Consider the following 57,671-nt stretch of genomic DNA (forward strand, 5'->3'; position numbering starts at 1 on the left):
CGGCCGGGCCGCCGAGGCCCTGCCCGAACTCACCGCCCTCTGCGCCGCCCGCCCCCTGGACGAGCCCCTCCAGGCCCTGCGCATCCGCGCCCTGCGCGACACGGGCCGCGCCGCCGAAGCCCTCGCTGCGTACGAGACGTTCCGCCGCGCCCTGTCGACCCGCCTGGGCACCGACCCGTCCCCGGCCCTGCGCACCCTCCACGCGGAACTCCTGACGGGCTCCGGAGCGACACCCGAGGACACCCGCCACGGGAACCGGAAGCCCCCGAATCCGCCCAGGGAACGCCTCCAGCCCCGTGGACCCCACCCCGAGGCCACCACCCCCCACGGGACCCGCCCCTCAGACCCGGCCCCCCTCCCGAAGACCGCCCCTTACGGGACCCGCTCTTCGGGCTCGGGCTCCGTCTCCGAGGCCGCGCCTTACGGGGCCAGGCCGACAGACTCCGGCTCCCTCCCTGAGGCCGCCCCTTACGGGACCCGCCCTTCGGGCTCGGGGCCCCTCCCCGAGGCCGCGCCTTACGGGGCCAGGCCGTCAGGCTCCGGCCCCTTCCCTGAGGCCGCGCCTTACGGGGCCAGGCCGACAGACTCCGGCCCCTTCCCTGAGGCCACCCCTTACGGGACCCGCCCCCCGGGCTCGGGCCCCCTCCCCGAAGCCGCCCCCTACGAGACCCGCCCCGAGGCCACCCCCTACGGGACCCGGCCCCCGGTTACGCCCGCAGTCACGCCCTCGCCCACAGCGGCCGACCCCCACGCCCCCTGCCCGGACCCGGGCCCCCGCCCGGACCCGCTCCCGGGCATCCCCGGGGTCCTGCCGGGGCCCGCCCCCTACGGGACCCGGCCCCCGGGCTCGCCCGAGCCCGAGCCCACGGCGGCGCATCCGCCCACCCCCCACCAGGACTCGATCCCGGGCCCCGCCCCCCATGAGGGCCCGATCCCGGGCCCCGCCCCCCACCAGGACCCGATCCCGGGCTCCGCCCCCAGTCCCGGCCAGGGCCCGTTTCCGGAGCGGCCGGGGAATCTGCGTGCCCGGCTCACCAGTTTCGTCGGGCGGGACGAGGAGATCGCCGCGCTCCAGGAGGATCTGCGGGTCTCCCGGCTCGTCACCCTGCTCGGGCCCGGGGGCGCGGGCAAGACGCGCCTTTCGCAGGAGGCGGCCGAGCGCGGGGCACAGGCGGGCGGCTGGCCGGACGGGGTCTGGGTCGCCGAGCTGGCCGCCGTCACCGACCCGGAGGCCGTCACCGAAGCCGTGCTCGTGGCCGTCGGCGCCCGGGAGACGGTGCTGCGCGGCGCGGGCGCCGAGGAGCTGCGGACCGGCGACGACCCGCTCGCCCGGCTCGCCGAGCACTGCGCGAACCGCCGGATGCTGCTCCTCCTCGACAACTGCGAACACCTCGTCGGCGCCGCCGCCGCCCTCGCCGAGACGCTCCTCGCGCGCTGCCCCGGCCTGCGCGTCCTCGCCACCAGCCGGGAGCCCCTCGGCGTACCGGGGGAGACCCTGCGGCCCCTGGGCCCCCTGCCCGAGAGCACCGCGCTGCGGCTCCTCGGCGAGCGGGGCGCGGCGGCCAGGCCCGGCTTCCGGGTGGCCGACGACCCGGAGGCGGCGGCCGAGATCGTGCGCCGCCTGGACGGTCTCCCGCTCGCCGTCGAGCTGGCGGCGGCCCGGCTGCGGCTGCTCACTCCGCGCCAGATAGCGGACCGGCTCGACGACCGTTTCCGCCTTCTGACCTCCGGTTCCCGTACGGTCCTGCCCCGGCAGCAGACCCTGCGCGCGGTCGTCGACTGGTCCTGGGACCTCCTCGACGCGGCCGAACGCGCCGTCCTGCGCCGCCTCGCGGTCTTCACCGGCGGCTGCGACCTGGAGGCGGCCGAGGCGGTGTGCGGCGACGCCGACGCGGCCGGAGACAGCGGCGTTCCCACCGCTCCCGCCGCGCTCGACGTACTCGACGCCCTCGGCTCGCTCGTCGACAAGTCCCTCGTCGTCGCCACGCCCGACGGCACCGGCATGCGCTTCCGGCTCCTGGAGACCGTCGCCGAGTACGCGCGGGAGCGCCTCGCGGAGGCCGGGGAGCGGACGGAGACGGAACGCCGCCATCTCACGTACTACCGGGAACTGGCCCGCCGCACCGACCCCGAGCTGCGCGGGCGCGGTCAGCTCGACGCCATCGCCCGCTTCGGCACCGAGTACGGCAATCTGCGCACCGCCCTGCGCCGGGCCGTCGACGCGGGCGAGGAGGACGAGGCGCTGCTCCTCGTCCACTCCCTGCTCTGGTACTGGCAGATGCGGGACCTGCGCACCGACGCCCTGCACTGGTCGCGGGCGGTGGCCGCGCTCGGCCCCGACCCGTTCGCCTCGCCCACCGCCCCCGTCGTCCCGCTCCACGAGCCGTGCACGGCCGCGCCGCCGCCGCTCTCCGAGGAGCAGCGCTGGGAGGCCAGGCGCGGGGTGCGGCTCGTCGAGCTGATCAACATGAACCACGAGACCGGTCGTTGGACCAGCCCCGAGGGCAACCGGCGGCTGCGCGAGATGACGGCCGTCTACGGCCCCGGGCTGCCCCAGACCTGCCGGCTGCCCGGCTCCTTCGCGTTCTTCGCGGTCCTCCTCGTCGGGGAGCCCGGCCGGATGCGGGAACTCCTCGACACGACCGTCGAGGCCTGCCGGACGTACGGCTACGAATGGGATCTCGCCAACGCCCTCCAGCTGCGCGCCAACGTGTTCGCCAACCGGGGCGACCTGGCGGGGGAGGGGATCCGCGACGCCGACGAGAGCCTGGCGATCTTCGTCGGGCTCGGGGACGCCTGGGGCGCGGCCGAGGCGCTCTCCTCCCGTGCGGAGGCCAGGGAACGGCGGCTGGAGTTCGAGGAGTCGGCCGCCGACTTCGCCGCCGCCATCGGCTACACGGAACGGATCGGGGCGCAGGCGCAGACGGCGCTGCTGCGGGCGCGGTACGCCGGGACGCTCGTGGAGACCGGGCGGCTCGCCGAGGCGGAGGCGATCCTGCGCGAGATCCTGGACGGTGCCCATGGGCGGAGCCAGGAGTGCCTGCTCGGCACCCGGATGTTCCTCGGGCTCGCGCTGGGCCGGGGCGGTCGCACCGCCGAGGCGCGGGAGCACTTCCTGGCGCTGCGGCGGGACTTCGACGCGGAGGCCCTGTCGCTCTTCGAGGGCTTCACCCTGGGGGCGCTCGCCTGGCTGGACGCCTTGGACGGCCGGTACGCGTCCGCGCTCGGCCTCACCCTGAGGGCGTACGGGCACTCCCTGAGCCCGATGCTGCTCGCGGTCGCTCCGCAGCTGCCCGCGAACCACCTGGTGATCGGTGCCTGGGCGCTCGCCGGGCTCGGCGGTCCGTCGGCGCGGACCGGCGCGGTGCTGCTCGGGGCCAGTGCCGGGCTGCTTCCGCCGGGGCATCTGTCGCCGCCCGCCGAGGCGGAGAACCTGGAGCGGGCCACCGCGCTGGCCCGGTCGGTCCTCGGCGAGGACGCCTTCGCGGCGGCGTACGCCGAGGGCGACGGCCTCTCCAGGGAAGAGGCCGCCGCCCTGCTCGGCCGCGCCGTCGACGCGATCGGGGTGCGCGCCGAGTCCTGAACCCCCGTGTCCCGGCTCAGGTCTTCTTGCGGAACTTGGCGACCGCGAGGGGCGCCGTGACGGCGGTGATGAGCAGCGACCAGCCGAGGACCATCCACACGGAGTGGGCGACCGGGCCGCCGTTGATCAGGCCCCGGGCGGCGTCGGCGAGGTTCGACAGCGGGTTGTAGTCGGTGAACGCCTTCAGCCAGCCGGGCATCGAGGTCGGCGGCGCGAAGATCGACGAGCCGAACTGGAGCGGCATCAGGACCAGCATCGCCGTGCCCTGGACCGCCTGGGCCGTCTTCATCGTCAGACCGAGCAGGATGAAGATCCACATCAGCGAGGCGCCGAAGGTCATGGAGAGGCCGATGGCGGCGAACAGGTGCAGGACCGAGGTCTGGATGTCCAGACCGAGCAGGAAGCCCATGCCGAGCAGGATCGCGGTGGCGATCAGCATCCGGCCTATCTCGACGACGATCTTCGCGATGAGGACGGAGGACCGGGCGATCGGCATCGTCCGGAACCGGTCCATGACCCCCTTCTTGAAGTCGTCGTTGATGCCCACGCCGACGGCCATGGCGATGTTCATGCCCATCATCGCCATCAGGCCCGGCGTCACGTAGTTCACATAGGCGTCGTTGTTGCCCTTGCCCGCGATCGCGCCGCCGAAGACGTACACGAAGAGCAGGATGAAGATGATCGGCATCAGGACGGCGTCGAACATCGACTCCGGGTCCTGCTTGATCTGGAGCGCGTTGCGGCGGGCCAGGGCCGAGATGTGGCGCAGGTTGGCGCGCAGGCCGATCCGGCCCTCCGCGACGGGCGCGCGCCGTGCCGGGGTCGGGGCGGGCGCCTCGGCGGGGGACTGGGTGACCGTGGTCGTGCTCATGCGGCGACCTCCTCGTGGGTCTCGGCGGAACCGGCGGAACCGGCGGAACCGGTGGTCTCCCGGTCTTCGGCGGTCCGGCCTTCGGTGGTCTTCTGGCCGGTGATCGCCAGGAACACCTCGTCCAGGCTGGGCAGATGGGTGCCGATGTGGGCGATGCCGAAGCCGCGCGCGCCGAGCAGCGCCACCACGGCGGTCAGCTGCTCGTCGGTGAGGATCGGCACGTACAGGGCGCCCTCGTCGGCGACGACCGTCGATCCGGCGACGCCGTCGAGTCCGGTCTCCCGGAGCGCGGCGGCCATCGCGGGCAGCTGCGCCGGGTCCACCGGGCGGACCTTCAGGGTCCGGCCGCCGACCCTGGCCTTCAGTTCGTCGACCCCGCCCCGGGCGATGACCTTGCCCCGGTCGACCACGGTCAGCTCGCTGGCGAGCTGCTCGGCCTCCTCCATGTACTGGGTGGTGAGCAGGACGGTGACGCCCTCGGCGACCATCCGCTGGACCTCGTCCCAGACCTCGTTGCGGGTGCGCGGGTCGAGACCGGTGGTCGGCTCGTCCAGGTAGAGGACGGCGGGGCGGCCGATCATCGAGGCGGCGAGGTCGAGGCGGCGCCGCATGCCGCCGGAGTAGTTCATCGCGGGCCGCTTGGCGGCCTCGGTGAGGGAGAAGCGCTCCAGCATCTCGTCGGAGCGGCGGCGGGCGTCGGCCCGGGAGAGGTCCAGGAGGCGCCCGATCATGTACAGGTTCTCCCAGCCGGACAGCTTCTCGTCCACCGAGGCGTACTGGCCGGTGAGGCCGATGGTGCGACGGAGCTGGCGCGGCTGCTTCACCACGTCGTACCCGGCGACGGTGGCGGTCCCGGCGTCGGGGACGAGGAGGGTGGACAGACAGCGGACGAGGGTGGTCTTCCCGGCGCCGTTGGGCCCGAGGACGCCGAGGACGGTGCCCTCGCGGACGTCCAGGTCGACCCCGTCGAGGGCCTTGGTGGCACCGAAGTGCTTCACGAGGCCCCGGACCTCGATGGCGTTGGTGTGTGATCGCGTCATGTCCACCATGGAACACGGCGCCACCGACAAGCCCCCGACAGACGGCCGACAGCCCCGCCGACAGGAGTCGGCGGGGCTGTCGGCGGCTTGTCGGCGACCGAGGTCCCGACCCGGCAAGACCCGGAAGAGACGGCCTAGTGGAAGGTGTGCTCCTCGGCCGGGAACGCGCCGCCGCCGACGTCCTGGGCGAAGGCGCGGGCCGCGTCGCCGAGGGTCGCGCGGAGGTCGGCGTACTGCTTGGTGAAGCGTGGCACCTTGCCGCCGGTGAGCCCGGCCATGTCGGTCCAGACGAGGACCTGCGCGTCGGTGCCGGCCCCGGCGCCGATGCCGATGGTCGGGATGTGCAGCGAGCGGGTGATCTCGGTGGCCAGTCCGGCCGGTACGAGTTCCAGGACGACGGCGAACGCGCCCGCTTCCTGCGCCGCCTTGGCGTCCCGGAGCAGCTGGTGCGCGGCCTCGTCGGAGCGGCCCTGCACCCGGTAGCCCATGGTGTTCACGGACTGCGGGGTGAGGCCCAGGTGGGACATGACGGGGATGCCCGCCTGGACGAGCATCTCGGTCTGCGCCAGGGACCGCTCGCCGCCCTCCAGCTTGACCGCGCCGACCCCGGCGTCCTTGACGAGCCGGGTGGCGTTGCGCAGCGCCTGGACGGGCCCCTCCTGGTACGAGCCGAAGGGCAGGTCGGCGACGACGAGGGCGCGCCGGGTGCCCCGCACGACGGCGGCGGAGAGCACGGTCATCTCGTCCATCGTGACGGGCACGGTGGTGTCGTAGCCGAGGTGACAGTTGCCCATGGAGTCGCCGACGAGGAGCACCGGGATACCGGCCTCGTCGAAGACGGAGGCGGTCATCGCGTCGTAGGCGGTGAGCATGGGCCACTTCTCGCCGCGGGACTTGGCGGCGGCGATGTCGTGGACGGTGATGCGGCGCGAGCCCGTGCCGCCGTACAGGGTCCTGCCGCTGTCGGCGGGTGGCTTCTGGGCAGCCTGAAGCGTCATGGTGAACGGCTCCTTGTGTCATCTCGAGGCGCCCTGACGGCGTCCCCGGATCACATCCATGGTGGCACTTCGCCGGGTGGCCGGGGAAGTGGGGCGGAGTGGTGCTGTTCACCACGTAAAAGATCGGTCAGCTTTTTCGATACGAGACGGTCCCGTATCGAAATCACTCTAGGGTGGTGCGCATGTCGCAACCGTCCACCGCGCCCGCCGCACCCGCCGGGCCCCGGGTCCCCGAGGCCGTCCACCGGCGTCGCTGGGCCATCCTCGGCGTCCTGATGCTCAGCCTGCTGATCGTCGTCCTCGACAACTCGATCCTCAACGTGGCCGTCAAGACGATCTCGGCGCCCGCGCCCACCGGGATCGGCGCCACCCAGAGCGAGCTGGAGTGGTCGATCAACTCCTACACGCTCGTCTTCGCCGGACTCCTCTTCACCTCGGGTCTGCTCGGCGACCGCCTCGGCCGCAAGAAGGTCCTCCTCTTCGGCATCACCGTCTTCGGCATCGGCTCCGCCCTCGCCGCCCTCTCCGACTCCTCGGCCGAGCTGATCGCCTTCCGCGCCGTCATGGGCCTCGGCGCAGCCTTCGTCATGCCCGCCACCCTCGCCGTCCTCATGAACGTCTTCGAGCGCGACGAGCAGCCCAAGGCCATCGGCATCTGGGCGGGCAGCGTGGGTCTGGCCATCGCGATCGGCCCGATCACCGGAGGCATCCTGCTCGAACACTTCTGGTGGGGCTCGATCTTCCTCGTCAACGTGCCCGTCGTCGTCCTCGCCGTCGTCCTGATGGCCTGGCTCGTCCCCGACTCCCGGGACCCCGACCCCGGCCGGATCGACATACCCGGCGTGTTCCTCTCCGTCGTCGGCCTGGTCCTCCTCGTGTACGGCATCATCCGGGGCGGCGAACTGGCCGACTTCACCGACGCCACCGTCCTCGCCCCGGTCCTCGGCGGTCTCGCGGTCCTCACGCTCTTCGTCCTGCACGAGCGGCGCAGCGACCACCCCGCCATCGACATGGGCTACTTCAAGCGGCCCGCGTTCTCCGCCGCCGTCGCCGCCATCGCCCTGGTTTTCTTCGCCCTCATGGGCGTCACCTTCTTCTCCGCCTTCTACCTCCAGAGCGTGCGCGGCTACAGCGCCCTCCAGGCCGGTCTGCTCATCGTGCCGCTCGCCGTCGCGCAGATGGTGTTCGCCCCCCGCGCCCGGCTGGTCGTCGAGCGCTTCGGCGCCCGCGCGGTCTGCACCGGCGGCATGTTCCTGGTCGCCGTCGGGCTCGGCGCCTTCGCCCTCTTCGACGCCGACACCCCGCTCTGGCTCCTGGAGGTCGTCTTCTTCGTCCAGGGCGCGGGCATGGCGCACATCATGCCGCCCGCCACCGTCGCGATCATGCAGTCGCTGCCCCGCGAGAAGGCCGGCTCCGGCTCGGCCATCAACAACACCTTCCGGCAGGTCGGCGGCGCGCTCGGGGTGGCCGTCCTCGGCTCGGTGCTCTCCTCCACCTACCGGGGCGAGATCGAAGGACACCTCGGCGCGGTGCCGGGCGCCCTGCGCGAGACGGCGGGCGAGTCCATCGGGGCCACGCTCGCCGTCGCGGAGAAGCTCGGCCCGGCGGGCCAGGGCCTGATCGCCCCCGCGTACGACGCCTTCCTCAGCGCCATGCACGTCACGGCGATCGGCTCCGCGGCCGTCGCCCTCGTCGGCACGGTCGTCGTCGCCGTCTTCCTGCCGCCCCGCGCCCCGGCCGGACCGGCCCCGGACGCGTCGGTGCCCGCCGGGACCGCGAAGGCGGGAGAATCGGCCGGAAGGCGGTAACCGAACGAGAGGTGGAGCGCACGTGTCGCGGCAGGACCACGGGACCACGGAACCGCACGACACCGGACGCCGGTCCGGCCCGGCCCCGGTGACCCCGGACCAGGCCCAGGACCCGACCCGAGCCCAGGACCCGACCGGACCGGGCTTCCGGCCCGCCGCGACCCGGGCCCCGGGCGGCGGCGCGGGCACGGGCGGCTCCAGGGCCTCCGCCTCGGGCACGCGCACGGGTACGGGCGGCTCCCGAGCCTCCGTGGAGGGTACGGGTACGGGCGGCTCCAGGGCCTCCACGTCGGACACGCGTACCGGCGCCGCCCGCCCCGCGCCGCCCCCGGAACCCCAGAAATCCCAGGCGCCCCAGGAACCCCCTCTCTTCGCCTCGCCCCCCACCTGCGTCCCCCTCACCCCTGCCCCTGACCCCGCCCCCGCTTCCGCCTCCGCCTCCGGTGAAGGTCCCGGTGTCCGGCGGGGACGGCCGCGGAGCGAGGGGGTCGAGGAGGCCGTGTTCGACGCGGTCGTCGGGCTGCTCGACGAGGGCGTGCCGCTCGCCGAGCTGTCCATCGAGCGGATCGCCCGTACCGCCGGGATCGGCAAGGCGACGCTCTACCGCCGCTGGACCGGCAAGGAGGAACTCCTCGTCGAACTGCTCCGCTCCATCGAGCCCCCCGAGCCGGTGCTGCCCGGCGGCTCGGCCAGGGCCGACCTCATCGCCCTCATGGAGTCCATGCGGGAGCGCGGCATCGCCAAGCGGAACTCCGCCCTGCTCCACAACCTGTTCGCGCAGATGCAGCTCTACCCCCGGCTCTGGGACGCCTACCAGCGCTCCGTCATCGAACCCCGCCGCAGCCTCGCCCTCGCGGCCGTCCGGCGGGGCATGGCGGACGGCGAGATCCGCGCCGACCTCGACCCCGAGTTCGTCAACGACCTCATCGCCGGACCGCTGCTGCTGCGTACCGTCATCCGCCCCGGCTCCCCCCTCGAACCCGACCTCGCCGAACGGGTGGTCGACACCGTCATGGAAGGACTGCGTCCACGCGACTGACCACCCGGCCGGTCGACCGGCCACACACCCGGCCACACGCACGGAAACCGCACGAATGTGCTTGTTCTGTCACAGCCCGGTCCCTCTCGCCACCAGGAGGAACTCGCCACGCGCCCAGGTCGTCCCTCGGGGAGTACGGCGGCCCCGGCATCGCCTAGGGTCGACGTCGGGTCACGGGGCAAGGCAGCACGGCAGCAAGGCAGTGAGGACAGTGCGATGGCGCGGGTGGACATGACGGAGACCGAGCACGACGGCACCGGGACCGAACCGGGCGCCTCCCGCTTCCGGGCCCTGCGCGACCGGCTCCGCAGCGACCGGGGCATCTGGCGCCGGGGCATCCTGCTCGCGCTCTGCGCGATGGCCCTGACCCTCCTCATGGGCTTCCACTCCGACATCCCCAACCGGGTCGGCAACCTGGGCAGCCTCACCGAGACCTTCCTGCCCTGGCTCGGTCTGTTCGTGCCGCTGCTGCTCGTCCTCGCCCTGATCCGCCGCTCCGCCACCGCGCTCGTCGCGCTGACCCTTCCGGCGGTGGTCTGGCTGAACATCTTCGGCGGACTCGTCGCCGACAAGTCCGCCCCCGGCGCCCCCGGCGACCTGACCGTCGCCACCCACAACGTGAACGCCGACAACCCCGACCCCGACGCCACCGCCCGCCGCCTCGCCGTCTCCGACGCCGACGTCCTGGCGCTCGAAGAACTCAAGAGCGACGCGGTCCCGGCGTACGAGAAGGCCCTCGCCTCGGTCTACCCGTACCACTCCGTCCAGGGCACCGTGGGCCTGTGGAGCAAGCTGCCCCTGCGCGCCGCGCGGCCCGTCGACATCCGGATGGGCTGGACCCGCGCCATGCGCGCCACGGTCGTCACCCCCCGGGGCGACGTCGCCGTCTACGTCGCCCACCTGCCGTCCGTACGAGTGAAACTGAACGCGGGTTTCACCGCCAACCAGCGCGACAAGAGCGCCAACGCCCTCGGCGAGGCCATCTCCCACGACCCGACCGAGCGGATCGTCCTCCTCGGCGACCTCAACGGCACCATGAACGACCGCTCCCTCAAGGCCGTCACCTCCCAGCTCCGCTCCACCCAGGGCGCGGCGGGCGACGGCTTCGGCTTCAGCTGGCCCGCCTCCTTCCCCCTGGCCCGGATCGACCAGATCATGGTCAAGGGCGTCGAACCGGTCTCCTCGTGGGCCCTCCCGGAGACGCTGAGCGACCACCTCCCGATCGCCGCCCGCGTCCGCCTCTGAGGCGAAACCCGCCCGTCATCCCCCGGAAGCCGGCGGGAAGAAAACATCTGAGAGCCTTTGTTCCGCCCAAGAATCAACCGGAACCGACCGGGACCGACCGGCGCTGACCCGGACTGACCGCCATCGCCCGGAACCGCACGGAACCGACCGGAATCATCTGCGGGAAAGGCTCGCCCCACCCATGCCCCTGGCTCTGCTCGCCCTGGCCGTAGGCGCCTTCGGCATAGGCACCACCGAGTTCGTGATGATGGGCCTGCTTCCCCAGGTCGCCGACGATCTCGGCACCTCCGTGCCCACGGCGGGACACCTCGTCTCGGCGTACGCGATCGGCGTCGTCCTCGGCGCCCCGCTGCTCACCGCCCTCGGCTCCCGCGTCCCCCGCAAGCGGATGCTGCTCCTGCTCATGGGCCTCTTCACGGTCGGCAACCTGGCCTCCGCCCTGGCCCCCGGCTTCGGCTGGCTGATCGCGGGACGGGTCCTCGCCGGACTCCCGCACGGCGCCTTCTTCGGCCTCGGCGCGGTCGTCGCCGCCCGCCTCGTCCGCGAGGACCGGCAGGCACGGGCGGTCGCCACCATGTTCCTCGGTCTCACCGTCGCCAACATCCTCGGCGTCCCCGCCGCGACCCTGCTCGGACAGCGCCTCGGCTGGCGGGCCACCTTCCTCGTCGTCGCCCTCATCGGACTGCTCGCCGTCGCCGCGCTCGCCCGCCTCGTCCCGCACCTCCCCGTCGACGAGCGGCAGGGACTCGCCCGCGAGGTCCGCGCCCTCGGCCGCCCACAGGTCCTGCTCGGACTGCTCACCGCAGTCTTCGGCTTCGCGGGCATCTTCGCCGTCTACTCGTATCTGGCCTCGATGACCACCGAGGTCATGGGCTTCGGCGACGCGACCGTCACCCTCGTGCTCGCCCTCTTCGGGCTCGGCATGACCGGCGGCGCGCTCGCGGCGGGCCCGCTGACCGACCGGGCGCCGCGCCCCACGCTCTACGGTTCGCTCGCCGCCCTCGTCCTCGCCCTGGTCGCCTTCCGCTTCACCGTCCACGTGCCCTGGCTGGCCCTGGTCACGGTCGTGGTGCTCGGGGCGGTCGGCTTCATGACGACCACCCCGCTCCAGATGCTCGTGATGAACAAGGCGAAGGACGCCCCGACGCTCGCCTCCGCCTCCAACCACTCCGCCTTCAACCTCGCCAACGCGGGCGGCGCCTGGGCGGGCGGCGCCGCCGTCTCCGCAGGCTGGGGCTGGACCTCGCCCACCCTCGTCGGCGCGGTCCTCACCCTCGTGGGCCTCGCGATCGCCGTCGTGGCCGGTCTGCTCGACCGTGAGGAACGTACGGGGAAGGGCGCCTCCCGCGTGATCGCCCAGGGCCCCGGGGACGCGCCCGGACGGACCGAACCGGCGGTAGGGACCTCGGGCACGACCGCGCCCTAGCGGCGACGGGCCGGGGCGCGCCCACGGTCGTACGGGCCCCGGGACGCCGCCCCGCGCGGAAGCCACCCCCGTACGCCCGCGCGGAAACCGCCCTTCGTACGCCCCAGGGGGACCCCCCCCCGTGCGCCCGCCCTCACGCCCCAGGCGTCTCACGCCCCCGGCGTCTCACACTCCCGGCGTCTCCCGCCCCCGGCGTCTCCCGCCACCGGTTCGTCACCGGCAGGCGGCGGTCCTTGCCGAAGCCCTTCGCGGAGATCTTGGTGCCCGGCGGGTACTGGCGCCGCTTGTACTCCGCCGTGTCCACCATCCGCAGCGTCCGCACGACCAGGTCCTCGTCGAAACCGGCGGCCACGATCTCCTCCCGCCCCCGGTCCCGGTCCACATAGAGCGCGAGGAGCGCGTCGAGGACCTCGTAGTCCGGCAGCGAGTCCGTGTCGACCTGCCCGGGGCGCAGCTCGGCGCTGGGCGGCTTCGTGATCGAGTTCTCCGGGATCGGCGGGGTCTGCCCCCGCTCCTCCGCCGCCCGGTTGCGCCAGCGGGCCAGCCGGAACACATCGGACTTGTAGACGTCCTTGATGGGCCCGAACGCGCCGACGGAGTCCCCGTACAGCGTCGAGTACCCCACCGCCAGCTCGGACTTGTTGCCCGGCGCGAGGACGAGATGGCCCTCCTCGTTGGAGATTGCCATCAGCGTCGTACCGCGCAGCCGCGACTGGAGGTTCTCCTCGGCGAGACCGGTCAGCGCCAGCTCGCCCATGAAGGCATCGAACATCGGTTCGATCGACACGGTCCGGTAGTGCAGCCCGGTCCTGCGCGCCAGCTCCGCCGCGTCCTCGCGCGAGTGGGCGGAGGAGTAGCGGGACGGCATCGACACCCCGTGGACGTGCTCGGCGCCCAGCGCGTCACAGGCGATCGCCGCCACGAGCGCCGAGTCGATCCCGCCGGAGAGCCCCACGAGCACCGAACGGAAACCATTCTTCGCGAGGTACGCGCGGACCCCGATCACCAGGGCGGAGTACACCTCCTCGTCGTCGTCGAGCCGGTGCGCCCGACCGCCCTTCAGCTCCGGCTCGTAGCGGGGCGGCGGCTCCGCCGAGAGCACCACCCGGTCGATCCGCAGCCCGTCGTCCACCAGCCCCTCCGGCGCATCGGCCGAAGCCGCCGGAAGCTCCAGGTCCAGGATCACGCTGCCCTCCACGAACTGCGGGGCGCGCGCGATCACCTCGCCCTCCGCGTCCACCACGATCGAGTCGCCGTCGAAGACCAGCTCGTCCTGACCGCCCGTGCTCGCCAGATACGCGGTCACGCACCCCGCCTCCCGGGCCCGGGTCCTGACCAGGTCCAGCCGGGTGTCGTCCTTGTCCCGCTCGTACGGCGAGGCGTTCACCGAGAGCAGCAGCCCCGCCCCCGCCTCGCGCGCCGCCGGGACCCGGCCGCCCTCCTGCCACAGGTCCTCGCAGATCGCCAGGGCCACGTCGACACCGTGCACCCGGACGACCGGCAGGGTGTCGCCCGGCACGAAGTAGCGGTACTCGTCGAAGACGCCGTAGTTCGGCAGGTGGTGCTTGGCGAAGCGGAGGGCCACCCCGCCCCCGTACAGCACGGCGGCGGCGTTCTCCGGCGAACCGGCCGGCCGGCCGAGCCTCGGCGCGTCCCGCTCCGAGCGGTCCAGATAGCCGACGACCACGGGCACCTCCCCGAAGCCCTCGTCCGCGAGCCTGCGGGCGAGCGCGCGCAGCGCCGTCCGGGAAGCCTCGACGAAGGAGGACCGCAGCGCCAGGTCCTCCACGGGATAGCCGGTCAGCGCCATCTCGGGGAACGCGACGAGATGCGCGCCCTGCCCGGCGGCGTGCCGGGTCCAGTGCACGATCGCCTCCGCGTTCCCGGCGATGTCTCCGACGGTCGAGTCGATCTGATTCAGAGCGAGACGTAGTTGAGGCACGCCCCCAGTTTAATCGTCAAACCGACACGATGTCCTGGGAAAGACGCTCCGATACGGGTGGGGGCCGGGCCCGCTCGACATGCGGGTCCGGCCCGGCCCGTCGATCATGGCTCCATGACGACCACTGACGACCCGGCGGAGTCGGCACGGCCAGGACGCTCCGGGGCGGCGGGCGCCCAGGACGACGGCACCAGGAGACAGTTCATCTCCTGGCTGACCCTCGCGTTCATGACCACCGCGTCCGTGGCGAGCCTGCGTCCCTCCCCGGCCATGGCCATCTACGGCCTCGCCGCGATCTTCCTCTATCTGCTGCCCGCCCTCGTCTTCCTGCTGCCCACCGCCCTCGTCGGCGCCGAACTGGCCTCCGGCTGGAACGGCGGCATCTACCGCTGGGTCAGCGAGGCACTCGGCAAGCCGCTCGGCTTCCTCGCGGTCTGGTGCCAGTTCGCCATGACGATCGCGTACTACCCGAGCCTCCTGGCGTACGTCGCCTCCACCTTCGCGTACGTCATCGACCCCTCCCTCGCCGAGAACGGGCCCTACGTCGCGATCGTCATCATCGTCGTCTACTGGTCCGGGGTCTGGATCTCCTCGCGCGGCACCAAGACGATCGCCGGGCTCTCCTCCTTCGGGCTGATCGTCGGCACCCTCGTCCCCGGTGTGCTCCTCGTCGTCCTCGGCATGGTCTTCCTCGGCCAGGGCAACCCGTCCGCCCAGCCCATGAGCGCCGACCACTGGCTGCCACCGTGGACCGGCCTCGCCAGCCTGGTCCTCATCGTCAACAACTTCCTGTCCTACGCGGGCATGGAGATGAACGGCGTCCACGTCTCCTCGCTGCGCGACCCCAAGCGCGAGTACCCGAAGTCCATGTTCCTGGCCACCGGTCTCGTCCTGCTGATCTTCATCCTCCCGGCCCTGGCCATCGCCTGGGTCATGCCGTCCTCGCAACTCAGCCTCACCGCCGGTCTGATGCAGGCCTTCCAGGCCTTCTTCGACCACTTCTCCATCGGCTGGATGACGAAGGTCGTCGGCGTCATGCTGGTCTGCGCGGCCCTCGGCGGCATGCTCACCTGGCTCGCGGGACCCGCGAAGGGGCTCGTCCTGCTCTCCCGGCAGGAGGGCTATCTGCCGCCCGCCTTCCAGAAGTTCAACAAGTCGGGGGCGCCGGTGAACATCATGGTGGCGCAGGGCGTCATCACCACCCTGATCGGCGTCCTCTACGCCTTCAGCGACGACGTCTCCAGCGCGTACTGGATGTTCTCCGTCATCACCGTGCAGATCTACCTCATCGCGTATCTGCTGATGTTCGTCGCCGTGGTCAGACTCCGCAGGACCCAGCCCGGCGTCGAACGCGGCTTCCGCGTCCCCGCCGTCGCCTGGGTCGCGAGCATCGGCTTCGTCGCCTCGGTCGCCGCGCTCGTCATCGGCTTCGTACCGCCGGACCAGTTCGGCGGCCAGCCGCTCTGGCGCTATCTGCTGATCGTCGGCGGCGGCCTGCTCCTGATCGGCCTGATCATCCCCGGCGCACTCCTCAAATTCCGCAAGCCGGGCTGGATCCACCCGGAACACCGCGAGCCGGCGTCACCTTAGGGCCCGTGGCGGAAGCGGATCCCGGGTGCGGGGGCGGGGGCGGTTCCGGAAGCGTCAGGACGTCGTAGCGGCCCGGTCGGAGCCCGCCGCGCAGCACGCAGGACTCGTTGCCTCTGCGAGGACCGCCCAGCCACAGCCGTCAGGGTTCCGCCGATCGGTGGCGAGGCCGGCACCGAGGCCCAGGAGCCGTCGATCGCCACGTCCTGCACTGGCGAAACCACGCGTGCGAGCCTTCCCGGTTCCCGCACCGCACGCCACCGAGCCGGGTTCGCTCTTCGCGCGTACGGCTCAGGTCGGCGCCGGTGGCGTCTCCGACGAGAGCGGTGCCGCGATGTCCTCAAGGGAGCGGCGCTCCGCGTCGACCGCGAGGAAGGCCGCCACCAGGCCCGCCGCGCACATCAGGGCGGCGCCGATGGAGAAGGCGAGCGCGGTGTCACCGGCGTTCCCGGACTCGGTGAGCCCGGCGAAGACCAGCGGTCCTGTGATGCCGCCCGCGGCGGTCCCGAGGGCGTAGAAGAAGGCGATGGCCATCGCCCTGGTCTCCATCGGGAAGATCTCCGACACCGTCAGATAGGCGCTGGAGGCCCCCGTCGAGGCGAAGAAGAGCACCACGCACCAGCAGGCGGTGAGGGTGGTCGCGGTCAGGGAGCCCCGGTCGAAGAGCCAGGCCGTGGCGAAGAGCAGCAGACCGGAGAGGACGTACGTGGAGGAGATCATGATCCGGCGTCCGACGGTGTCGAAGAACCGGCCGAGCAGCAGCGGACCGACGAAGTTCCCGGCGGCGATGACGGCGAAGTAGTAGCCGGTGCCGCCGGTGGGGACCCCGTAGAAGGTGACCAGGATGGTGCCGAAGCCGAAGGTGATCGCGTTGTACAGGAACGCCTGGCCGACGAAGAGCGCGAGACCCAGGGCCGCGCGCCGGGGATAGCGGGCGAAGACCGTCCGGGCGACGGTGCCGAAACCGATGCTCCCGCGCTGGTGGAGGGTGATCCGCCCGGCCGGTTCCGGCAGGCTCCGGCCCTTCTCCCGCTCGATCTCCTCCTCGACCGAGCGGACGAGCCGTTCCGCCTCCTCGCCGTGCCCGTGGATGAACTGCCAGCGTGGACTCTCCGGTACGTGCCGCCGGACGAGCAGGATCACCAGACCGAGGACGACACCGAGGGCGAAGCTGAGCCGCCAGCCGACGTCGAGCGGGAAGATGTCGGTGTCCAGCATGACGATCGACAGCAGGGCCCCGCCGATGGCCCCGAGCCAGTAGCTGCCGTTGATGACGAGGTCGACCCGGCCCCGGTAGAGCGAGGGGATCAGCTCGTCGATGGCGGAGTTGATCGCCGCGTACTCGCCGCCGATGCCGAAGCCGGTGAGGAACCGGAAGAGGAAGAACCACCAGGACTCGGTGGACAGCGCGGTCAGGGCGGTCGCCGCGAGATAGACCGCGAGCGTGACCATGAAGAGCTTCCGGCGCCCGTGCCGGTCGGTGAGCCACCCGAAGAACAGCGCGCCGGAGCACGCCCCCGCCACATAGAGCGCGGCGGCGGTGCCGGTGACCTGCGCGGCCGTGATGTCGAGCCCGCTGCCGTCCTCGGCGAGCCGCCCGGCGACATTGCCGACGATGGTCACTTCGAGCCCGTCGAGGATCCAGACGGTGCCGAGCCCGACCACGATCATCCAGTGCCAGCGGGACCACGGCAGCCGGTCGAGCCGCGCGGGGACGGCGGTGGTGACGGTGGGGGCAGAAGGGGCAGAAGGGGCAGAAGGGGCAGGAAGGGCAGGGGGGATGGTGGGGGCAGGAGGGACGGTGTACGAGTCCGGCTCCGGGACCGGCTCCGGCGGGGGCTCCGGCTCCGGTGACGCGGGCGTCGGCATGCGCGTTCCCTCTCCTCACGGGCAGGTCCGGGCCCCACCATGCGCCGCGCCGCCCCGCCCCACGAGCGGAGGGACCCCGCCGGGCCCCGAGGCCACTCGTCCGGTCCCGTGGGACTCACCCGGCCGAGGACCCGCCGGGCCCGGGGCCCGACCGGAGCCCCGGGCCTGCGGGGCACCCGGGCCCGGACCCTGCCGGGCCCGGGTACCCCGGTGGGGTCCGGGCCCGGCGGTCCGCCGAGGCCCGCCGAGGTCCGTTCAGGAAGCCCCGCACGCGTCGGCGTCAAGAAGCCGCGTACGCGTCGGCGTCAAGAAGCCGCGTACGCGTCGGCGTCAAGAAGCCGCGTACACGCTCGCGCAGAACGCCTTGATCTGCTCGTCCGACAGATGCTGGGCCAGATCCGCCTCGCTGATCATGCCGACCAGCCGCTTGCCCTCGATCACCGGAAGCCGCCGGATCTGGTGGCTCTGCATCTCCTCCAGGACGGCGCCGACGTCCGAGTTCGCCTCGACCCAGCGCGGGGTGCCCTTCGACAACTCGCCGCACGTCACCTTCGCCGGGTCGTGCCCCATCGCCACGCAGCCGACCACGATGTCCCGGTCGGTGACGATGCCGCAGAGGCGTTCGTTCGCGTCGGCGACCGGCAGCGCGCCCACGTTCAGGTCGCGCATCAGCTGGGCGGCGCGGTCGAGTGTCTCGTGTGCCGGGATCCACTGGGCTCCCGGATGCATGATGTCCTTCGCCGTGGTCATGAGCTGGGCCCCTTTCGTCGGACGCGGTCAGGCGTACGTACGTCCCCGAGCACCCTCAATTCTCGTGACGCGACGGAGCCCCCGCGACCGCAGTGGTCTCGGGGGCCCCGCCGGACGTCCGGCGCGCTCAGCCCCGGCGCTTGTTCAGCATGTCCGTCATCAGCCTGATCTCGGACTGCTGGGAGTCGACCATGCCCTGCGAGAGGTTCCGCACGGTGTCCACGGTGCACTTCTGGACACAGCCCTCGGCCATGTGGACCCCGCCCCTGTGGTGCTCGGTCATGAGCTTCAGATAGAGGACCTCGGCCTCCCGGCCGCTCGCCTGGCGCAACTCGTTCAGCTGTGTGTTGGTCGCCATGCCGGGCATGAGGGCCCCGTCCAGATCTCCCGGGTCGCCGGAGCCGCCCATGCCCATCCAGGTCATCGGCGCGACGCCCGACACGGTCTTGGGCAGCCCCCACAGGTCGAGCCAGCCGAGCATCATGCCCCGCTGGTTGGCCTGGGTGTTGGCGATGTCGTACGCGAGACGGCGCACGTCCTCGTCCCGGGTGCGGTCCCGGACGATGAACGACATCTCGACGGCCTGCTGGTGGTGGACGGCCATCTCCCGGGCGAAGCCCGCGTCGGCGGAGTCGGAGGAGGGCGTAGGGGGCTTCTCCTCACCGCCCGTGGCGACGGTGACCGCGCCTCCGGCGAAGAGCAGCGCGAGGGCGACGGCGGCGATGGCCGCGCCCTGCGTGCGGGTCGGCCTCACTGGCCCATCCCGGCGCCGCCGCCCGCGCCGTCCGCGCCGATCCCGCCGGTGCAGGCGGCGCCGGGCTCGGGGGTCTGCGGACCCTGGACGTACTTGGTGAAGAAGGCGTCGACACGCGGGTCGGCCGCGCTGTCCACGGTGACCTGCTTGCCCCAGGCGGAGAGCATGAGCGCCCCGGCCTGCTCGTCCAGGGGGCTGATCAGCGTGTACTTGGTCTTGCCGACCTTGTCTTCGAGCTTCTTCACGTCGTCGGGGGAGGCCTTCTTGTTGTACGTCACCCAGACGGCGCCGTGCTCCAGGGAGTGCACCGCGTTCACCTGGGCGAGGGGCTTCTTGTAGACGTCGCCGTCGCAGTTGGCCCAGATCTGGCTGTGGTCGCCGCCCACGGGCGGGGTCATCTCGTACTTCACGGGGGTCTCGACGTGGGTGCGGCCGAGCTTCTTCGGGTCCCAGGACTTCTCGCCGGCGATCGGCCCGTCCTTGTCGGGCCGCTGCGTCAGCACATAGGTGCCGAAGCCGACGAGACCCAGGACGACGATGCCGGAGACGCCGAGGGTGATCAGCCGGTTGCGGCGCTCCCGGGACTGTTCGGCGCGGCGCATCTCCTCTATTCGGGTGCGGCGGTCGGGCGTGGTGGAGCGGTTGGCGGCCATGGTGAAGTCGTCCTTCTACGGGGAGGGAGGTGAGTTCGGTGCGGGACACGCGGAGGCGGGGCGGAGGTGCCCGCCGCCGTCACGTCCGGAGAACTTGAAGGACGTGCAGGTCCGGCGCGCGGGGCTGGGCGCCGGAACGGGGGACCCGGCCCTCGCCCGCCACCGGCGCGAGACGCGGGAGCCCGGCCACCGCGGGGAGCGGGGGATCGAGCGGCGCCGCGCTGAGCACCGCGGGGGAGAGGGACGGGAAGAGGGAGCAGCCGCCACGGTCGTACGGGCAGATGTACTCGGTGGCCACGCTCCGGGGCGGGGCGGCGGACCGGGTCACGGCGCCGGTCATGCCCCCGGACCCGGTCATGCCCCCGGACACGGACCCGGTCACGGACCCGGACCCGGTCATGGCACTGGTCACGGCCATGGCCCCGGTCGTGGGCGGCTGCGCCGGGTGAGCCCGCTGGGACGGGGCGCCGTGATGGCCCTCGGGACCCTGGCCCGCGCCCAGACAGAAGAAGAGCGCGGCGAGGAACGTCGCCACGGCACTCAGCAGTGCCATGGGACGGGTACGCCGGGACGGCGGTCCGGAAAGTGGGGCCCCCATGGGCGCAGATCGTAGTGGGCGCGGGCCCTCTGTGGGCCGAACGGGGGATCACTCGGTACGGAAGGAGGGGCGGCGGGGCGGCGAACGGACACCCGGACGGGGCCGTTCTCGCGTTACCCGAGTCACACCGAGCGGGCAGTATGGGTGTGCAACGTGCGCGAAACCATGTGGTGGGATGCTCAGGTGCCCCCCGAAGTTGCCCGAGGCGGTGGGAGCAGGCGGCCTGACCAGCAAGGATGGGTGTGGAAATGGACAAGCAGCAGGAATTCGTGCTCCGTACGCTCGAAGAGCGCGACATCCGCTTCGTACGTCTGTGGTTCACCGACGTGCTCGGGTTCCTGAAGTCGGTGGCCGTGGCACCGGCCGAACTTGAGCAGGCGTTCGACGAGGGCATCGGCTTCGACGGCTCCGCGATCGAGGGCTTCGCCCGCGTCTACGAGTCGGACATGATCGCCAAGCCGGACCCGGGCACCTTCCAGATCCTGCCCTGGCGGGCCGAGGCGCCCGGTACGGCCCGGATGTTCTGCGACATCCTGATGCCGGACGGCTCGCCGTCCTTCGCGGACCCGCGCTACGTCCTCAAGCGGGCCCTGGCCAAGACCTCGGACCTCGGCTTCACCTTCTACACCCACCCCGAGATCGAGTTCTTCCTGCTGAAGGACAAGCCGCTCGACGGCAGCAGGCCCACCCCCGCCGACAACTCGGGCTACTTCGACCACACCCCGCAGAACGTCGGCATGGACTTCCGCCGCCAGGCCATCACCATGCTCGAATCGATGGGCATCTCGGTGGAGTTCAGCCACCACGAGGGCGCGCCGGGCCAGCAGGAGATCGACCTCCGGTACGCGGACGCGCTCTCCACCGCCGACAACATCATGACCTTCCGCCTGGTCATGAAGCAGGTCGCCCTGGAGCAGGGCGTGCAGGCCACGTTCATGCCGAAGCCGTTCTCCGACTACCCGGGCTCGGGCATGCACACCCATCTGTCCCTCTTCGAGGGCGACCGGAACGCCTTCTACGAGTCGGGCTCCGAGTACCAGCTCTCCAAGGTCGGCCGCTCCTTCATCGCGGGTCTGCTGCGGCACGCGGGCGAGATCTCCGCCGTCACCAACCAGTGGGTGAACTCGTACAAGCGCATCTGGGGCGGCTCGTCCCGCACGGCGGGCTCGGGCGGCGAGGCCCCCTCGTACATCTGCTGGGGCCACAACAACCGCTCGGCCCTGATCCGCGTGCCCATGTACAAGCCGGGCAAGACGGGCTCCTCGCGGGTGGAGGTCCGCTCCATCGACTCGGGTGCCAATCCGTACCTGACCTACGCCGTCCTCCTGGCGGCCGGGCTCAAGGGCATCGAGGAGGGGTACGAACTCCCGGCGGGCGCCGACGACGACGTCTGGGCCCTCTCCGACGCCGAGCGCCGTGCGATGGGCATCGAACCGCTCCCGCAGAACCTGGGCGAGGCGATCGCCCTGATGGAGAAGAGCGAACTGGTCGCGGAGACCCTGGGCGAACACGTCTTCGACTTCTTCCTCCGCAACAAGAAGCAGGAGTGGGAGGAGTACCGCTCCGAGGTCACCGCCTTCGAACTGCGCAAGAACCTGCCGGTGCTGTAGGCGCGGGTCGGGCAGACGGGATCCGCCATGCGGCAGCGCCCGGACGGCCTCCGCGTCCGCCCCGCGGGACCGGCCGACGTGCCCGCGCTCATGGCCCTCCGCGCGGAGGCGGAACGGTGGCTCGGCTCCCGGGGTACCGACCAGTGGAGCGACCCGGTGACGGGCGCCCGCGCCCTCGCCGCCTGGCGCCGGTCGGTCGACGAGGGCCGGGTCTGGGTGGTGGAGGACGAGTCCGGCGCGATCCTCGCGACGGTCGGCCGGGCACTCGCCGACCGGGACTTCTGGACCGAGGCGGACCGGCCGGAGACCGCGTTCCACCTCTGCAAGCTGATCGTCGCGCGCGCCGCGGCGGGGCGGCACCTCGGCGCCCGCGTCGTGGACTGGGCCGCACGCCTTGCCGCGTGGGAGGGCCGGGACTGGGTCCGCGTCGACACCTGGCGCACGAACGCCGGACTCCACGCGTACTACGAGCGGCTCGGCTTCACCCACGTACGCACCGAGTCACCGGCCCACCGCCGCTCGGGCTGGCTGGCCCAACGGCCCGTGGGACTGCTGAGCCACCCGGACGAGCCACTGACACCGGGGTCCGCCCGACACGGTCCGACGGGGTGGCGGTAGCGCCGAAGACGGCCCCCGGCGCTCCCTGCCGGGGGCCGACCCGCCCGGGGCCCGGCTCCTGGTCCCTGGTGGCTCTCTGGTTCCGGACCCGCCGGGCTCCCGGCCCCCGATGGCTCTCCGGTCCCGGACCCGCCCAACCCCCAACCCCCAACCCCCGGCCCCCGATGACTCACCCGGCCCCCGCCGGCCCATGGCTCTCCGGTTCCGGCCCGCCCGGCCCCGCCCGCCCATGGCTTCCCCGCCCCGACCTCACCCCCGCCCTCACCCCCGCGCCGGAGTCCAGTGCAGTCGTCCGTCGAGGCCGATCGCCGCCACCCCCTCCGCGCCCGCGTCCGGTGCGCCCGAGAACAGGAACGGTTCCTGGGTCCACACCGGGCGCGCGCCCGGCCTGCCGTGCGGGGCCATCGCCAGGAAGCCCGTCCGCGAGCGGACCGCGAGCAGTCCGTCGCCGCCGCTCACCGGGCCGAAGCCCGCTACGCCGCCGGGCAGGTCGGTGACCGGGGATACCGGGTCCGGGCCCGAGAAGTCGACGCTTCGCAGGTCGCCGGAGGACGGTTTGCGGAACCAGAGCCGTACCCCCTCGCCGTCCGGCTCCGCGCTCGCGCTCAGGGCGAGCGTCGTCGCCGGGAGCCCGGTCCGCACCGGGCCCGTGAGCGGCCCGCCCGCGACCGGCCGGGCCCAGGCCAGGACCGTTCTCGGGGTGCTGGCGAAGACATAGCCCCGGCCCGCCGCGTCGGTCGCCGCCACCGGGTCGCCGTACACGTCGGTGCCGCCGAGCGCGGTCCACGGCCCCCAGCCGCCGTCCGCGTGCTGTTCGCGGGCGGTGAGCCGGTGTCTGCTGTCCCGCAGCAGGACGGTCGCGAGCCCCTCGTCGTCCACGGTCACGGCGGGCGCGCTGATGTCGGAGGTGCCGCTCTCGTCGTCCCGCTCGGGCGTGCCCAGGGAGCGCCATGGGCCGAACGAGCCGCCCGGCTCCGTCTGCGTGGTGGCGACCACCTGGCGCCGGTAGCCGGCGGCGCCCGGCCCGGAGACTCCGGTGAGCAGGGTCCGGGTGCCGTAGACCGCGATCCGGCCGTCGGGCAGCACCGCCGAGGTGACCCCGCTGTCGAGCCCGCTGCCGGGCAGCAGCGCCGGGCCGCGCCAGGCGCCGCCGCCCGAGGGCGACCGCCAGACGGCGAGCCGTCCGTCGAGCACGGAGAAGGCGTACAGGCCACCGTCCTCGTCGCGCTGCACCCAGGAGGTGGAGGTGCCCCGGGCGTAGCGCACGGTCTGCGTCCAGCCCCGGCCGCCGGGCCGCGCGGCCACCTTCAGATCGCCGCAGCCCGCGACCGTGCCGCAGTCGTGGACGCCGTCGAGCCAGGCGTAGGTCTCCAGGGTCTTCAGCTTCGCGCCCGCCGTCTCGGGGTCGAGGGTGTGGGGGAGGGCGCTGGTGGGGTAGCCGAGGTAGTTCTGCACGCCGACGTGCGGGTGTCCGGGCGTCCGCGCGTACCGGGCGAGCGCCGCCTGGGCGAACCGGGCCCCGTACAGATGGTCCTGGTGGTCCCGGAGCCTGCCCGTCTTCGGGTACGTGCCCGGCGTCGGGTCCTGCATCCGGACGAAGGTCGGCCGGAAGCGGTCGAGCAGCCCCGCGACCGTCGCCACGACCTGCTCCTTCGTGTACGAGAAGTCCGCCCCGACCGGGGTCCCCGCCGACCGCTGGGACTCCAGGGCCGCGATCCGGCCGTGCCACAGCCCGCTGAGGCTGTGCGGGCGGTAGCCGTTGATCGAACCGGCCTCCCGCAGCTGTAGCCACACCAGCTTGACCTGCGGTTTCGCCCGCAGGGTGTCCAGTTCGGCGGAGCCGCCGCCGGCCGTGGGGACCGCGGTCCTGTCCCAGGGGCTCGTCCTGCTGCCGGTCGCCATCTCGGCGTACGCGGCCCGGATGCCGTTCTGCCGGGCCTCGGCGTATCCGGCCTTGTCGGGCGCGGTCACGGCGGCGTCGCGGGGGCGCGCGTTGACGCCGTCGGACTCGCCCGCGGTGAGGTAGACGGCGGCCAGCGGGTTGCCGGAGCGCAGGGACTGGGAGACGTCCGGGTTCATGAAGAACAGGTCGTCGTCCGGGTGCGCCACGATCTGCACGACCGAGGCGGCGGCCTTCCCGTCGGTCCGGGGCCCGGCGCCCGCCCCCGCGCCCGGGTCCGCGCCCGGGTCCGCCGTGCCCGCGCGGGTGGTCCCGGCCCCCGGGCCCTTGGCCTCGGGTGCCGTGTGCGCCGAGGGCGTCCTCGGTGTGCCCGTCGTGGAGAGCAGCCCGGCGAAGGCGCCGCCCGCGAGGACGGCCGTCACGGCGGTGGCCACGGCCCTGCGGCGGGACGGGAGGAGACGGCGGCGGAGCGGGACGGACATGTTCGGTGGCGCGCTTTCGACGGGGATCGGGGGCGAAGACGGGGATCGGGGGTCGAAGGGGGGTTGGGCCCGGCCAGGAGGGGGACTGGCAGGGTAAGGCGGGGCCGGGGCGGGCGCCCGGTGGGAGGGACCGGTGGGAGGAAGGCCGGTGGGACGGACGGGCGCGGGGAAAGGGCCGGACGGGCCGGGGTTCGTACGGGTGAGGTCGGGATCGGTGAGGATCGGTGAGGATCGGTCAGGCTGACGCGAATCCGGCGGGGCTCGGTCGGGTTCAGGACAGGTCCGGACGTCTTCCGGTCGTTCGGGCAGGCGGAAGAGTCCGTCTCCCCGTAGGACGGGCTTTCAAGGAATACGGTTCATATCCTACGAAAAGCCACTTTTGTGCCGGACTTCACGTGTGACGCGCTGCGAATTCGTGGCCCGCGCACCCCCGTGCCCCGCTCCGGATAGGCTCGATCCACCCTGGCCCCATCCCGGGGCCGACCTGCTCGGAAGGAGCGGCGGAATGACCGTGCCGGGACGCAGGAGCAGCACGTTCACCCGGCTGCTGCGGCACGGGTTCACCGACCCCTCCGGAGCCGAGCGCCTTCTGGACGCACCCGAACTGTCCGCGCTCCGCGCCGATCCCGTCCTCCTCGACGCCCTCGGCGCCACCGCGGACCCCGATCTCGCCCTGCGCGGTCTCGCCCGCCTCGCCGAGGCACAGCAGGAGACCGAGCGGCAGACCTTCACCGCCACCCTGCTCTCCGCCAAGCCCTTCCGCGACCGGCTCCTCGGCGTGCTCGGCGCGTCCGAGGCCCTCGGCGACCATCTCGCCCGCCACCCCCGCGACTGGGAGTCCCTCGTCACCTACGAGGCGGCCGACCTGCACCCCGGGGTCCCCGAGTTCGAACGGGACCTCGCGGCGGCGGCCGACCCGGTGGCCCTGCGGGTCGCCTACCGCCGCTGTCTGCTCGCCATAGCCGCCCGGGACGTCTGCGGCACCACCGACGTCGCCGAGACCGCCGCCGAACTCGCCGACCTGGCGACCGCGACCCTCCGCGCGGCCCTCGCCATCGCCCGTACGGCAGCCCCCGTCGACGCCGCCCTGTGCCGGCTCGCGGTCATCGCGATGGGCAAGTGCGGCGGCCACGAACTGAACTACGTCTCCGACGTGGACGTCATCTTCGTGGGCGAGCCCGCGGAGGGCGCCGACGAGGGCAAGGCCCTCCAGGCGGCGACCCGGCTCGCCGCCCATCTGATGCGGATCTGCTCCGAGCCCACCGTCGAGGGCACCATCTGGCCGGTCGACGCCAATCTGCGCCCCGAGGGCCGCAACGGCCCCCTCGTCCGTACGCTCTCCTCGCACCTCGCGTACTACCAGCGCTGGGCCAAGACCTGGGAGTTCCAGGCGCTCCTCAAGGCCCGCGCGGTCGCCGGCGACCCGGAGCTGGGCGCCCAGTACATCGACGCCGTCTCCCCACTCGTCTGGCACGCCGCCGAGCGGGAGAACTTCGTCCCCGACGTGCAGAAGATGCGCCGCCGGGTCGTCGACAACATCCCGGTCGCCCAGGTCGACCGGGAACTGAAGCTCGGCCCCGGCGGACTCCGGGACGTCGAGTTCGCCGTCCAGCTGCTCCAGCTCGTCCACGGACGCAGCGACAGCGCTCTGCACAGCGGCTCCACCCTCGACGCGCTCGCCGCCCTCGCCGCCGGGGGATACGTCGGCCGCGCCGACGCCTCCCAGCTCGACGAGGCCTACCGCTTCCTGCGGGCCATGGAGCACCGCATCCAGCTCTACCGGCTGCGCCGCACCCACCTCGTCCCCGAGGACGAGGCCGACCTGCGCCGCCTCGGCCGCTCCCTCGGACTGCGCACCGACCCGGTCGCCGAGCTGAACAAGGAGTGGAAGCGGCACGCGGCCGTCGTCCGGCGGCTGCACGAGAAGCTCTTCTACCGGCCGCTGCTCGACGCGGTCGCCCAGCTCGCCCCCGGCGAGATCCGGCTCAGCCCCAAGGCGGCCGGACAGCGCCTCGAAGCCCTCGGATACGCGGACCCCGCCGCCGCCCTGCGCCACCTGGAGGCGCTGGCCTCCGGGGTGAGCCGGAAGGCGGCGATCCAGCGGACCCTGCTGCCGGTCCTCCTCGGCTGGTTCGCGGACTCGGCCGACCCGGACTCCGGACTGCTCGGCTTCCGCAAGGTCTCCGACGCCCTCGGCAAGACGCCCTGGTACCTGCGGCTGCTCCGCGACGAGGGCGCCGCCGCCGAGAACCTCGCCCGGGTGCTCTCCGCCGGACGCTTCGCCCCCGACCTGCTGCTGCGCGCCCCGGAGGCGGTCGCGCTGCTCGGCGACCCGGAGGGCCTGAAGCCGCGCGGCAAGGAGGCCCTGGAACAGGAGGTCCTCGCCGCCGTGGGCCGGGCCGAGGGCGCCGAGCAGGCCGTGGCGGCGGCCCGCGGGGTGCGGCGCCGGGAGCTGTTCCGCACCGCCGCCGCCGACCTCATCGGCTCGTACGGCACGGAGGAGAGCCCCCGCGAGTCCGACCCGGGGGCGCTGGTCGACCGGGTGGGCCAGGCCGTCACCGACCTCAACGCGGCGACGCTCGCGGGCGCCCTCAGGGCCGCCGTGCGGGCCGAGTGGGGCGAGGAGCTGCCGACCAGGTTCGCCGTCATCGGCATGGGCCGCTTCGGCGGACACGAGCTGGGATACGGCTCCGACGCGGACGTCCTGTTCGTGCACGAGCCGCGCGAGGGCGTCGACGAGCAGGAGGCGGCACGGGCCGCCAACCGGGTGGTCGCCGAGATGCGCAGACTGCTCCAGCTGCCCACCGCCGACCCGCCGCTGCTGATCGACGCGGACCTCAGGCCGGAGGGCAAGAGCGGCCCGCTGGTCCGCACCCTGAAGTCGTACGCGGCCTACTACAAGCGCTGGTCGCTGGTGTGGGAGAGCCAGGCGCTGCTGCGCGCCGAGCCGATGGCGGGCGACCGGAGCCTGGGGGAGCGGTTCATCGAGCTGGTGGACCCGCTGCGCTATCCGGCGGAGGGCCTCGGCGAGGACGCGGTCCGCGAGATCCGCCGTCTGAAGGCCCGGATGGAGTCCGAGCGGCTGCCGCGCGGCGCCGATCCGACGCTCCACGCCAAGCTGGGGCGCGGCGGGCTCAGCGACGTCGAGTGGACGGTCCAGCTGCTCCAGATGCGGTACGGCTGGGAGGAGCCGGGGCTGCGGACGAACCGCACGCGGGAGGCGCTGGCAGCCGCGCACGCGGCCGGTCTCGTCCCGACGGAGGAGGCGCAGATCCTGGACGAGGCCTGGGTCCTCGCGACCCGGGTGCGCAACGCGGTGATGCTGGTGCGCGGCCGGGCGGGCGACACCTTCCCCACCAGCCCGAGGGAGCTGGCGGCCGTGGGGCGTTACCTGGGGTACGAGGCCGGGCACGTGGGCGAGATGGTCGACGACTACCGCCGGACCACCCGCCGGGCCCGAGCCGTGGTGGAGGAGCTGTTCTACGGAGCGTAGCCCCGCACGCCCCCGGTACTACCGGCCCGAACGGGCCGGGGGCCGGGCGGTGGCGGGCTCGCTGACGGCGGAGGACTCGCTCACGGGGGCGGACTCGCTCACGGGGGCGGGTTCGCTCACGGCGGCGGGCTCCGGCGCCCCGGGAGCACGCTTGCCCGGCGCCGGTTCCACCAGCTTCGGCAGGCGGTGCGGGTGGGAGCCGTACCAGAAGTACGAGACGAGGAAGCCGAAGGAGAGGCAGAGCATGCCGCCGACCGCGTCCAGCCAGAAGTGGTTGGCGGTGGAGACGATGACGACCAGGGTCGCCGCCGGGTAGAGCAGGCCCAGGATCCGGGCCCAGGGCGCCTTGGCGAGCAGGAAGATCGTCAGACCGCACCAGAGCGACCAGCCGATGTGCATCGACGGCATCGCCGCGTACTGGTTGGAGACGTGCTTGAGGTTGCCCGAGGCCATCGAGCCCCAGGTGTGGTGGACCAGGACGGTGTCGACGAAGTCCTGGCCGTTCATGAGCCGGGGCGGCGCGAGCGGATACAGGTAGTAGCCGACCAGGGCCACGGCGGTGGTGGCGAACAGGACCGTGCGGAACGCCGCGTAACGGCCCGGTTGCCAGCGGTAGAGCCACACCAGCACACCGATCGTCACGATGAAGTGCAGGGTGGCGTAGTAGTAGTTCATGGACACGATCAGCCACGTGACCGAGTTCACGGCGTGGTTGACGGTGTGCTCGAAGGCGAGCCCGAGGGAGTCCTCGACCTTCCAGATCCAGTCCGCGTTCTTCAGCGCCTGGGTCTTCTGCTCCGGCACCGCGTTGCGGACGAGGGAGTAGACCCAGTAGCTGACCGCGATGAGCAGGATCTCGAACCAGATTCTGGGCCGCCGGGGCACGCGCGGACGCGTGGACCCGCCGTCGCCCGCCATGGGTGACGACGGGGTCGTCCGGTCGTCCAAACTCTTCACGGTCGTTTCACCCATAGGGAGAGAGTCTGCCAGATCGCTTCCCCCCGACCGATCATCCCCCGGGCGGGTTCGGGACGCACCCGGTCCGCCTCAGGAAGGAGACCGGGAGGACGCCGGGGCGGAGGCGGTGGAGCCGCGTACGACCAGTTCGGGCATGAAGACGAACTCGGAGTGCGGGGCGGGGGTGCCCCCGACCTCCTCCAGGAGCGCCCGGACCGCCGCCTGCCCCATCGCCTGCACCGGCTGCCGGATGGTGGTCAGCGGCGGATCGGTGAAGGCTATGAGAGGGGAGTCGTCGAAACCGACGACGGAGACGTCCCTGGGCACGTCGAGCCCCTGCTGCCGGGCGGCCCGGATGGCGCCGAGCGCCATCATGTCGCTCGCGCAGACGATCGCCGTGCAGCCCCGCGCGATCAGCGCCCCGGTCGCCGCCTGCCCGCCCTCCAGGGTGTAGAGGGAGTGCTGGACGAGGTCCTCGGTCTCCTCGGGGGAGAGCCCGAACCGCTCCGCCATGCCCTGCCGGAAGCCCTCGATCTTGCGGAGCACCGGCACGAACCGCTTCGGTCCGACGGCGAGCCCGATCCGGGTGTGCCCGAGCGCCGCCAGATGCGTCACCGCGAGCCGCATGGCCGCCCGGTCGTCGGGGGAGACGAAGGGCGCCTGCACCTTGGGGGAGAAGCCGTTGATCAGGACGTACGGGACGCCCTTGCCGCGCAGCTGGTCGTAGCGGGTCATGTCGGCGGTGGTGTCGGCGTGCAGCCCGGAGACGAAGATGATCCCGGCCACCCCCCGCTCCACCAGCATGTCGGTGAGTTCGTCCTCGGTGGACCCGCCGGGGGTCTGGGTGGCGAGGACCGGGGTGTATCCCTGCCGGGTCAGGGCCTGCCCGATGACCTGCGCGAGCGCGGGGAAGATCGGGTTGTCGAGTTCGGGGGTGATCAGGCCGACGAGTCCGGCGCTGCGCCTGCGCAGTCGTACGGGACGCTCGTAGCCGAGCACGTCGAGCGCGGCAAGGACGGACTCGCGGGTGGCGGTGGCCACTCCCGGCTTGCCGTTGAGCACGCGGCTGACTGTGGCCTCACTGACCCCCGCCTGGGCTGCGATGTCGGAGAGCCGCGCGGTCATGAGAGTGGACTGTACCGGTCACCGCTCGTATTGCCCACCGGCCGCGTGTCGGACGTCTTTCCGCAAGGGTTTGCAGTTCTTGCGGAGGCCGTCAAGGGGCCGTACGGCGTCGAATGGCGGCCCCTGCGACCTCTTTCGCCTGCTGTCAAGCGATCCGACGGCAACCTTCAGGACACGTGGATGTAACGATCGCCGGTCCTTGCAGAAAGTTCTCGCAAGGTCTTTCGGCTCGTTTTCATCCCTGTTACGTTCCTGGCAACCCGGAGCGCCGCGAGGGAGCGGTCGCGATGAGGAAGGTTCCTGCCCCTCGACCCCCCGGGATCAGTTGAAGGAGTTCCTATGCGGCGTGGCATAGCGGCCACCGCGCTGGTGGCGGCCCTGGGCGTGACCCTGGCGGCGTGCGGAAGCGACAGCGACTCGAAGGGCGGCGGGGCCCAGGGCTCCGGCGAACTCTCCGGCACCGTGACCTGGTGGGACACCTCCACGGTCGGCTCCGAGGACAAGGTCTTCAAGAAGGTCGCCGAGGACTTCACGAAGAAGCACCCCAAGGTCACCGTCAAGTACGTGAACGTGCCGTTCGGCGAGGCCCAGAACAAGTTCAAGAACGCCGCGCAGTCCGGCTCCGGTGCCCCCGACGTCATCCGCTCCGAGGTCGCCTGGACCCCCGAGTTCGCCGACCTCGGCTACCTCGCCCCGCTCGACGGCACCCCCGCCCTCAAGGACGCAGGGGACTTCCTGGATCAGGCGGCGGCCTCCACCAAGTACAACGGCAAGACCTACGCCGTCCCGCAGGTCATCGACTCCATGGGCATCTTCTACAACAAGAAGATCTTCAAGGACGCCGGCGTCGCGGTCCCCAAGACCCTCGACGAGCTGAAGACCGTCTCCGCCACGATCAAGGCCAAGACCGGCAAGACCGGCTTCTACCTGCGCGGCGACGACCCGTACTGGTTCCTCTCCTTCCTGTACGGCGAGGGCGGTGACCTCGTCGACGCCGACCAGAAGAAGATCACGGTCGACAACCCGGCGGGCGTCAAGGCGCTCACGGCGGTCAAGGACCTGGTCGACTCCAAGGCCGCGATCACCGACGCGACCAACGGCTGGGACAACATGCAGGCGTCCTTCAAGGACGGCAAGGTCGCCATGATCATCAACGGCCCCTGGGCCGTCGCCGACACCTACACCGGCAAGGAGTTCGCCGACAAGGCGAACCTGGGCATCGCCCCGGTGCCCGCGGGCTCGGCCGGTCAGGGCGCCCCGCAGGGCGGCCACAACCTCGCCGTCTACGCGGGCTCCAAGAACCTCCCCGCCTCCTATGCCTTCGCCGAGTACATGACCTCGGCCGAGACCCAGGCCACGGTCGCCAAGGAACTCAGCCTGCTGCCGACCCGCCAGTCCGTCTACATCAAGCCGGACGTCGCGACCAACGAGCTGATCACCTTCTTCAAGCCGGTCGTCGACAAGGCCGTCCAGCGCCCCTGGATCCCCGAGGGCGGCAGCCTCTTCGAGCCGGTCAAGGTCGAGTACACCAAGGTGCTCACCGGCCAGACCACCCCGGAGGCCGGCGCCAAGGCGATCGGCGACTCCTACCGCAAGCTCCTGAAGAACTGGAAGTAAGAGAGAAGGCAGGCCGGCTCATGGCTGTGGACACTCCCAGCCAGTCGGTGGCGAAGGCCGCGGGCGACCCTGTCGCCCGCGGCCGGAGCCGCGGAACTGGTTCCCCGCGCCGCGCGGCGAAGCGCTCCCTTTCCACCCACTGGTACGCCTGGGCGATGGTCGCCCCGGTCGTCGCCGTGATCGGTGTGATCATCGGGTATCCGCTGGTCCGCGGGGTCTATCTGTCGTTCACCGACGCCAACGAACGCAATGTGGCCCGGTCGATCGGCGTCAACGAGATCCCGGCCAGCTACGAGTTCGTCGGCCTGGACAACTACACCGACGCGCTCACCGGGAGCCAGTTCCTCGGCACGCTGCTCTGGACGATCGTCTGGACCGTCTCCTGCGTGACGCTCACCTTCGCCCTGGGCATGGCCCTCGCGAACATCCTCAACCGCAGGATCGCGGGCCGCTCCGTCTACCGGCTGCTGCTGATCCTGCCCTGGGCCGTCCCCGGCTTCGTCTCCGTCTTCGCCTGGCGCTTCCTCTACGACGAGCGCCGCGGCATGCTCAACCAGATCCTCACCGGCGGCGGCATCGACGGCATCCCCTGGCTCAACGACCCCACCTGGGCCAAGTTCTCGGTCATCCTCGTCAACGTCTGGCTCGGCGTCCCCTTCATGATGGTCGCCCTCCTCGGCGGGCTCCAGTCCATCCCCGGCGAGCTGTACGAGGCCGCCGAGATGGACGGCGCCAACGCCTGGCAGCGCTTCCGCAACATCACCCTGCCCGGCCTGAGTTCGGTCTCGACGACGGTGATCCTGCTCTCCACCATCTGGACCTTCAACATGTTCCCGGTGATCTTCCTGCTCACCCGGGGCGGCCCCGGCGAGGCCACCCAGATCCTCGTCACCCAGGCGTACAAGTTCTCCTTCGAGATCAGCCCGCGCGACTTCGCCCAGTCCTCGACCTGGGGCGTCCTGATCCTGGTCCTCCTGATGGTCTTCGCCGCGTTCTACCGGCGCGTCCTTCGCAAGCAGGGAGAAGTCTGGTGACCACCACGACCCCCACCACGGCCGCCAAGGCCCCCGCCGGACACCGCGCCGCGCGCACCGGAGCCGCCGCCGCGAACGGGCCCCGCCGGGGCCGCCGTTCGCCGCTCGCCTCGGTCGGGCTGCACCTCACCCTGATCACCGCCTCGGTGATCGCCGTCTTCCCGGTGCTGTGGGTCCTGCTGACCTCGCTCAAGCCGGCCAAGTACGCGACGACCGCGGACTTCGTCAAGGAGACGACGTTCGAGAACTACACGAAGCTCCTGGAGGACACCCCGTTCCTCACCTGGTTCGGCAACTCGCTCCTGGTCGCCGGTCTCACCACCGTCGTCGGCGTCTTCATCTCCGCCACCACGGGCTACGCCGTCAGCCGGTTCCGCTTCCCCGGCAAGCGCGGTCTGATGTGGACCCTGCTCGTCACCCAGATGTTCCCGGTCGCCGTCCTCATCGTGCCGATCTACAACATCATGGCGTCGATGGGCCTGCTCAACCAGCCGGTCGGCCTGGTCATCACGTATCTGACCATCGCCGTCCCCTTCTGCGCGTGGATGATGAAGGGCTTCTTCGACACCATCCCGCGCGAGATCGACGAGTCCGGCTACGTCGACGGCCTCACCCCCTTCGGCACCTTCTGGCGGCTGATCCTGCCGCTCGCCAAGCCGGGCATCGCCGTCACCGCCTTCTACTCCTTCATCACCGCCTGGGGCGAGGTCGCCTACGCCTCCGCCTTCATGGTCGGCGACGAGAACCTCACCCTGGCCGGCGGACTCCAGAAGTTCGTCAACCAGTACGGCGCCCAGTGGGGCCCGATGTCCGCGGCCTCCGTGCTCATCGCCATCCCCGCCGCCGTGGTGTTCCTCTTCGCCCAGCGGCACCTGGTCACCGGCATGTCCGCCGGTGCCGTCAAGGGCTGACGGCCCCGACCACGCCTCCCGCACGCCCCTCCTTACCTCCCAGGGAAGACATGACCCAGCATCTCGCCACCCCGGCCGACGCCCCGACCACCGGCACGCACACGGGCTGGTGGAGAGACGCGGTGATCTACCAGGTCTACCCGCGCAGCTTCGCCGACGGCGACGGCGACGGCATGGGCGACCTGGAGGGCGTCCGCCGCCGGCTGCCGTACCTCAAGGACCTCGGCGTCGACGCCGTCTGGCTCTCCCCGTTCTACGCCTCGCCGCAGGCCGACGCGGGATACGACGTCGCCGACTACCGCTCCATCGACCCCATGTTCGGCACGCTCCTCGACGCCGACGCCCTGATCAGGGAGGCCCACGACCTGGGCCTGCGCATCATCGTCGACCTGGTCCCCAACCACTCCTCCGACCGGCACGAGTGGTTCCGCCGCGCCCTGGCCGAGGGCCCCGGCTCGGTCCTCCGCGAGCGCTACCACTTCCGCCCCGGCAAGGGCCCGGACGGCTCGCTCCCGCCCAACGACTGGGAGTCCATCTTCGGCGGCCCCGCCTGGACCCGCACCGAGAACCCCGACGGCACCCCCGGCGACTGGTACCTGCACCTCTTCGCCCCCGAGCAGCCCGACTTCGACTGGGACCACCCCGCCGTCCGCGACGAGTTCCGCTCCATCCTGCGCTTCTGGCTCGACATGGGCGTCGACGGCTTCCGCGTCGACGTCGCCCACGGCCTGGTCAAGGCCGCGGGACTGCCCGACATCGGCGGCCACGACCAGCTCAAGCTGCTCGGCAACGACGTCATGCCCTTCTTCGACCAGGACGGCGTCCACGAGATCTACCGCTCCTGGCGGAAGGTCCTCGCGGAATACGACGGAGAGCGCATCCTCGTCGCCGAGGCCTGGACCCCCACCGTCGACCGCACCGCGAACTACGTGCGCCCCGACGAGATGCACCAGGCCTTCAACTTCCAGTACCTGGGCACCTACTGGGACGCGGCCGAACTGCGGACCGTCATCGACGCCTCCCTCGACGCGATGCGCCCGGTCGGCGCCCCCACCACCTGGGTGCTCTCCAACCACGACGTCACCCGGCACGCCACCCGCTTCGCCAACCCGGCGGGCCTCGGCACCCAGCTGCGCGAGCCCGGCGACCGGGAACTCGGCCTGCGCAGGGCCCGCGCGGCGACCCTGCTCATGCTGGCGCTGCCCGGCTCCGCCTACGTCTACCAGGGCGAGGAACTGGGCCTGCCCGACGTCACCGACCTGCCCGACGAGGTCCGCCAGGACCCGTCCTTCCGGCGGGCCAGCGGCCAGGACGGCTTCCGCGACGGCTGCCGGGTGCCGATCCCGTGGACCGTCGAGGGCTCCTCGTACGGCTTCGGGAGCGGCGGCTCCTGGCTGCCGCAGCCGGCCGGCTGGGGCGCGCTCAGCGTCGAGGCGCAGACCGGCGCCCCCGGCTCCACCCTGGAGCTGTACCGCGAGGCGCTCGCCGTGCGGCGGGCGCAGCCGGGGCTCGGCGCGGGCGAGTCCGTCGTCTGGCAGGACGCCCCGGAGGGGCTGCTGGTCTTCCGGCGCGACGGCTTCGTCTGCACCGCCAACACCACCGGCCGGGCCGTCCCGATCCCGCTGCCCGGCCGGCTCCTCCTCGCCAACGAACCCGTCACCGTGCCCGGCGGCGAGCCTGCCACCGTGCCCGGCGGCCTGGACGCGGGCCTCGTGGAACTGCCCGCCGACACCACCGCATGGTGGGCGGTGTGACCTTCCCCCCGCCGAGGGGCGCCGGGACCGGCGCCCCTCGGCTCGCGGACATAGCGGCCCAGTCGGGGGTCAGCGAGGCCACCGTCAGCCGGGTCCTCAACGGCAAGGCGGGGGTGGCGGCCCCGACCCGCCACAAGGTGCTCGCCGCGCTCGACGTGCTCGGCTACGAGCGTCCCGTACGCCTGAAACGGCGCAGCGCCGGACTGGTCGGCCTGGTGGTGCCCGAGCTGACCAACCCGATCTTCCCGGCCTTCGCGCAGGTCGTCGAGCAGGTCCTCGCCGGACACGGCTACACCCCGGTGCTCTGCACCCAGATGCCCGGCGGCGCCACCGAGGACGAGCTGGTCGACCAGCTCGTGGAGCGCGGGGTGGCGGGCATCGTCTTCCTCTCCGGGCTGCACGCGGACGCCTCCGCCGATCCGGCGCGCTACGCCCGCCTCGCCGACCGGGGCGTGCCGTACGTCCTGATCAACGGCTACCACGAGCAGATCGACGCCACCTTCGTCTCCCCCGACGACCGGGCGGCGGCCAGGATGGCCGTACGGCACCTCGTCGAGCTGGGGCACGAGCGCGTCGGGCTCGCCGTCGGCCCCCTGCGGTACGTGCCCTCCCGCCGCAAGGCCGAGGGCTTCACCGCCGAGCTGTACGAGCTGCTCGGCGTCGGACGCGCGGACGCCGAGCGGTTCATCCGGCCCACCCTCTTCGGCGTCGAGGGCGGGCACGCCGCCGCGGAGATCCTGCTCGACCAGGGCTGTACGGGCCTCGTCTGCGGCTCCGACCTGATGGCGCTCGGGGCGATCCGGGCCGTCCGCGCCCGGGGGCTCGACGTGCCGGGGGACGTCTCCGTCGTCGGCTTCGACGACTCGCCGCTGATCGCCTTCACCAGCCCGCCGCTCTCCACCGTGCGCCAGCCCGTCCAGGCCATGGCGACGGCGGCGGTCGGCGCGCTCCTGGAGGAGATCGAGGGCAACCCGGTGCAGCGCACCGAGTTCGTCTTCCAGCCGGAGCTGGTGGTGCGCGGTTCCACGGCCCAGCCGCCCGTGCCCGGCGCTTCCCCGAGGGTCCCGCAAGTCCTTTCGTAACAACTTGCGTCGCGGTGTCCGGAGGGTTGACCGGGCGTCAGGGCACTCGTACGGTCACGGCGGAAAACAGTTGCTGACTCTTTCGGCAACTTCTTGCGACACGGATGTCGTCCCGCACGGATGTCGTACAGGAGGAAGCATGGCCAGAAGAACCGTGGCCGCCACACTCGCCCTCGTGGCGGGAGCCGCCGCCCTCTCCGCCACCGCGAGCACCCCGGCCCAGGCCGTCCCGCCCGGCGAGAAGGACGTCACCGCCGTGATGTTCGAGTGGAAGTTCGCCTCGGTGGCCCGCGAGTGCACCGACCGCCTCGGCCCCGCCGGTTACGGATACGTCCAGGTCTCCCCGCCGCAGGAGCACCTCCAGGGCGGCCAGTGGTGGACCTCGTACCAGCCGGTGAGCTACAAGATCGCCGGACGGCTCGGCGACCGCACCGCCTTCAAGAACATGATCGACACCTGTCACGCGGCAGGCGTCAAGGTCGTCGCCGACTCCGTGATCAACCACATGGCCAACGGCTCCGGCACCGGCACCGGCGGCAGCCCGTTCTCCAAGTACGACTACCCCGGGCTCTACTCCGGCGCCGACATGGACGACTGCCGCGCGACCATCGGCAACTACCAGGACCGCGCCAACGTCCAGAACTGCGAACTCGTCCAGCTCCCCGACCTCGACACGGGCGAGGAGTACGTTCGCCGGACGATCGCGGGCTATCTGAACGACCTCCTCTCCCTCGGCGTCGACGGACTGCGCATCGACGCCGCCAAGCACATGCCCGCGGCCGACCTCGCGAACATCAAGGCACGGCTGACCAGGCCCGGCGCCTACTGGAAGCAGGAGGCCATCTACGGCGCGGGCGAGGCGGTCTCCCCGAGCGAGTACCTCGGCACCGGCGACGTCCAGGAGTTCCGCTACGCCCGCGACCTCAAGCGCGTCTTCCGGAACGAGAAGCTCTCCTACCTCAAGAACTTCGGCGAAGCCTGGGGCTACATGCCCTCCGGCCAGTCCGGCGTCTTCGTCGACAACCACGACACCGAGCGCGGCGGCGACACCCTCTCCTACAAGGACGGCGCCGACTACACCCTCGCCTCCGTCTTCATGCTCGCCTGGCCCTACGGCTCCCCGGACGTCCACTCCGGCTACGAGTGGACCGACAAGGATGCGGGCCCGCCCAACGGCGGCCAGGTGAACGCCTGTTACAGCGACGGCTGGAAGTGCCAGCACGCCTGGCGCGAGATCTCCTCCATGGTCGCCTTCCGCAACACCGCGCGCGGCCAGGCCGTCACCGACTGGTGGGACAACGGCAACAACGCCCTCGCGTTCGGCCGTGGCTCCAAGGCCTATCTGGCCCTCAACCACGAGTCCTCGGCGCTCACCCGCACCTTCCAGACCGCCCTGCCCGCCGGTACCTACTGCGACGTCCAGTCGAACACCCCGGTCACCGTCGACGCCTCCGGCCGCTTCACCGCCACCCTCCCCGCGCAGACCGCCCTCGCCCTGCACGGCGGGGCCAGGACCTGCGGCACCCAGCCCGTCACCTCCGGCGCCGCCTTCCACGCCACCGCCACCACCGTCCCCGGCCAGGACGTCTACGTCACCGGCAACCGCCCCGAACTCGGAAACTGGGCCCCCGCCGCCGCCCTCAAGCTCGACCCGGCCGCCTACCCCGTCTGGAAGCTGACCGTCGGCCTGCCCGCCGGAACCGCCTTCGAGTACAAGTACCTCCGCAAGGACGCCGCCGGAAACGTCACCTGGGAATCCGGCGCCAACCGCACCGCGACCGTCCCCGCCTCCGGCCAGACCGTCCTGGACGACTCCTTCCGAGGCTGACCCGCCCCCTCCGAGGCAGACCCGCCTCCTCCGCAGGGCCGCCCCGACCGGGGCGGCCCCCCTGCCCGTACCCCCAGGGAGCACCCCCGTGACACGCAAGAGAACGGCGCTCGCGCTCGCCGCCGCCCTGTGCGCGGCCCTCGTGCCCGCCGTCCCCGCCTCGGCCGCGCCCCGGCCCCCGGCCCCGCCGTCCGACCGGGTCATGGCCGCCGCGCCCGCCCGCCACGACCTCACCCGCGAGCAGTTCTACTTCCTGCTGCCCGACCGCTTCGCCAACGGCGACCCCGCCAACGACCGGGGCGGGCTCACCGGCAGCCGCACCAGGACCGGCTTCGACCCCACCGACAAGGGCTTCTACCAGGGCGGCGACCTCAAGGGCCTCACCGAGCGGCTCGACTACATCAAGGGCCTCGGCACCACCGCCATCTGGATGGCGCCGATCTTCCGCAACCGGCCCGTGCAGGGCGAGGGCAAGGATGCCTCCGCCGGCTACCACGGCTACTGGATCACCGACTTCACCCAGGTCGACCCGCACTTCGGCACCAACGACGACCTGCGGAAACTGATCGCCGCCGCGCACGCCAAGGGCATGAAGGTCTTCTTCGACGTCATCACCAACCACACCGCCGACACCGTCGACTACGCCGAGAAGAAGTACGGCTACCGCTCCAAGGGCGCCTACCCGTACCTCGACCGCGACGGCCGCCCCTTCGACGACCGCGCCGGAACGCGCCCCGTCGACGCGGACTCCTTCCCGTACACCCCCGTCCAGCGGCCCGACCCGAGCGACGTCAAGGTCCCCGCCTGGCTCAACGACCCCACGATGTACCACAACCGGGGCGACTCCACCTGGGCCGGGGAGTCCGCCGAGTACGGCGACTTCGTCGGTCTCGACGACCTGTGGACCGAACGCCCCGAGGTCGTCGAGGGCATGAAGCGGATCTACGAGACCTGGGTCAGGGACTTCCGCGTCGACGGCTTCCGCGTCGACACCGTCAAACACGTCGACCTCGGCTTCTGGACCCAGTGGGCCACCGCCCTCGACGCCTACGCCCGGAAACAGGGCCGCGAGGACTTCTTCCTCTTCGGCGAGGTCTACTCCGCCGACCCCTCCGTCACCGCCCCCTACGTCACCCGGGGCCGGCTCGACGCCACCCTCGACTTCCCCTTCCAGGATGCCGCCCGCGCCTTCGCCTCCCAGGGCGCCGGAGCCGACCGTCTCGCCCGGGTCTTCGCCGAGGACTACCGCTACACCACCGACCGGGCCAACGCCTACGAGCAGGTCACCTTTCTCGGCAACCACGACATGGGCCGCATCGGCACCTTCCTCCGCCAGGACAACCCGGACGCCCCCGACGCCGAACTCCTGCGCCGCGACCGCCTCGCCAACGAGCTGATGTTCCTCTCCCGTGGCAACCCGGTGATCTACTCGGGCGACGAACAGGGCTTCACCGGCGCGGGCGGCGACAAGGACGCCCGCCAGCCCCTCTTCGCCGCACAGGCGGCCGACTACCTCGACGACGAGCGGATAGGCACCGACCGCACCCACGCCACCGACGCGTACGACCCCACCCACCCCGTCTACCGGACCATCGCCGCCCTGTCGAAGCTCACCCGCGACCACCCGGCCCTCCGCGACGGCGTCCAGCGCGAACGGTACGCCGAGGGCTCCGTCTACGCCTTCACCCGTACGGACACCAAGGCCAGGACCGAGTACCTGGTCGCCACCAACAGCGCCACCGAACCGAAGACCGTCACCGTCCCCGTCGACTCCGCGCGCCTGCGCCTCCTGTACGGCGACCAGGGCAGCCAGAGCAGCCAGAGCAACCAGGGCGGCCAGAACGGTCAAGGTGACCAGAACGGTCAGGGAGGCAAGGGAGGCAAGGCAGACCAAGGAGGCCAGGGGGACCAAGGAGGCCAGGGCAACGGCCAAGCCGCCACCCTCACCGCCGCCCACGGCCGGGTCACCCTCACCGTCCCCGCCCTCGCCACCCTCGTCCTGCGCGCCGACCGGCCCCTTCCCGCCCCCGCCGCCGCGCCCTCCCTCACCCTCCGGGCGCCCGCCGCCGGAGCCACCGGCACCGTCGAACTCGCCGCCGACGTCACCGGCGAAGGACTCACCCGCGTCGTCTTCGCCGCCCAGCGCGGCGACGGCCCCTGGCAGACCCTCGGCACCGCCGACCACGCCCCGTACAAGGTCACCCAGCACCTGACCGACCCCGCCGGAACCGCCCTGCGCTACAAGGCCGTCGCCGTCGACACCTCGGGCCGCACCGCGAGCGCCACCGCCGCCTCCACCGCCGGAGCACCCCCCGCCCCCGAGAAGCCGGTCGCCGTCCAGCGCACCCACGCCGTCGTCCACTACCGGCGCGAGGACGGCGCCTACGACGGCTGGCGCCTGCGCGCGGCCGGCCAGGAGACCGCGTTCACCGGCCGTGACGCCTTCGGCGCCTTCGCCTGGGTCAAGGTCCCCGAAGGCGCCACCACCCTCCCGTACACCGTCGAGAAGGACGGCGCCGCCGAAGGACCCGCGCGCACGATCGACCTCGGCCGCACCGGCGAGGTCTGGATCACCCGGGGCGACGACGGCCAGTCCGGCACCGACCCCGCCCCCACCACCCCCGACCGCACCAAGGCCGTCCTCCACTACCAGCGGGCCGACGGCGCCTACGACGGCTGGGGACTGCACACCTGGACCGGCGCCGCCGAACCCACCGACTGGTCCAAGCCCCTCAAGCCCGTCCGCTTCGACACCTACGGAGCCGTCTTCGAGGTCCCCCTCGCCGAGGGCGCGGCCACCCTCTCGTACATCCTCCACAAGGGCGACCAGAAGGACCTGCCCACCGACCAGTCGCTCGACCTCACCGGCGGCCACGAGGTCTGGCTCCTCGCCGGAGAGGCGGAACGGCTCCTGCCCGTCGGCGGCAGCGCCCCCGACCTCGACCTCGACAAGGCCGAGGCCCAGTGGATCGACCGGACCACCGTCGTCTGGAAGGTCAAGGCCACCGACGCCACCAGCCAGCAGCTCGTGTACGCGCCCGACGGCGGGATCAGCGTGGTCGACGGCGCCCTGAACGACGAGGGCCGGTGGCTCCGCCTCACCCCCGCCACCCTGAGCGACGCCCAGAAGGCGAAGTACCCGCACCTGAAGGACCATCCGGCCTTCACCGTCGACCCGCGCGACGCCGACCGCGTCCGCGACTCGCTGCGCGGCCAGCTCCTCGCCACCCAGCGCGCCGCCAACGGCGCCCTGCTCGCCGCCACCGGCGTCCAGACCGCGGGCGTCCTCGACGACCTCTACGCCGACCGGGCCACCCGCGCGGCCCTCGGCCCCGTCTTCTCCCGGACCGGCGTCACCCTCTCCGTCTGGGCCCCCACCGCCCGCTCCGTCGCCCTCGAACTCGACGGCAGGGCCGTGCCCATGCGCCGCGACGACACCTCCGGCGTCTGGACCGCCAACGGCCCGAAGTCCTGGGCGGGCAAGCCGTACCGGTACGTCGTGAACGTCTGGGCCCCGAGCGTCCGGAAGGTCGTCGAGAACCGGGTCACCGACCCCTACTCCACCGCCCTCACCACCGACTCCGCCCGCAGCCTCGCCGTCGACCTGACCGATCCCGCGCTGGCCCCCCAGGGCTGGCGGAGCCTGCGCAAGCCCGCCCCCGTGCCCCTGCGGGACGCGCGGATCCAGGAACTCCACATCCGCGACTTCTCGATCGCGGACACCACCACCCGCCCCGAACTGCGCGGCACCTACCTCGCCTTCACCGACCCCGGCAGCGCGGGCTCCCGGCACCTGCGCGCCCTCGCCGCCTCCGGCACCTCCCACGTCCACCTGCTGCCCGCCTTCGACCTCGGCACCATCCCCGAACGCCGGAGCGCGCAGACCACCCCCGCCTGCGACCTGAAGGCGTACGCCCCCGACTCCGGGGAACAGCAGGACTGCGTCACCGCCACCGCCGCCCGCGACGCCTACAACTGGGGCTACGACCCCCTGCACTACACCGTCCCCGAGGGCTCCTACGCCACCGACCCCGAAGGCACCCGGCGCACCGTCGAGTTCCGGCGCATGGTCCAGGCGCTCAACGGCGACGGACTGCGCACGGTGATGGACGTCGTCTACAACCACACCGTCGCCGCCGGGCAGTCCGACAAGTCCGTCCTCGACCGCATCGTGCCCGGCTACTACCAGCGCCTCCAGGCGGACGGCTCCGTCGCCACCTCCACCTGCTGCGCGAACACGGCGCCCGAGAACGCGATGATGGGCAAGCTCGTCGTCGACTCCGTCGTCACCTGGGCCAGGGAGTACAAGGTCGACGGCTTCCGCTTCGACCTCATGGGCCACCACCCGAAGGCCAACATCCTCGCCGTCCGCAAGGCCCTCGACGCCCTGACCGTCGCGAAGGACGGCGTCGACGGCAAGGCGATCGTCCTCTACGGCGAGGGCTGGAACTTCGGCGAGATCGCCGACGACGCCCGTTTCGTCCAGGCCACCCAGAAGAACATGGCCGGAACCGGGATCGCCACCTTCTCCGACCGGGCCCGCGACGCCGTACGCGGCGGCGGCCCCTTCGACGAGGACCCCGGCGTCCAGGGCTTCGCCTCCGGCCTCTTCACCGACCCCAACTCCTCGCCCGCCAACGGCACCCCGGCCCAGCAGAAGGCCCGCCTCCTGCACGCCCAGGACCTGATCAAGGTCGGCCTCACCGGCGGCCTCGCCGCCTACACCTTCACCGACACCTCCGGGCGTACGGTCAAGGGCTCCGAGGTCGACTACAACGGCGCCCCCGCCGGATACGCCGCCGCCCCCGGCGACGCCCTCGCCTACGCCGACGCCCACGACAACGAGACCCTCTTCGACGCCCTCGCCTTCAAGCTCCCGGCGGACACCTCCCCGGCGGACCGGGCCCGCATGCAGCTCCTCGCCCTGGCCACCGCCACCCTCTCCCAGGGCCCCGCGCTCTCCCAGGCGGGCTCCGACCTGCTCCGCTCCAAGTCCCTCGACCGCAACTCGTACGACAGCGGCGACTGGTTCAACGCGATCCACTGGGACTGCCGGGACGGCAACGGCTTCGGCCGCGGCCTGCCGCCCGCCGCCGACAACAAGGACAAGTGGCCCTACGCGAAGCCCCTGCTGACCAACCCCTCGCTCACCGTCGGCTGCGCCGAGATCGACGGCGCCTCCGCCGCCTTCCGTGACCTCCAGCGCATCCGCACCACCGAACCGGCGTTCTCCCTCGCCACCGCCCAGCAGGTCCAGGACACCCTGTCGTTCCCGCTCTCCGGGCCCGACGAGACCCCCGGCGTCCTCACGATGCGCCTCGGCGACCTGGTCGTCGTCCTCAACGCGACCCCCGGCGCCACCACCCAGCGCGTCCCCGCCCTCGCGGACCGGGGCTACGCGCTCCACCCCGTCCAGGCGCGGGGCGCGGACCCCGTCGTGAAGACCGCCGCCTACACGGCGAGGCAGGGCGCCTTCACGGTCCCGGCACGGACGGTGGCCGTCTTCAAGGCCACCCGCTGACATAAGGGGGGGCGCCCCGGCACCTGACGGACTCAGGTGCCGGGGCGCCCCCCCTGCCGTCCCCCGGAAGGCCCTACGGCGCGGGCCGCCCCGCCACCGACGGCACCAGCGCGACCAGCCGGGCCACCAGATCCCCGAACGGCCCGTCGGCCGGCTCCTCCGCGAGCAGCCCCACCAGGATCTCCGCCATCTCCGGGTCGTACGCGGCACTGACCGCCGCGAGCGCCGCGAAGTCGTGCACCAACTGCAATTCGAGTTCCGCCCGCGGGACCCGGCGCCCGTCCAGCCAGATCAGCGCCGTCGACTCGGCGAGCGACACCCAGGAACGGACGACCAGTTCGAGCCGGGCCGAGGGCTTGTCGACCCCCAGATGCGCCAGGATCTGGACGTACGCCGCCTGCCGCACCTCGTCGATCATCGCGTTGGTCGTGGAGGACCCCACGGCGGGACCGCCTCGCATCAGCGCCGCGAAACCCGGCCCGTGCTCGTCCACGAAGTCGAAGAACCGGCCCATCACCCGCAGCAGCCGCGCCCCGAGGGGCCCCTGCGGCGGCTCCACGAACCGGGCCGCCAACTCGTCCGCCGCCCGCCGCAGCGCCGCCTCGTAGAGGCTCTGCTTGCCGGGGAAGTAGTGGTAGACGAGCGGGCGCGAGATGCCCGCGGCGGCGGCGATCTCGTCGATCGAGACCTCGTCGGGAGAACGATGGCTGAAGAGTTCGAGGGCCACCCTGATCAGCTGCTGCTTGCGCTCCTCGACGCCCATCCTGCGGCGCACCCCGGTCGTCATACGAACAGCCTAACGGGGTCCGTTACGCTCCTGCCCCATGAGCGCTTCCGACCAGGACACCCAGGCCGCCGAGGACCCGAAGGCCGCCCGCGCCCCCGAAGCCGACGAGCCCGCCCCGAAGACCCCCGAGGAGCCGGAAGGGCCGCAGGGGACGGAGGAGGACGAAGAGACGGAAGAGGAAGACGTGGAGGAGGGGCCCGTCGCGGCGGGGCTCACCCCCAAGCAGGCGCGACGGCTGCGCGTCGCCGCCGCCTCCTTCCTCCTCGTCGCGATGGCCGTGGTCCTGGTCATCCGCCTCGCGAGCCGGACCTCCGTGCTGGTCGTCGGCGTGTACGGACTCGCCATGATCCTCTGCGGCGTCGTCATCGAGCTGTCCCGCAACGGCCGTACGCGCCTGGGGACCTGGCTCCTCGTGGTCGGCCTCCTCGGCGCCCTGGCGCTCGACTGGCTGGTCCTGCCCTGACGGCACGGATCCGGCAGCGGGCGCCCCTGGCTGGTCTGCCCTGACGGCACGGTACGGATCCGGTAGCGCGTGCCCCGCCCCGCGCGGCACGCCCTACAGATCGAGCACCAGCCGCTTCCCCGCGCAGCGCGAGACGCAGATCAGCATCGTGTCGGCCCGTTCCGCGTCGGTGAGCAGCTCGTCCCGGTGGTCGACCTCGCCCTCCAGGACCCGCTGACTGCACGTACCGCAGAAGCCCTGCCGGCAGGAGTACATGAGGCCCGGCAGCTCCGCGCGGACCGCCGAGAGGAGCGACTGGTCGGCCGCGACCCGCACCGTGCGCCCGGAGCGCCGCAGTTCGACCTCGAAGGGCGTGCCCCCGGCGGGCTCGGTCGCGGAGAAACGTTCGAGGCGTGGTGCCCGGCCCTCGGGCATCGCCGCCGTCACGGCGTCCATGAGCCCGTCGGGCCCACAGCAGTACACCGGAGTCCCTTCGGGCACCTCGGCGAGGAACCCGAGGTCGGGGCGGCCCGACTCGTCCTCGGCGACGATCGTCACCCGCTCGGCGCCCAGCTCCTCGACTTCCCCGAGATACGGCATGGAGGCCCGGTCCCGACCGCAGTAGACGAGCCGCCAGTCGGCCCCCGCCGCCTCGGCGGCACGGACCATCGGCAGGACCGGGGTGATGCCGATGCCGCCCGCGACGAAGACGTATCCGGGGGCGTCGACGAGCGGGAAGCGGTTGCGCGGGCCCCGGATCTCGATCTCGGCGCCCACCGGGAGCCCTTCGTGGACCTCCCGCGAGCCGCCGCGCCCGCCCTGCCCGGGTCCGATGAGCCGGGTCGCGACGGTGTACGCGGTGGGGTCGGCCGGGTCGCCGCAGAGCGAGTACTGCCGGACGAGCCCGGAGGGCAGGACCAGGTCGATGTGGGCGCCCGGCCGCCAGGCGGGCAACCCGGCGCCTTCCAGGCGCAGTTCCACGACGCCCTCGGCGGGCTCGGCGCGCCGGGCGACCCGGACCTTGCGGGGGACGGTGCGGCCCCGGCCGTAACCGGAGACCGGCTCGTCGAGCGCGGGCAGCGGCCAGAGCGGGGCGGTGGACATCCGGCCCCGGACGGCCCGGCGGACGAGCAGCGCAGCGCCCGCGACGAGGGCGACGGTGGTGAACCGGGGCATCAGCGGCCTCCGTTGGCGCCGGGGGAGGCCGCCAGATAGGCCATGGCCTGCGCGGTGTCGCCCTCCTGGGAGGGGTGGTAGGAGCGGCTGAGGTAGCGGGGTATCGAGCGCAGCATGGCCGGGGTGGAGGGCAGCACCCCCTGGCGCCCCTTGCGGACGAACTGCCCGAGGGAAGCCCTGCCGTCGAGGAGGGTGGGGTCGTTCTCCATGAAGAAGCGGATGCCGCGCTGCCAGAGGAAGACGAGCGCGGAGAAGGCGAGCGCCCAGGTGCGGGCGCGGCGCCGGTAGCCGCCGTCGAGGTGCTGGAACAACTCGAAGGCCACCGAGCGGTGTTCGACCTCCTCGGCGCCGTGCCAGCGCAGCAGATCGAGCATGGTGGGGTCGGCGCCCGCCCGGTCGAGGGCTTCGGCGTTGAGGACCCAGTCGCCGAGGAAGGCGGTGTAGTGCTCGATGGCGGCGATCAGCGCGACCCGTTCGAGCAGCCACCAGCGGCGCGACCGGCCGGGCGGCAGGGTCCGGTCGCCGAGGAGCTTCTCGAAGAACCAGTCGACCTGCGCGGTGTACGGGGTGGGATCGAGCCCTTGGGCGCGCAGATGGGGCAGGACGTCGTCATGGGCCTGGGAGTGGACCGCCTCCTGCCCGATGAACCCGATGACGTCCTCGCGCAGCCGCTCGTCGGTGACGAACGGCAGCGCCTGCTTGTAGACGTGCACGAACCAGCGTTCACCCGCCGGAAGCAGCAGATGCAGCACGTTGATGGTGTGCGTGGTGAAGGGATCGCCGGGCACCCAGTGAAGCGGGGTGGCCTCCCAGTCGAAGGAGACCTTCCGCGCCTTCAACTCGACGTGCTCCGACTGCTTCGACTGCTTCGACGCCACCGGTACGGGCTGCGTATTAGACATGACGTCAATGTACTGAGGGGTAGGACGCGAGGACAGGGCCTTGCGTGGTCTTTTTGGGCGTACGGGGAGGGGGCGGGAGCGGGCAGGGGTACGGGGAGGGGCGCGGGGAGGCGAGGGGCGGGGCGTACGACGAGTGACGCACCTGGGCGGGTGGGGTCAGGCTCCCGGACGGGCGGGTCGGGCTCCCGGACGGGTGGGGTCAGGCTCCCGTGACGGTCAGCCGCTCCCGGATCAGCTCCGTCACCGTCTCCGGAACCCCGAGCCCCTCCCGTACGTACGCCTCCATCGACCCGTGCCGGACGGCGACTTCGTCGAGCGCCGCCTCCAGGTACTCGGGGAGGACGCCGATGAGATCGAGGGCCAGCTGAGGGTCGCCGCCCTGCGCGGTGAACCCCTCGATCATCGGCGCGTACGCCTGCCGTACCGCCGTGTTGACGGCGAGGTACTCCGTTCGGGTGGTCTCCTCGTCCGCGCCGAGCAGCGAGAGGACGACCACCGTCGCCCAGCCGGTCCTGTCCTTCCCCGCCGAACAGTGGAAGAGCACGGGACCGGCATCGGGGGAGCCCAGCTCCGTGAGGAACGAGCGGTAGGCGACCCGTGCGGCGGCGCCGGAGACGAAGGTCCGGTAGGTGCGGGCGAACGCGGCCCGGACCCGGCCGCCGCCCAGCTCCTCCTCGGCCAGCGCGGGATCGGAGAGCAGCGTCCGCAGCCGCGCGGCGGGCGGCAGCCCGCTGACGGACAGCCGGTCGGCCAGCACGTCCGCGACGAGCGCCCGCGCCCCCGCGGGCAGCCGGTCGGGGCGTGCGGTGCGCTCGCTCTCCGTACGGAAGTCGACGACGGTACGGACGCCGAGCCCGGCCACCGCGGGTTCGACCGGATCGAGCCGGTCGAGCTGCCCGGACCGCAGCACGAGCCCGTGCCGGACGGCCCGCCCCGAGGCCAGCGGGAGACCGCCGAGGTCACGCAGGTTGGCGACGGAGGTGGCGGGGATGGCGGACATGGCGGCGGCTCCTCCGGCTGGTACACGGGGCACGTGCGGGCACGCGCGCTGATACCGAAGGTAGTGGACCGTCCACGACGGGGCAGGTCCGCGACGGGCCCGTGGGCGGTCGCGGACCTGCCGTGTCGTGACGACGCCGGGGGAGAGGCCGGAATCTCCCCTCCGTACATGCGGCCTGTGCGTGATGTGCCTTCCCGGGCCCGGCGCGGACCTGGGCAGGCCGTACGGGATCAGGGGGTGTACTTGTAGCCGACCCGCCGGACGGTCTGGATCGTGTGGCGGTGCTCGGCGCCCAGCTTGCGGCGCAGCCGGGCCACGTGGACGTCGACCGTACGCCCGTCGCCGACGTGCCCGTAACCCCACACCGTGGTGACCAACTGGTCGCGGGTGTGCACCCGGTGGGGGTGCGCGACGAGGTGGGCGAGCAGTTCGAACTCCAAGTACGTCAGATCGAGGGCCCGTCCGTCGACGACGGCGATCCGCTGGACCCCGTCGATGGCCACGGGCCCCGGCTCCTCGGGCGCGGAGACGGGCGCGGGCGCCGGGACGGCGGGCGTCCGGGGCTGCTGTTCGGCCGGTACGAGGACGAGGTAGCCGACCATCGGCGGGCGGCCCGGCAGCGTCGGCAGGGTGCCGGGAGGGGCGGGCAGCAGGGTCGCGCCCGGCGGCAGGAAGTCGGCGACCTGGGCGAGGTCGACGACCTCGTTGGGATCGACCGCACGCAGCCGGTGCCGGCCGGAACGGACGGCGGCGAGAGGGGAGGCAGGGGTGTGGACCTGGGGATGCGCCATGACGGGTCAGCTCTTTCGCGCGAAGAAACGGACGGACAGGAGTCGTACGTCGTGCGCGTCGGCCGAAGGCCGGGATCGGACCGTACCGATCGGGGCGTTAGAGGGCCGACGCGTTCCTCGCGCGGCAACACACCCGGTCGAAGTCGTGGTGCTGACGGGAAGGCCAGAACGGCTCCAGGTCGTGGCGACCCGGGGTGGTGTCGTTCCGTGTGATGGCCATATCCCTATTGAACCAGAAGGGAATGCCTCGGACGAGCCCCGGGAAGGTCAAAGCCCGTGCAAGGCTTCCCATATGCCGGGAGAGGCGCCCACCGGGAACGGTGGGCGCCCCTCGTCGGAAAGCGCGGTGGAACGGGGTGGAGCGGGGCCTCTCGGCGAGAGCCGATCAGCCCGGGTCAGCCCGGAGCGGACCGGATCAGACCTGGCCGGCCTTCTCCAGGGCCTCGCAGCAGGTGTCCACCAGGAGGCGGGTCACCACGTACGGGTCGACGTTCGCGTTCGGACGCCGGTCCTCGATGTAGCCCTTCTTCTCCTGCTCGACCTGCCACGGGATGCGGACCGAGGCACCGCGGTCCGAGACGCCGTAGCGGTACGTGTCCCAGGGGGCCGTCTCGTGCAGACCCGTCAGACGGTCGTCGATGCCCGCGCCGTAGTTCTTGACGTGGTCCAGCGGCTTCGAGCCCTCGCCGAGGGACTCGCAGGCGGTGATGATCGCGTCGTAGCCCTCGCGCATCGCCCTGGTGGAGAAGTTGGTGTGGGCGCCCGCGCCGTTCCAGTCGCCCTTCACCGGCTTCGGGTCGAGCGTCGCGGTGACGTCGTAGTCCTCGGACGTGCGGTAGAGCAGCCAGCGGGCGATCCACAGCTGGTCCGAGACCACCAGCGGGGCGAGCGGGCCGACCTGGAACTCCCACTGGCCGGGCATGACCTCGGCGTTGATGCCGGAGATGCCCAGACCCGCCTTGAGGCAGTTGTCCAGGTGCGCCTCGACGATCGGGCGGCCGTGGATCTCGTCCGCGCCGACACCGCAGTAGTAGCCGCCCTGCGGGGCGGGGAAGCCGTTGGCCGGGAAGCCGAGCGGACGGGAGCCCTCGAAGAAGGTGTACTCCTGCTCGATGCCGAAGATCGGCTCCTGGTCGGCGTACCGGGCGGCGACCTCGGCGAGCGGGGCGCGGGTGTTGGACTCGTGCGGGGTCATGTCCGTGTTCAGGACCTCGCACAGGACCAGGATGTCGTCACCGCCGCGGAGGGGGTCCGGGCAGGTGTAGACGGGCCGCAGGACGCGGTCCGAGGCGTGACCCTTGGCCTGGTTGGTGCTGGAACCGTCGAAGCCCCAGAGCGGCAGCTCGTCCAGGGGAAGGACGTCACCCACGATGATCTTCGTCTTGGAACGGAGCTTCGCGGTGGGCGCGGTGCCGTCGATCCAGATGTACTCGGCCTTGAAGGTCACGGGTCTCAGTCCTTTGCGGGTGCTTCTGCTGCGGCGAGGCGCTGCGGCTCGCGGCGCTGCGAGAAGCTGCGGTGTGCGGTGCTGCGGTCACGCGGTCAAGCGGTGCGCGGTGCTGTCGGGCGACGCTGCGTCGTTCGGCGTCAGGACGTACTTTCGCAACCCGGGATTTCCCGTCCGTGTCTCGAATGTGAACCCCGTGTTACTCGGCTCTCGCCCGGTGTGTCCCTCGTCACGCGCGGCGCGGGGCGGGGCGCGGGAGGGGGAGACCGGCCCGGAGGGGCCCGATTGTCGGTGGCGCGCGGCAGACTGGGGGCATGGTGAAGCACCTGGACGGGAAGCCCCGCATCGGTCTCCTCGGCACCGGCCCGTGGGCCGGGAACACACACGCGCCCGCGCTGGCCGGGCATCCGGGAATCGAGTTCAGCGGGGTGTGGGGCAGACGCCCCGAGGCGGCGGCCGGACTCGCCGCCGTGTCGGGCACGCGCGCGTACGACGATGTGGACGCCCTGTTCGCGGCCAGCGACGCCGTGGCGCTCGCGCTCCCGCCGGACGTGCAGGCTCCGCTGGCCGTGCGGGCGGCGGAGGCGGGCTGCCATGTGCTGCTGGACAAGCCGGTCGCGACCACGGTGGCCGGGGCCCGCGCGGTGGCCGGGGCGGTCGAGTCCGCCGGGGTCGCCTCGGTGGTCTTCTGCACGCTGCGGTTCGCGGAGCCGACGGCCCGGTGGATCGCGGAACGGACGGCGGAGGACGGCTGGTTCCTGGCCGAGGCGCACTGGCTGGGCTCGCTCTACGGCCCGGGGTCGAGCAGCGCGTTCGCGGCCTCGCCGTGGCGCCGGGAGAAGGGCGGCCTGTGGGACGTGGGCCCGCACGTCCTCTCGGTTCTCCTGCCGGTCCTCGGCGACGTCACGGAGATCACCGCGGTCCGGGGCGCGGCGGACAGCCACCATCTGGTGCTGCGGCACGCGTCGGGCGCGAGCAGCACGACCACGCTCACCCTGAGCGCCCCGCCGGAGGCGGCGGAGGCGTCGCTCAGGCTGTACGGCACCGGGGGCAGAGCCGAGATGCCCCGCTGGGACGGGGCGGTGGACGCGTTCGGCGCGGCGGTGGACGCCCTGGTCGAGTCGGCCCGCACGGGCGAACCGGACCCGTGCGACGCCCGGTTCGGCCTGCGGCTGACGGAAATCCTGACGACGGCGGAGAAACGGGCGACGACGGGCTTCTAGGGACGGGGCTCCAGGGACGGGCTTCCAGGGACGGGCCTCCAGGGAAAGGCCCTGCGGGGTGGCCGTCAACGGGACAGGGCGTCCCGGACGGCCTCCTCGGAGCGGCCGACGACGGCGGTGCCGTCCTCGGCGGTGATGATCGGCCGCTGGATCAGCTTCGGGTGCGCGGACAGGGCCTCGATCCACCGGTCCCGGCCGGCGGCGTCCCGGTCCCACTCCGTCACGCCGAGTTCCCCGGCGACGGCCTCCTGGGTGCGGGTGATGTCCCAGGGTTCGAGCCCGAGCCGGTCGAGCACGGCCCGGATCTCGTCGGGGGTGGGGACGTCCTCCAGATAGCGCCGGACGGTGTAGTCGGCGCCCTCGGCGTCGAGCAGGGTGAGGGCGCTGCGGCACTTGGAACAGGCGGGGTTGATCCAGATCTCCATGGCTCCACGGTACCCCCGCGGACCCTCCGCCGATCCGTCCCTAAACCCGGTCTGGCCAGGGGTGATTGTCGGTGGTGACCGCTAAAATAAGGGGTGAAGGTGAGGGTCCCGGGGAGGGCCCGCACCCCGCCGTTCGCCAGGAGGTAGCCCATGGCTCTCGCCGTGATCCGGACACCGTCCATCGAACCCTGGACCCCACTCCAACGAGCCCCGCTCCCCGCGGGCCGCCCGCGCGAGTGGTACGTCTCGCACAACCGGCGCCTGAAGGCCATGCGCCTGACGATCGCCCTCCTCGACGCCGGTGTCTACATCCCGTCGAAGGCGACGAACACGAAGATACGCACCACGGCCACGACCCTCGGCATCCACCCACCGTCGGACACGACGTGCCGGATGGTACGGGCGCTGATCCGGTACGGGCGCTGACACGCGCGAAACGGCGGAGGCCGTTGTTTCCCGGGCCCCGGGAAACAACGGCCTCCGCCGCATCAGAAGAGCATGCCGTCGTCTTCCTCGCTTTCGCCATCCTCCTCGCCGCGCAGTCCCGCTTCGAGGTCGACCGCATACAGCGGCTGCTCCTCGATGTCCAACACGCGGAGCAGGGCAGTGGTGGGGACCCGGTAGAGTCCGCCGACCCGGAGGACCTGACAGGGGAAGGTTCCCTTGTGGATCAGCCGGTAGGCCGTGCCCGTGCAGATGCCCAGTGCCCTGGCGGCGGTGCGGAGATCCACCATCACCGGGAGTGCGAACGCCTCGGCGAATCCCAGAGAGCCTTGGCCGCCCCTCACCGCTGCTTCTTCCTGGGGCGCAGGGAGACGGTGCCGATGCGGCGCGGCCGCTTGTCCCGTACGGCCCGGCGGACGACGTCATGCAGCCCCAGGCGGTCGGCGAGCGCGCCGACCCGCTCGCCCTCCAGCTGTTCCGCCGAGCCGGTGAACCGCAAGGGGGCACCGAGCCGGTCCCGGCGGTACACGGACGGCAGGTCGACCTCCCAGGTCGGCGTGTCGAGGCCGTCGAGGTTCCCGAGGAGGTCGTGCCCCGGGCGGACCCGGCTCCGTGCCAGCAGTTCGATGTCGGCCGACGGGAGGAACGACCGGGCGGCCCGCGCGGAGCGCCAGGCCTGATTGCCGGCGGTGGAAATCAGGTGGTCGATCGGCAGGGGGTGATGCCGCTCCGCCGTCCGTAGGGCATCCATCAGGCCGAGGGCCAGATCTCCTTCCACGTCGGCGCGGTTCACACGCAGCCGGGCGCAGACACGGTGGGCCATCCCCGTCAGCCGGGGAAGCGCGAGCCAGACGAGCACCAGTTGCCAGGGGCCGTCCGGACCCGTCTCCTCCCGCGCCCCGCGGATCACGGCTCGCCATACCGCCTCGCCGAAGGCCTCGTTCTTGTCAGGCCCGTACAGAGCGGCGTGCGCCTCGGCGATGGAGAGCGTCAGTGTGCCCTGCTTCTCTGTCTCGACGGGCAGGCGCAGATGCTCTGTGGTGCGCGGGTCGTCGAAGTGCTGCTTGACCGCCGTGAAGACGCCGCTCGGATACAGCAAGGTCATGGTTCTCTCCTGTGGTGCCACGCGCAGATGTCTGATCGAAGGGCCGTGTCGAAGGACGGGGAGGGAGCTCCTGGCCGCAGCCCATAGGGACATTTCGGTCAGGAGTCCCAGGAGTCTCAAATTTCCGCGATTTCATCGAGGAGACCTCCCGTAGGGTGCCCGCCGCAGGACGGGCACCCGAGTCATGGCGAGGGAGGGCGTCGGCTGTTAGGCCTGCTCGCCTGTCGGCTTCTCCGGTTTGGCGGTCGGCGGGGTCTCAGGGGTGGACTGCGGCGGCTGGCCTGCCGCGCGGCGGGTCGGGCGGAAGGAGGTCGAGCGCTTGAGCCTCGCTCCCGGGCGGTTCGGGCGACCGCTGTTCATTGAAAATCCCCTTTTCGTGTTCGATCCGAGGTGGTGCGCAGTCCGGCGTGCTGCCGGGCCGCCGACGGAATGTTGCCAGAGCGGCACGGGGGGTGAGGCACCAAATCTGAGGCGAATGTGAGGAGAAAATGAGACAGGAGGGAGAGTTTTGCGGCGCAAGCCTTGGCTCCTATGTGGACATGGGCGTGCGCGGAGGTGGCGGGGCCGCCTCCGGAGGTGTGCGAGAGGAAGATCATTGGATGTGCGGGTGCTCGGTCCAGTCAGTGTCGTCGTGGCTGGCCACCGGGTAGTGGAGGGCAATTCGAGATCGGCGGAGCTGGTCTCCCTGTTGGTGACGTCGCCCTCTCTGGAGATGTGTGCCGAAGAGGTGGCTCGAGCCTTGAGCCCGGATTCACCTCTCTCGAGTAATGCGGTCAGTCAGTCGCTCCGCGTCTTGCGTAGGGAGCTGGGCGGAGAAGAGTGGGTGCCGCGAACAAGGAAGGGCAAGTGTTCTATTAAGGGGGACCCGGAATGCTTCGATCTTCTCCGTTTTCGGGAATTCGTTCGACAGTCGAGCGTCGCGGGGATGCAGCCGTCCGAACGCCTGGGAAAACTTCACATCGCGTTCAAGGAGTGGCCCGACGGTGATGCGCTCACCGGGTTGCCCGGCGGTGAGTTCACGCTCCGCAGGGCCGACCTGAGGGCAGAGTGGCTCGATGCCTCCGTGCTGCGGCTGGAAGCGGCCCTGGAAGCCGAAGAGCGCGAGTGGGCTTTTGAGGAGACGGGAAGTCTTCTGGTGGGGTGGCCCGAGGAAGAGCGTGTCTTCGCATTGCATCTCCGCGCGGGCAGGGGTGTCCTGTCGGCCAAGGAACTGCGCAGGCGGGCGGCGGAGCGGGCGCGTTCGAGTGTGAGGACGCGTGGACTCGCCCGCGCCATCGAGGAGACGAAGAAGACCGCCACGACCAGAAGATCCCGCCCCGCACCCCGGCCGCCGGTCCGACAGCTTCCCGGCCCCGGGAGACCCCTGGTAGGCCGGTCCGACACGGTCGATGCGGTACTGAAGACGCTCGCCGAGGGCAGGGTCAAGGGTGATGTCGTGGTCGTCAAGTTGACCGGTATGGCGGGAGCAGGCAAGACCGCAGCCGGGATCCAGGCGGCCCGGCAGGTCGCGGCGGAGTATCCCGACGGCTCCCTCTACACGGATCTGCGTGGACATACGGGAGACGGTGTCGAGCCGGCCAATCCGGAGGACGTGCTCGACCTCTTCCTCAAGGAGCTTTCCGTCAGGACCAGGGCCCTGGGGACCGATGGCAAGACCAAGGCCCTGCGCAACACGATGTCCAGCCGCTCCATGCTCGTCTTCCTGGACAACGCCGCCACCGCCAGTCAGATTCTGCCCCTTCTGCCGGGAGGCGGCACGTCAGCGGTGATCGTCACCAGCCGACAGGCCCTGCCCGGTCTGAGCGCGAGAACGGAGGTGCACCACGTGCCGGTGGGACTGCTGTCCCGAGAAGAGGCGGCGTCGCTGCTGAGCGAGGGAGTCGCCCCGGGGCAGCGCTTGGCGGCCAAGGCCTCGATCGGCGATCTCGCCGTTCTGTGCGGATTCCTGCCCATGGCCCTCGTCGTCATGGTGGAACGGCTCCGAGGCCTCCCGGTCTCCGCGATCGGCGAACTGGTGGAGCAACTACGGGAAGACAAAAACCGGTTGAACGAGCTTGAACTGTCTGGTCAAGACCTCTCCGTGCGGCTGGCTTTCGACTGCTCGTTCCGGAATCTGTCACGGGAGGCCCGTGTCCTGCTGCGTCGGATGGCGGTTCATCCAGGCCCCACGATCAGTCGGCAGGCGATGCTGCGATGGGGGCATGGCGAGGGGAACCGACCACTCTCCAGAGTGCTCGAAGAACTGGTCGAAGCCCATCTCGTGGAACTCCTGGAGTCCGGCCGCTACCGCCTCCACGACCTCGTGCGACTGTACGGCCGGCACCACGCCCCCTCGGAGGCGGGGGAAGCCGAGGGGCTGCTCGAGCACACCACGCGCACGGCGCTGACCACGTACCAGCTCCAGTACGTCTGGGCCTGCGACCAAGTGCTCGACAAGGAGCGCAACCTTCCGATCCGTCCTGCCCGGGGTGGGGAGACGGTCTGCCCCAAGGGAGAGGCCGACGCGATGGAGCTTCTCGACGCCGAGTACGAGGCGACGGTGGCGACGGTCGAGGCGGCCGTCCGGCACGGCTCCGCCCGAGAAGGCTGGCTGATCGCGATGGCCCTGGTCACGTACCAGTGGAGGCGCAACCGTGCCTCGGCGGCGGAACGCCTGCTGCGCCTCGTGCAGGAGGCGACGCTGGACATCGAAGGAGCCGAACATCGGGCCATGTACCACCGCATGCTCGGAGGAAGCCAGTACCGCCAGCGGAATTACGCGGGCGCCGAGCGGAACCTGCGGCTCGCGGTCCGGATCAGCGAACAGGACGACGGCCCGGCCGCGCGTCTCAGCCTGGCCCACTCCCTGCAGGGCCTCGCCACCGTGCTGCACCGCAGGGAGGACCCGGACGGAAGCCATCGAGGGTACGCCAAGGCCCTGGCGCTCTTCCGGAGCCTCGGAGACGCCCCCGGAGCGGCGGCCGCCCTCGAAGGCCTCGGCACACTCTCCTGTGACGGCGCGGAGTACGGCGAAGCTCTCCGCTTGTGCGAGGAAGCTCTGTCGATCGCCGAGATCACTGGCTCCTCGACGGTCATGGCGAGCATCCTTGCCACCCTCGGGAGGATCCACAGGGAGCGGTACGCGCGAGATCACGCGCTGCGCGCCTACGAACGGGCGATCACGATCTACCGGAGCATCGACTACTGCTCCAACGAAGCCGTGATGCTGCGCCGCAGTGCCGCCATCCTGGTGAGCATGGGGCGGAAGACGGAGGCGGTGGAAGCCCTGGAGCGTGCCGTCCTCCTGCTGGACAGGCTGGGTGACGAGCGGATGTCCGAGTTCCGCGCCACCCTGGAGACCCTCCGCTGATCCCGCTTCCGTACGCCCGGCGGTTCAAAGCGTCGCGTGGTGCGTCCGGTAGTACTCGGTGAGGTCCGGCCTGCGCCGCTTCTTCGGCGGCTCCGACCCGAAGGGGGGAAGGAGCGGGCGGAGGGCGTGGAAGACCTCGCGCGTCCCGGCCGGACGGCGTTCGATCCGCTGATCCACCATGGCCAGAGCGAGGGGGCGGATCCTTTCGGGGACGAGCCGAAGGTCCTCGGCCGGGAGCACCGGGCACCCCGGCCGAGGGCGCTCGACCATGCCCGCATAGGGCAGGCGCATCACGATCATCTCCAGAAAGATGCACCCCAGGGCGAAGACGTCCGCCCTGGGGGTCAGGGCCCCTGGGCCGAATTGTTCCAGCGGGGTGTAACCCGTGGTGCCGCGAGGCAACTCGATGTGGGAACCCGCTTCGACAGCGAGGCCGAGATCGAGCAGTCGCACCCGTCCGTCCGGTTCCACCATGACGTTCTCCG

Annotated in this window: 43 protein-coding genes (1 of these 43 running past the window's edge); 20 read left to right on the forward strand and 23 right to left on the reverse strand. The window is 72.0% G+C overall.

All coding sequences use genetic code 11. The features are described from left to right. A partial coding sequence (locus tag BU197_RS25180; RefSeq protein WP_317453409.1) for a BTAD domain-containing putative transcriptional regulator occupies positions 1-3,583 on the forward strand: 3,583 nt, incomplete at its 5' end. A gap of 16 nt (positions 3,584-3,599) precedes the next feature. Here BU197_RS25180 and BU197_RS25185 read toward each other — a convergent pair. The 3 genes from BU197_RS25185 to panB all read right to left on the reverse strand — a co-directional run bounded on the left by BU197_RS25185 (position 3,600) and on the right by panB (position 6,492). Then, positions 3,600-4,454 (reverse strand): ABC transporter permease, encoded by an 855-nt coding sequence (locus BU197_RS25185; protein WP_188270601.1) that lies wholly within the window; start codon positions 4,452-4,454, stop codon positions 3,600-3,602. Further along, the gene (locus tag BU197_RS25190) at positions 4,451-5,503 is read right to left on the reverse strand and encodes an ATP-binding cassette domain-containing protein (RefSeq protein ID WP_188270602.1); all 1,053 of its coding nucleotides are present in this window, start codon (positions 5,501-5,503) and stop codon (positions 4,451-4,453) included. Before BU197_RS25190 ends, BU197_RS25185 begins: the two co-directional genes overlap by 4 nt. Before the next feature lie 125 nt (positions 5,504-5,628). After that, the gene (panB, locus tag BU197_RS25195) at positions 5,629-6,492 is read right to left on the reverse strand and encodes a 3-methyl-2-oxobutanoate hydroxymethyltransferase (RefSeq protein WP_188270603.1); all 864 of its coding nucleotides are present in this window, start codon (positions 6,490-6,492) and stop codon (positions 5,629-5,631) included. 182 nt (positions 6,493-6,674) lie between these two features. Here panB and BU197_RS25200 point away from each other — a divergent pair, with 182 nt between their 5' ends. The 4 genes from BU197_RS25200 (at position 6,675) to BU197_RS25215 (ending at position 12,010) form a co-directional block, all read left to right on the forward strand. After that, the gene (locus BU197_RS25200) at positions 6,675-8,300 is read left to right on the forward strand and encodes a DHA2 family efflux MFS transporter permease subunit (RefSeq protein ID WP_188270604.1); all 1,626 of its coding nucleotides are present in this window, start codon (positions 6,675-6,677) and stop codon (positions 8,298-8,300) included. 499 nt (positions 8,301-8,799) lie between these two features. Next, on the forward strand, positions 8,800-9,339 hold the full coding sequence (locus BU197_RS25205) for a TetR/AcrR family transcriptional regulator (RefSeq protein ID WP_317452146.1): 540 nt from the start codon (positions 8,800-8,802) through the stop codon (positions 9,337-9,339). Between the two features lie 216 nt (positions 9,340-9,555). Further along, positions 9,556-10,584, forward strand: coding sequence for an endonuclease/exonuclease/phosphatase family protein (locus tag BU197_RS25210; protein WP_188270605.1), 1,029 nt, complete (start codon positions 9,556-9,558; stop codon positions 10,582-10,584). 181 nt (positions 10,585-10,765) lie between these two features. Next, complete coding sequence (locus tag BU197_RS25215) at positions 10,766-12,010, forward strand: MFS transporter (protein ID WP_223183073.1); 1,245 nt, start codon at positions 10,766-10,768, stop codon at positions 12,008-12,010. A 133-nt stretch (positions 12,011-12,143) separates the two neighbouring features. On the opposite strand, the gene BU197_RS25220 is transcribed toward BU197_RS25215, so the two are convergent. Further along, positions 12,144-13,952 (reverse strand): NAD+ synthase, encoded by a 1,809-nt coding sequence (locus BU197_RS25220; protein ID WP_188270606.1) that lies wholly within the window; start codon positions 13,950-13,952, stop codon positions 12,144-12,146. 114 nt (positions 13,953-14,066) lie between these two features. Here BU197_RS25220 and BU197_RS25225 point away from each other — a divergent pair, with 114 nt between their 5' ends. Further along, complete coding sequence (locus BU197_RS25225) at positions 14,067-15,542, forward strand: APC family permease (RefSeq protein WP_188270607.1); 1,476 nt, start codon at positions 14,067-14,069, stop codon at positions 15,540-15,542. 288 nt (positions 15,543-15,830) lie between these two features. On the opposite strand, the gene BU197_RS25230 is transcribed toward BU197_RS25225, so the two are convergent. The 5 genes from BU197_RS25230 to BU197_RS25250 form a co-directional block, all read right to left on the reverse strand. Further along, a complete protein-coding gene (locus BU197_RS25230) occupies positions 15,831-17,408 on the reverse strand; it encodes an MFS transporter (RefSeq protein WP_188270608.1) in 1,578 nt (525 codons plus the stop codon). 330 nt (positions 17,409-17,738) lie between these two features. Next, positions 17,739-18,158, reverse strand: coding sequence for a CBS domain-containing protein (locus BU197_RS25235; protein WP_188270609.1), 420 nt, complete (start codon positions 18,156-18,158; stop codon positions 17,739-17,741). 127 nt (positions 18,159-18,285) lie between these two features. Beyond that, positions 18,286-18,912, reverse strand: a complete 627-nt coding sequence (locus tag BU197_RS25240; protein WP_188270610.1) for a DUF305 domain-containing protein — start codon at positions 18,910-18,912, stop codon at positions 18,286-18,288. Beyond that, positions 18,909-19,565, reverse strand: coding sequence for a DUF3105 domain-containing protein (locus tag BU197_RS25245; RefSeq protein WP_188270611.1), 657 nt, complete (start codon positions 19,563-19,565; stop codon positions 18,909-18,911). Before BU197_RS25245 ends, BU197_RS25240 begins: the two co-directional genes overlap by 4 nt. 79 nt (positions 19,566-19,644) lie before the next feature. After that, positions 19,645-20,118 (reverse strand): hypothetical protein, encoded by a 474-nt coding sequence (locus tag BU197_RS25250; protein ID WP_223183074.1) that lies wholly within the window; start codon positions 20,116-20,118, stop codon positions 19,645-19,647. A gap of 293 nt (positions 20,119-20,411) precedes the next feature. Between BU197_RS25250 and BU197_RS25255 the strand changes: the two genes are divergently transcribed. Further along, positions 20,412-21,773, forward strand: coding sequence for a glutamine synthetase family protein (locus BU197_RS25255; RefSeq protein ID WP_188270613.1), 1,362 nt, complete (start codon positions 20,412-20,414; stop codon positions 21,771-21,773). A gap of 27 nt (positions 21,774-21,800) precedes the next feature. After that, positions 21,801-22,391, forward strand: a complete 591-nt coding sequence (locus BU197_RS25260; RefSeq protein ID WP_223183075.1) for a GNAT family N-acetyltransferase — start codon at positions 21,801-21,803, stop codon at positions 22,389-22,391. A 261-nt stretch (positions 22,392-22,652) separates the two neighbouring features. Here the strand turns inward: BU197_RS25260 and BU197_RS25265 are convergent, their stop codons facing one another. Beyond that, the gene (locus BU197_RS25265) at positions 22,653-24,773 is read right to left on the reverse strand and encodes a PIG-L family deacetylase (RefSeq protein ID WP_188270614.1); all 2,121 of its coding nucleotides are present in this window, start codon (positions 24,771-24,773) and stop codon (positions 22,653-22,655) included. A 505-nt stretch (positions 24,774-25,278) separates the two neighbouring features. Between BU197_RS25265 and BU197_RS25270 the strand changes: the two genes are divergently transcribed. Beyond that, positions 25,279-28,266, forward strand: coding sequence for a bifunctional [glutamine synthetase] adenylyltransferase/[glutamine synthetase]-adenylyl-L-tyrosine phosphorylase (locus BU197_RS25270; RefSeq protein ID WP_188270615.1), 2,988 nt, complete (start codon positions 25,279-25,281; stop codon positions 28,264-28,266). A gap of 18 nt (positions 28,267-28,284) precedes the next feature. On the opposite strand, the gene BU197_RS25275 is transcribed toward BU197_RS25270, so the two are convergent. Both BU197_RS25275 and BU197_RS25280 read right to left on the reverse strand, forming a co-directional pair. Beyond that, positions 28,285-29,238, reverse strand: a complete 954-nt coding sequence (locus BU197_RS25275; protein ID WP_188270616.1) for a phosphatase PAP2 family protein — start codon at positions 29,236-29,238, stop codon at positions 28,285-28,287. 75 nt (positions 29,239-29,313) lie between these two features. After that, complete coding sequence (locus tag BU197_RS25280; RefSeq protein ID WP_188270617.1) at positions 29,314-30,348, reverse strand: LacI family DNA-binding transcriptional regulator; 1,035 nt, start codon at positions 30,346-30,348, stop codon at positions 29,314-29,316. A gap of 339 nt (positions 30,349-30,687) precedes the next feature. Between BU197_RS25280 and BU197_RS25285 the strand changes: the two genes are divergently transcribed. The 7 genes from BU197_RS25285 (at position 30,688) to pulA (ending at position 44,095) form a co-directional block, all read left to right on the forward strand. Next, the gene (locus BU197_RS25285) at positions 30,688-31,965 is read left to right on the forward strand and encodes an extracellular solute-binding protein (RefSeq protein WP_188270618.1); all 1,278 of its coding nucleotides are present in this window, start codon (positions 30,688-30,690) and stop codon (positions 31,963-31,965) included. Positions 31,966-31,985: 20 nt separating this feature from the next. Continuing rightward, entirely contained in the window at positions 31,986-32,999 is a 1,014-nt protein-coding gene (locus BU197_RS25290; protein ID WP_188270619.1) for a carbohydrate ABC transporter permease, read from the forward strand. Then, positions 32,996-33,910, forward strand: coding sequence for a sugar ABC transporter permease (locus BU197_RS25295; RefSeq protein ID WP_188270620.1), 915 nt, complete (start codon positions 32,996-32,998; stop codon positions 33,908-33,910). The genes BU197_RS25290 and BU197_RS25295 overlap by 4 nt, the downstream gene beginning before the upstream one ends. Before the next feature lie 50 nt (positions 33,911-33,960). Continuing rightward, positions 33,961-35,664: a glycoside hydrolase family 13 protein gene (locus BU197_RS25300; protein WP_188270621.1), complete on the forward strand. Its 1,704-nt coding sequence runs from the start codon at positions 33,961-33,963 to the stop codon at positions 35,662-35,664. Next, on the forward strand, positions 35,652-36,746 hold the full coding sequence (locus BU197_RS25305; protein WP_411158534.1) for a LacI family DNA-binding transcriptional regulator: 1,095 nt from the start codon (positions 35,652-35,654) through the stop codon (positions 36,744-36,746). The genes BU197_RS25300 and BU197_RS25305 overlap by 13 nt, the downstream gene beginning before the upstream one ends. A gap of 139 nt (positions 36,747-36,885) precedes the next feature. Further along, positions 36,886-38,574, forward strand: a complete 1,689-nt coding sequence (locus tag BU197_RS25310; RefSeq protein ID WP_188270623.1) for a carbohydrate-binding module family 20 domain-containing protein — start codon at positions 36,886-36,888, stop codon at positions 38,572-38,574. Positions 38,575-38,662: 88 nt separating this feature from the next. Beyond that, a complete protein-coding gene (pulA, locus tag BU197_RS25315) occupies positions 38,663-44,095 on the forward strand; it encodes a pullulanase-type alpha-1,6-glucosidase (RefSeq protein ID WP_188270624.1) in 5,433 nt (1,810 codons plus the stop codon). A 73-nt stretch (positions 44,096-44,168) separates the two neighbouring features. Here the strand turns inward: pulA and BU197_RS25320 are convergent, their stop codons facing one another. Beyond that, a complete protein-coding gene (locus tag BU197_RS25320; protein ID WP_188270625.1) occupies positions 44,169-44,882 on the reverse strand; it encodes a TetR/AcrR family transcriptional regulator in 714 nt (237 codons plus the stop codon). A 37-nt stretch (positions 44,883-44,919) separates the two neighbouring features. On the opposite strand from BU197_RS25320, the gene BU197_RS25325 reads away from it, so the two are divergent. Further along, positions 44,920-45,345 (forward strand): hypothetical protein, encoded by a 426-nt coding sequence (locus BU197_RS25325; protein ID WP_188270626.1) that lies wholly within the window; start codon positions 44,920-44,922, stop codon positions 45,343-45,345. Between the two features lie 93 nt (positions 45,346-45,438). Here BU197_RS25325 and BU197_RS25330 read toward each other — a convergent pair whose 3' ends face one another. The 6 genes from BU197_RS25330 to glnII all read right to left on the reverse strand — a co-directional run bounded on the left by BU197_RS25330 (position 45,439) and on the right by glnII (position 50,640). After that, positions 45,439-46,500, reverse strand: a complete 1,062-nt coding sequence (locus BU197_RS25330; protein WP_188270627.1) for a PDR/VanB family oxidoreductase — start codon at positions 46,498-46,500, stop codon at positions 45,439-45,441. After that, positions 46,500-47,402 carry a metal-dependent hydrolase gene (locus BU197_RS25335; protein WP_188270628.1) on the reverse strand — a complete coding sequence of 301 codons (903 nt, stop codon included), beginning with the start codon at positions 47,400-47,402 and terminating at the stop codon, positions 46,500-46,502. The genes BU197_RS25330 and BU197_RS25335 overlap by 1 nt, the downstream gene beginning before the upstream one ends. Positions 47,403-47,601: 199 nt before the next feature. Further along, entirely contained in the window at positions 47,602-48,402 is an 801-nt protein-coding gene (locus tag BU197_RS25340; protein WP_188270629.1) for a tyrosine-protein phosphatase, read from the reverse strand. Positions 48,403-48,632: 230 nt separating this feature from the next. Next, entirely contained in the window at positions 48,633-49,193 is a 561-nt protein-coding gene (locus tag BU197_RS25345; RefSeq protein WP_188270630.1) for a winged helix-turn-helix domain-containing protein, read from the reverse strand. A gap of 97 nt (positions 49,194-49,290) precedes the next feature. Beyond that, positions 49,291-49,413 carry a hypothetical protein gene (locus BU197_RS31130; RefSeq protein WP_262928272.1) on the reverse strand — a complete coding sequence of 41 codons (123 nt, stop codon included), beginning with the start codon at positions 49,411-49,413 and terminating at the stop codon, positions 49,291-49,293. Positions 49,414-49,608: 195 nt separating this feature from the next. Then, positions 49,609-50,640 carry a glutamine synthetase gene (gene glnII, locus BU197_RS25350; protein WP_188270631.1) on the reverse strand — a complete coding sequence of 344 codons (1,032 nt, stop codon included), beginning with the start codon at positions 50,638-50,640 and terminating at the stop codon, positions 49,609-49,611. A 314-nt stretch (positions 50,641-50,954) separates the two neighbouring features. On the opposite strand from glnII, the gene BU197_RS25355 reads away from it, so the two are divergent. After that, entirely contained in the window at positions 50,955-51,863 is a 909-nt protein-coding gene (locus BU197_RS25355; RefSeq protein ID WP_188270632.1) for a Gfo/Idh/MocA family protein, read from the forward strand. A gap of 65 nt (positions 51,864-51,928) precedes the next feature. On the opposite strand, the gene BU197_RS25360 is transcribed toward BU197_RS25355, so the two are convergent. Then, positions 51,929-52,288, reverse strand: a complete 360-nt coding sequence (locus tag BU197_RS25360) for an arsenate reductase family protein (protein WP_188270633.1) — start codon at positions 52,286-52,288, stop codon at positions 51,929-51,931. A 150-nt stretch (positions 52,289-52,438) separates the two neighbouring features. Here BU197_RS25360 and BU197_RS25365 point away from each other — a divergent pair, with 150 nt between their 5' ends. Next, entirely contained in the window at positions 52,439-52,714 is a 276-nt protein-coding gene (locus BU197_RS25365) for a hypothetical protein (protein ID WP_188270634.1), read from the forward strand. 62 nt (positions 52,715-52,776) lie between these two features. Here BU197_RS25365 and BU197_RS25370 read toward each other — a convergent pair whose 3' ends face one another. Both BU197_RS25370 and BU197_RS25375 read right to left on the reverse strand, forming a co-directional pair. After that, complete coding sequence (locus tag BU197_RS25370; RefSeq protein WP_188270732.1) at positions 52,777-53,022, reverse strand: helix-turn-helix domain-containing protein; 246 nt, start codon at positions 53,020-53,022, stop codon at positions 52,777-52,779. 50 nt (positions 53,023-53,072) lie between these two features. After that, positions 53,073-53,837, reverse strand: coding sequence for a hypothetical protein (locus BU197_RS25375; RefSeq protein ID WP_188270635.1), 765 nt, complete (start codon positions 53,835-53,837; stop codon positions 53,073-53,075). A 925-nt stretch (positions 53,838-54,762) separates the two neighbouring features. Between BU197_RS25375 and BU197_RS25380 the strand changes: the two genes are divergently transcribed. Then, positions 54,763-57,186, forward strand: coding sequence for a tetratricopeptide repeat protein (locus BU197_RS25380; RefSeq protein WP_188270636.1), 2,424 nt, complete (start codon positions 54,763-54,765; stop codon positions 57,184-57,186). A gap of 24 nt (positions 57,187-57,210) precedes the next feature. On the opposite strand, the gene BU197_RS25385 is transcribed toward BU197_RS25380, so the two are convergent. Further along, a protein-coding gene (locus BU197_RS25385; RefSeq protein ID WP_223183076.1) for a serine/threonine protein kinase crosses the window boundary here: on the reverse strand, positions 57,211-57,671 show its 3' portion. The gene runs 427 nt beyond the window's last position; only the last 461 of its 888 coding nucleotides appear in the window; its start codon lies beyond the right edge, outside the window; the stop codon is at positions 57,211-57,213.

Source organism: Streptomyces sp. CBMA291 (genome assembly GCF_014596525.1).
Lineage (GTDB): Bacteria > Actinomycetota > Actinomycetes > Streptomycetales > Streptomycetaceae > Streptomyces.

Coding starts and splice junctions, on each gene's coding strand:
- BU197_RS25275 (WP_188270616.1), bottom strand. CDS start 29,238: ATGGGTGAAACGACCGTGAAGAGTTTGGACGACCGGACGACCCCGTCG.
- BU197_RS25190 (WP_188270602.1), bottom strand. CDS start 5,503: ATGGTGGACATGACGCGATCACACACCAACGCCATCGAGGTCCGGGGC.
- BU197_RS31130 (WP_262928272.1), bottom strand. CDS start 49,413: ATGGCCATCACACGGAACGACACCACCCCGGGTCGCCACGACCTGGAG.
- BU197_RS25210 (WP_188270605.1), top strand. CDS start 9,556: ATGGCGCGGGTGGACATGACGGAGACCGAGCACGACGGCACCGGGACC.
- BU197_RS25310 (WP_188270623.1), top strand. CDS start 36,886: ATGGCCAGAAGAACCGTGGCCGCCACACTCGCCCTCGTGGCGGGAGCC.
- BU197_RS25230 (WP_188270608.1), bottom strand. CDS start 17,408: ATGCCGACGCCCGCGTCACCGGAGCCGGAGCCCCCGCCGGAGCCGGTC.
- BU197_RS25185 (WP_188270601.1), bottom strand. CDS start 4,454: ATGAGCACGACCACGGTCACCCAGTCCCCCGCCGAGGCGCCCGCCCCG.
- BU197_RS25335 (WP_188270628.1), bottom strand. CDS start 47,402: ATGTCTAATACGCAGCCCGTACCGGTGGCGTCGAAGCAGTCGAAGCAG.
- BU197_RS25355 (WP_188270632.1), top strand. CDS start 50,955: ATGGTGAAGCACCTGGACGGGAAGCCCCGCATCGGTCTCCTCGGCACC.
- BU197_RS25380 (WP_188270636.1), top strand. CDS start 54,763: ATGCAGCCGTCCGAACGCCTGGGAAAACTTCACATCGCGTTCAAGGAG.
- BU197_RS25365 (WP_188270634.1), top strand. CDS start 52,439: ATGGCTCTCGCCGTGATCCGGACACCGTCCATCGAACCCTGGACCCCA.
- BU197_RS25260 (WP_223183075.1), top strand. CDS start 21,801: ATGCGGCAGCGCCCGGACGGCCTCCGCGTCCGCCCCGCGGGACCGGCC.
- BU197_RS25375 (WP_188270635.1), bottom strand. CDS start 53,837: ATGACCTTGCTGTATCCGAGCGGCGTCTTCACGGCGGTCAAGCAGCAC.
- BU197_RS25290 (WP_188270619.1), top strand. CDS start 31,986: ATGGCTGTGGACACTCCCAGCCAGTCGGTGGCGAAGGCCGCGGGCGAC.
- BU197_RS25325 (WP_188270626.1), top strand. CDS start 44,920: ATGAGCGCTTCCGACCAGGACACCCAGGCCGCCGAGGACCCGAAGGCC.
- BU197_RS25255 (WP_188270613.1), top strand. CDS start 20,412: ATGGACAAGCAGCAGGAATTCGTGCTCCGTACGCTCGAAGAGCGCGAC.
- BU197_RS25265 (WP_188270614.1), bottom strand. CDS start 24,773: ATGTCCGTCCCGCTCCGCCGCCGTCTCCTCCCGTCCCGCCGCAGGGCC.
- BU197_RS25235 (WP_188270609.1), bottom strand. CDS start 18,158: ATGACCACGGCGAAGGACATCATGCATCCGGGAGCCCAGTGGATCCCG.
- BU197_RS25285 (WP_188270618.1), top strand. CDS start 30,688: ATGCGGCGTGGCATAGCGGCCACCGCGCTGGTGGCGGCCCTGGGCGTG.
- BU197_RS25370 (WP_188270732.1), bottom strand. CDS start 53,022: ATGGTGGATCTCCGCACCGCCGCCAGGGCACTGGGCATCTGCACGGGC.
- BU197_RS25200 (WP_188270604.1), top strand. CDS start 6,675: ATGTCGCAACCGTCCACCGCGCCCGCCGCACCCGCCGGGCCCCGGGTC.
- BU197_RS25280 (WP_188270617.1), bottom strand. CDS start 30,348: ATGACCGCGCGGCTCTCCGACATCGCAGCCCAGGCGGGGGTCAGTGAG.
- BU197_RS25345 (WP_188270630.1), bottom strand. CDS start 49,193: ATGGCGCATCCCCAGGTCCACACCCCTGCCTCCCCTCTCGCCGCCGTC.
- BU197_RS25225 (WP_188270607.1), top strand. CDS start 14,067: ATGACGACCACTGACGACCCGGCGGAGTCGGCACGGCCAGGACGCTCC.
- BU197_RS25360 (WP_188270633.1), bottom strand. CDS start 52,288: ATGGAGATCTGGATCAACCCCGCCTGTTCCAAGTGCCGCAGCGCCCTC.
- BU197_RS25215 (WP_223183073.1), top strand. CDS start 10,766: ATGCCCCTGGCTCTGCTCGCCCTGGCCGTAGGCGCCTTCGGCATAGGC.
- BU197_RS25340 (WP_188270629.1), bottom strand. CDS start 48,402: ATGTCCGCCATCCCCGCCACCTCCGTCGCCAACCTGCGTGACCTCGGC.
- BU197_RS25270 (WP_188270615.1), top strand. CDS start 25,279: ATGACCGTGCCGGGACGCAGGAGCAGCACGTTCACCCGGCTGCTGCGG.
- BU197_RS25245 (WP_188270611.1), bottom strand. CDS start 19,565: ATGGCCGCCAACCGCTCCACCACGCCCGACCGCCGCACCCGAATAGAG.
- BU197_RS25330 (WP_188270627.1), bottom strand. CDS start 46,500: ATGCCCCGGTTCACCACCGTCGCCCTCGTCGCGGGCGCTGCGCTGCTC.
- BU197_RS25300 (WP_188270621.1), top strand. CDS start 33,961: ATGACCCAGCATCTCGCCACCCCGGCCGACGCCCCGACCACCGGCACG.
- BU197_RS25320 (WP_188270625.1), bottom strand. CDS start 44,882: ATGACGACCGGGGTGCGCCGCAGGATGGGCGTCGAGGAGCGCAAGCAG.
- BU197_RS25250 (WP_223183074.1), bottom strand. CDS start 20,118: ATGGCACTGCTGAGTGCCGTGGCGACGTTCCTCGCCGCGCTCTTCTTC.
- panB (WP_188270603.1), bottom strand. CDS start 6,492: ATGACGCTTCAGGCTGCCCAGAAGCCACCCGCCGACAGCGGCAGGACC.